Annotated in this window: 38 protein-coding genes and 1 pseudogene (2 of these 39 only partly in view); 21 read left to right on the forward strand and 18 right to left on the reverse strand. The window is 65.6% G+C overall.

Annotated features, from left to right (window positions below; all coding sequences use genetic code 11):
* The 7 genes and pseudogenes from ACYOEI_RS13855 to ACYOEI_RS13885 all read right to left on the reverse strand — a co-directional run.
* Positions 1-2,187, reverse strand: the 5' portion of a protein-coding gene (locus ACYOEI_RS13855; RefSeq protein WP_462850092.1) for a WD40 repeat domain-containing serine/threonine-protein kinase. Its footprint begins 2,121 nt before the window's first position; only the first 2,187 of its 4,308 coding nucleotides appear in the window; it begins with the start codon at positions 2,185-2,187; its stop codon lies beyond the left edge, outside the window.
* Complete coding sequence (locus ACYOEI_RS13860) at positions 2,180-2,770, reverse strand: RNA polymerase sigma factor (RefSeq protein ID WP_462850093.1); 591 nt, start codon at positions 2,768-2,770, stop codon at positions 2,180-2,182. The genes ACYOEI_RS13855 and ACYOEI_RS13860 overlap by 8 nt, the downstream gene beginning before the upstream one ends.
* A 620-nt stretch (positions 2,771-3,390) precedes the next feature.
* Positions 3,391-3,582 (reverse strand): annotated as a pseudogene (locus ACYOEI_RS13865) (REP-associated tyrosine transposase); the annotation flags it as partial.
* 786 nt (positions 3,583-4,368) lie between these two features.
* On the reverse strand, positions 4,369-5,286 hold the full coding sequence (locus tag ACYOEI_RS13870) for an MBL fold metallo-hydrolase (RefSeq protein ID WP_462850094.1): 918 nt from the start codon (positions 5,284-5,286) through the stop codon (positions 4,369-4,371).
* 11 nt (positions 5,287-5,297) lie between these two features.
* Positions 5,298-6,677 (reverse strand): dihydrolipoyl dehydrogenase family protein, encoded by a 1,380-nt coding sequence (locus tag ACYOEI_RS13875; RefSeq protein WP_462850095.1) that lies wholly within the window; start codon positions 6,675-6,677, stop codon positions 5,298-5,300.
* 25 nt (positions 6,678-6,702) lie between these two features.
* Complete coding sequence (locus ACYOEI_RS13880; RefSeq protein ID WP_462850096.1) at positions 6,703-7,179, reverse strand: DinB family protein; 477 nt, start codon at positions 7,177-7,179, stop codon at positions 6,703-6,705.
* A gap of 67 nt (positions 7,180-7,246) precedes the next feature.
* A complete protein-coding gene (locus ACYOEI_RS13885) occupies positions 7,247-7,984 on the reverse strand; it encodes a peroxiredoxin-like family protein (protein WP_462850097.1) in 738 nt (245 codons plus the stop codon).
* 129 nt (positions 7,985-8,113) lie between these two features.
* Between ACYOEI_RS13885 and ACYOEI_RS13890 the strand changes: the two genes are divergently transcribed.
* A complete protein-coding gene (locus ACYOEI_RS13890) occupies positions 8,114-8,770 on the forward strand; it encodes a TetR/AcrR family transcriptional regulator (protein ID WP_462850098.1) in 657 nt (218 codons plus the stop codon).
* A gap of 127 nt (positions 8,771-8,897) precedes the next feature.
* Here ACYOEI_RS13890 and ACYOEI_RS13895 read toward each other — a convergent pair whose 3' ends face one another.
* Positions 8,898-10,244, reverse strand: coding sequence for a sulfatase family protein (locus ACYOEI_RS13895; protein ID WP_462850099.1), 1,347 nt, complete (start codon positions 10,242-10,244; stop codon positions 8,898-8,900).
* A 946-nt stretch (positions 10,245-11,190) separates the two neighbouring features.
* On the opposite strand from ACYOEI_RS13895, the gene nadD reads away from it, so the two are divergent.
* Positions 11,191-11,796 (forward strand): nicotinate-nucleotide adenylyltransferase, encoded by a 606-nt coding sequence (nadD, locus tag ACYOEI_RS13900; protein ID WP_462850100.1) that lies wholly within the window; start codon positions 11,191-11,193, stop codon positions 11,794-11,796.
* Positions 11,797-12,122: 326 nt separating this feature from the next.
* Positions 12,123-12,911: a sensor histidine kinase gene (locus ACYOEI_RS13905; protein WP_462850101.1), complete on the forward strand. Its 789-nt coding sequence runs from the start codon at positions 12,123-12,125 to the stop codon at positions 12,909-12,911.
* Between the two features lie 13 nt (positions 12,912-12,924).
* Here the strand turns inward: ACYOEI_RS13905 and ACYOEI_RS13910 are convergent, their stop codons facing one another.
* Positions 12,925-14,154, reverse strand: coding sequence for a hypothetical protein (locus tag ACYOEI_RS13910; protein WP_462850102.1), 1,230 nt, complete (start codon positions 14,152-14,154; stop codon positions 12,925-12,927).
* 321 nt (positions 14,155-14,475) lie between these two features.
* Between ACYOEI_RS13910 and ACYOEI_RS13915 the strand changes: the two genes are divergently transcribed.
* Entirely contained in the window at positions 14,476-15,330 is an 855-nt protein-coding gene (locus ACYOEI_RS13915; protein WP_462850103.1) for a fumarylacetoacetate hydrolase family protein, read from the forward strand.
* A 108-nt stretch (positions 15,331-15,438) separates the two neighbouring features.
* Here ACYOEI_RS13915 and ACYOEI_RS13920 read toward each other — a convergent pair whose 3' ends face one another.
* Together ACYOEI_RS13920 and trpS are read right to left on the reverse strand one after the other, a co-directional pair.
* Positions 15,439-16,308: a tetratricopeptide repeat protein gene (locus ACYOEI_RS13920; RefSeq protein ID WP_462850104.1), complete on the reverse strand. Its 870-nt coding sequence runs from the start codon at positions 16,306-16,308 to the stop codon at positions 15,439-15,441.
* Positions 16,309-16,639: 331 nt separating this feature from the next.
* A complete protein-coding gene (gene trpS / locus ACYOEI_RS13925; RefSeq protein WP_462850105.1) occupies positions 16,640-17,611 on the reverse strand; it encodes a tryptophan--tRNA ligase in 972 nt (323 codons plus the stop codon).
* A 193-nt stretch (positions 17,612-17,804) separates the two neighbouring features.
* Between trpS and ACYOEI_RS13930 the strand changes: the two genes are divergently transcribed.
* From ACYOEI_RS13930 to ACYOEI_RS13940, 3 genes are all read left to right on the forward strand, one after another.
* Positions 17,805-18,287, forward strand: a complete 483-nt coding sequence (locus tag ACYOEI_RS13930) for a hypothetical protein (RefSeq protein ID WP_462850106.1) — start codon at positions 17,805-17,807, stop codon at positions 18,285-18,287.
* Positions 18,284-19,237, forward strand: coding sequence for a serine hydrolase (locus tag ACYOEI_RS13935; protein ID WP_462850107.1), 954 nt, complete (start codon positions 18,284-18,286; stop codon positions 19,235-19,237). The genes ACYOEI_RS13930 and ACYOEI_RS13935 overlap by 4 nt, the downstream gene beginning before the upstream one ends.
* A 62-nt stretch (positions 19,238-19,299) precedes the next feature.
* On the forward strand, positions 19,300-20,622 hold the full coding sequence (locus tag ACYOEI_RS13940) for a serine hydrolase domain-containing protein (protein ID WP_462850108.1): 1,323 nt from the start codon (positions 19,300-19,302) through the stop codon (positions 20,620-20,622).
* Between the two features lie 234 nt (positions 20,623-20,856).
* On the opposite strand, the gene ACYOEI_RS13945 is transcribed toward ACYOEI_RS13940, so the two are convergent.
* Entirely contained in the window at positions 20,857-21,960 is a 1,104-nt protein-coding gene (locus tag ACYOEI_RS13945; protein ID WP_462850109.1) for an AI-2E family transporter, read from the reverse strand.
* A gap of 556 nt (positions 21,961-22,516) precedes the next feature.
* The gene (locus ACYOEI_RS13950) at positions 22,517-24,979 is read right to left on the reverse strand and encodes a phosphoketolase family protein (RefSeq protein ID WP_462850110.1); all 2,463 of its coding nucleotides are present in this window, start codon (positions 24,977-24,979) and stop codon (positions 22,517-22,519) included.
* A gap of 770 nt (positions 24,980-25,749) precedes the next feature.
* Between ACYOEI_RS13950 and ACYOEI_RS13955 the strand changes: the two genes are divergently transcribed.
* From ACYOEI_RS13955 to ACYOEI_RS13965, 3 genes are all read left to right on the forward strand, one after another.
* Positions 25,750-26,136 carry a BlaI/MecI/CopY family transcriptional regulator gene (locus ACYOEI_RS13955; RefSeq protein ID WP_462850111.1) on the forward strand — a complete coding sequence of 129 codons (387 nt, stop codon included), beginning with the start codon at positions 25,750-25,752 and terminating at the stop codon, positions 26,134-26,136.
* The gene (locus ACYOEI_RS13960; protein WP_462850112.1) at positions 26,133-28,262 is read left to right on the forward strand and encodes a M56 family metallopeptidase; all 2,130 of its coding nucleotides are present in this window, start codon (positions 26,133-26,135) and stop codon (positions 28,260-28,262) included. The genes ACYOEI_RS13955 and ACYOEI_RS13960 overlap by 4 nt, the downstream gene beginning before the upstream one ends.
* 214 nt (positions 28,263-28,476) lie before the next feature.
* Positions 28,477-28,959, forward strand: a complete 483-nt coding sequence (locus ACYOEI_RS13965; protein WP_462850113.1) for a hypothetical protein — start codon at positions 28,477-28,479, stop codon at positions 28,957-28,959.
* On the opposite strand, the gene ACYOEI_RS13970 is transcribed toward ACYOEI_RS13965, so the two are convergent.
* On the reverse strand, positions 28,940-30,271 hold the full coding sequence (locus tag ACYOEI_RS13970; protein ID WP_462850114.1) for a glycosyltransferase: 1,332 nt from the start codon (positions 30,269-30,271) through the stop codon (positions 28,940-28,942). The two genes, ACYOEI_RS13965 and ACYOEI_RS13970, sit on opposite strands and share 20 nt — an antisense overlap.
* Positions 30,272-30,852: 581 nt before the next feature.
* Here ACYOEI_RS13970 and ACYOEI_RS13975 point away from each other — a divergent pair.
* Together ACYOEI_RS13975 and ACYOEI_RS13980 are read left to right on the forward strand one after the other, a co-directional pair.
* Complete coding sequence (locus ACYOEI_RS13975) at positions 30,853-31,164, forward strand: hypothetical protein (protein WP_462850115.1); 312 nt, start codon at positions 30,853-30,855, stop codon at positions 31,162-31,164.
* A 160-nt stretch (positions 31,165-31,324) separates the two neighbouring features.
* Positions 31,325-33,799 (forward strand): ATP-binding protein, encoded by a 2,475-nt coding sequence (locus ACYOEI_RS13980; protein WP_462850116.1) that lies wholly within the window; start codon positions 31,325-31,327, stop codon positions 33,797-33,799.
* Here the strand turns inward: ACYOEI_RS13980 and ACYOEI_RS13985 are convergent.
* Positions 33,786-35,300, reverse strand: coding sequence for a sigma-54-dependent transcriptional regulator (locus tag ACYOEI_RS13985; RefSeq protein ID WP_462850117.1), 1,515 nt, complete (start codon positions 35,298-35,300; stop codon positions 33,786-33,788). The genes ACYOEI_RS13980 and ACYOEI_RS13985 overlap by 14 nt on opposite strands.
* A gap of 513 nt (positions 35,301-35,813) precedes the next feature.
* On the opposite strand from ACYOEI_RS13985, the gene ACYOEI_RS13990 reads away from it, so the two are divergent.
* From ACYOEI_RS13990 to ACYOEI_RS14020, 7 genes are all read left to right on the forward strand, one after another.
* Entirely contained in the window at positions 35,814-38,543 is a 2,730-nt protein-coding gene (locus tag ACYOEI_RS13990; protein WP_462850118.1) for a DEAD/DEAH box helicase, read from the forward strand.
* Positions 38,544-38,608: 65 nt separating this feature from the next.
* Complete coding sequence (locus ACYOEI_RS13995) at positions 38,609-39,919, forward strand: Gfo/Idh/MocA family protein (protein WP_462850119.1); 1,311 nt, start codon at positions 38,609-38,611, stop codon at positions 39,917-39,919.
* A 372-nt stretch (positions 39,920-40,291) separates the two neighbouring features.
* Positions 40,292-41,923 carry a di-heme oxidoredictase family protein gene (locus ACYOEI_RS14000; RefSeq protein WP_462850120.1) on the forward strand — a complete coding sequence of 544 codons (1,632 nt, stop codon included), beginning with the start codon at positions 40,292-40,294 and terminating at the stop codon, positions 41,921-41,923.
* 142 nt (positions 41,924-42,065) lie between these two features.
* Positions 42,066-46,151: a WD40 repeat domain-containing protein gene (locus ACYOEI_RS14005; protein WP_462850121.1), complete on the forward strand. Its 4,086-nt coding sequence runs from the start codon at positions 42,066-42,068 to the stop codon at positions 46,149-46,151.
* A gap of 900 nt (positions 46,152-47,051) precedes the next feature.
* Positions 47,052-48,170 carry a DUF1559 family PulG-like putative transporter gene (locus tag ACYOEI_RS14010; protein ID WP_462850122.1) on the forward strand — a complete coding sequence of 373 codons (1,119 nt, stop codon included), beginning with the start codon at positions 47,052-47,054 and terminating at the stop codon, positions 48,168-48,170.
* A gap of 26 nt (positions 48,171-48,196) precedes the next feature.
* Complete coding sequence (locus tag ACYOEI_RS14015; RefSeq protein ID WP_462850123.1) at positions 48,197-48,451, forward strand: hypothetical protein; 255 nt, start codon at positions 48,197-48,199, stop codon at positions 48,449-48,451.
* Between the two features lie 48 nt (positions 48,452-48,499).
* Positions 48,500-50,167, forward strand: a complete 1,668-nt coding sequence (locus ACYOEI_RS14020; RefSeq protein WP_462850124.1) for a tRNA wybutosine-synthesizing protein 4 beta-propeller domain-containing protein — start codon at positions 48,500-48,502, stop codon at positions 50,165-50,167.
* 292 nt (positions 50,168-50,459) lie between these two features.
* Here the strand turns inward: ACYOEI_RS14020 and ACYOEI_RS14025 are convergent, their stop codons facing one another.
* Together ACYOEI_RS14025 and ACYOEI_RS14030 are read right to left on the reverse strand one after the other, a co-directional pair.
* The gene (locus ACYOEI_RS14025) at positions 50,460-52,184 is read right to left on the reverse strand and encodes an SMP-30/gluconolactonase/LRE family protein (protein WP_462850125.1); all 1,725 of its coding nucleotides are present in this window, start codon (positions 52,182-52,184) and stop codon (positions 50,460-50,462) included.
* 186 nt (positions 52,185-52,370) lie between these two features.
* Positions 52,371-52,778, reverse strand: a complete 408-nt coding sequence (locus ACYOEI_RS14030) for a (2Fe-2S) ferredoxin domain-containing protein (protein WP_462850126.1) — start codon at positions 52,776-52,778, stop codon at positions 52,371-52,373.
* A 225-nt stretch (positions 52,779-53,003) separates the two neighbouring features.
* On the opposite strand from ACYOEI_RS14030, the gene ACYOEI_RS14035 reads away from it, so the two are divergent.
* Positions 53,004-55,910, forward strand: a complete 2,907-nt coding sequence (locus ACYOEI_RS14035) for a tetratricopeptide repeat protein (RefSeq protein WP_462850127.1) — start codon at positions 53,004-53,006, stop codon at positions 55,908-55,910.
* A gap of 39 nt (positions 55,911-55,949) precedes the next feature.
* Here the strand turns inward: ACYOEI_RS14035 and ACYOEI_RS14040 are convergent, their stop codons facing one another.
* Positions 55,950-56,339 (reverse strand): hypothetical protein, encoded by a 390-nt coding sequence (locus ACYOEI_RS14040; RefSeq protein WP_462850128.1) that lies wholly within the window; start codon positions 56,337-56,339, stop codon positions 55,950-55,952.
* 750 nt (positions 56,340-57,089) lie between these two features.
* On the opposite strand from ACYOEI_RS14040, the gene lpxA reads away from it, so the two are divergent.
* Positions 57,090-57,671, forward strand: partial view of an acyl-ACP--UDP-N-acetylglucosamine O-acyltransferase gene (gene lpxA, locus ACYOEI_RS14045; protein ID WP_462850129.1) — the 5' portion only. 321 nt of this gene lie beyond the right edge of the window; only the first 582 of its 903 coding nucleotides appear in the window; it begins with the start codon at positions 57,090-57,092; its stop codon lies off the right edge, out of view.

A 57,671-nucleotide genomic window follows, 5' to 3' on the forward strand; every position in this document is an offset into this window, starting at 1 on the left:
CCCTTTCATCCCTCGCAGGATCTGCAAGGCCTTCCCGGACTCGACCTCCCAGACGCGGACGGTGCCGTCTTCGCCCGCCGAGGCCAGTCGTTTCCCGGCCTCGTCCATAGACAGGGCGTTGATCGGGCCGGAGTGGCCGGGGAATTCGCGGACCTTGCGATCATCCTGCCAGAGGACGAGCGATCCGTCATCGCCCGCGGTGACGTTGGACCCGGCCGAAGGGCCGCCGACGATCGCGAGGATCGCGTTCGGCGCGGCCCGCCAGCGCCGGGTCGTCTGGCCCTTCGAGAGCTCGCGGACGGTGACGAATCCGTCGTCTCCGCCGGAGGCCAGCGTCCCGTTACGGGGGTCGACCTGGAGGCAGCGGACCCCGGCCGGCCCCGCGTCCCAGGTGCGGATCATCCGTCGAGCCCCAGGCTCCCAGACCCGGATCGTCCGATCGTCCCCGGCGCTGATCAAGAGCTTGCCGCCGGGCTGGAAGGCGACCCCTCGGATTGGACCGGTGTGCCCGTAGAGCGAGTCGAATCGCAGATGCGCGAGGTTATAGACGAGGCCGAACTCGGGGCCTCGGAAATCCCAACGCGTGTTGTTGATTCGGTCGTAGAACTTGCCGAAATCTCGGTCGTCCCAATCGCGGAACGCCCGCCCGATGGTCTCGGCGTAGACGACCCATTCGGCGTGTTCGAGGGCCTGTTCGGCCCGGTGCCTCGCCCCTTCTTCGTTGTCTCGGGCCCGCCCTGCACGGATCAACGATTGCGTGGCACGCAGCTCGGCCTTGCGAGCGTCCTTCTCCCGGGCGGCCGCTCGGATCGCGAAGTGGGAGCTGACCGCGACCCCGGCCAGCATCGCGCCGACGATGCCCAGGCCCAACACGGCGGCGAGCGGGTTCAGCCGGGCCCAACGGAAGGCGTGGGCGGCCGGTCCGTCGGGCCGGACCTTCGTCGGTTCCCCGACGAGGAAGCGATGGAGGTCGGCGGCCAGCGCCTCGGCGGAGGGGTAGCGTCGGGAGGGGGTCTTCTCGAGGCATCGCATGCAGACCGCCGCGAGGTCGGCCGGCACGAGCGCGTTGATCGCGCGGGGCGATACGGGGAGTTGGGTGGTCACCAGCCGCACGGTCTCGGTGAACGTCGGCCCGAGCAGTGGAGGCCGGCCCGTCAGCATCTCGTACAGGATCGCCCCGAGGCTGTAGATATCCGCCCCGGGCCCGATGCCCTTGCTCGCCTCCGCCTGCTCGGGGGGCATGTAGGCCGGCGTCCCGAGGATCTGCCCCGTCGCCGTGACCGAGAGGCCGTCCCGCCCGAACTTCGCCAGGCCGAAGTCGGTGATCTTCGGCTGTCCGTCGTGGTCGAGCAGGATATTGGAAGGCTTCAAATCTCGGTGAATGATCCCATGGACATGCGCAAACGCGATGGTCGAGGCCAGCGTCCTGACCAGGCTGGCCGCCTCCCTCGGCGGCATCACCTGTCCGCTGAGGCGTGTTTCGAGGGACTCTCCCTCGATCAGCTCGAGGGCGATGAACGGGCAGCCGTCGTGCCGGCCGACGTCGAAGACCCGCACGATGTGCGGGTGCTCGAGCTTGGCCATCACCCTCGCCTCTTCGAAGAACCGGAGGGACACCTCCGGCTTCCTCATCGGCGCGTCGCGGAGCATCTTGAGCGCGACGATGCGGTCGAGCATCCGGTGCCGGGCCCGGTAGACGATGCCGTGGGCGCCTTGCCCCAGGGCCTCGAAGACCTCGTAGCCGTCCGGCTCGGCGACCCCAGGCGGGAGTGCCGTCGGGGTCTCGCCCTCGGTGTCGTCGGCGAACGCCTCGTGGACCTCCCACTGGAGCTCCAGGAATTCCGCGATCCAGGGGAATCGCGCCTGGAAATCCGCGAGGTCGGGCGACTCCCCCGCGGCGGTCCGGGCGAGGACTTCCCCGTAGACGACCCGGAGGGACGATTCCGGGTCGTCCTTGAGTGCGGGGAAGGAGTCGAAGTAGGTTTCGGCAAGGACCCGCTCTCGGCGGTTCCAACGCTCGTCCTGGTCGACCGCGACGACCTCGGCCAGGTCGCTTGCGGCGAGGTTGGGGAAGGCCACGAGGAAGCCCGCGAGGTTGACCGGCCTTCCGCCTTGCCATGCGTGCCGAAGGAGCTCCCAGGGGGCGGCGAAGGACGAGGGCAGGCCGTCCTCCGTCGAGTCATCCATGCTCGTCCCCCTCGTCGAGCCCGAGCTCTCGGAGCACGCGCTGGAGGGCGCGACCGAATTGCTTCCGGCGGGCCTCGGCCGTCCCTCCGAGGGTCTCCGCAACTTCGCCCCACGACCGTCCCATCCCCCTCAGGTCGGCGATCTCCTGTTCTTCGGCCGAGAGCCCCGCGCGGATGATTGCGATCAACTCGCGGTCCGCGACGATCCGGCCGGGCTCGGCATCGCCGGAGAGGTCGTCGAGGTGCTTCCCCCCGTCCAACTCGAGCCGGCGCACGTCCCGCTTGCCCGAGCGCTCGCGACGCCCCTGCGAGATCACCTTATTCTTCGCCATCGTGACCAGCAGCCCGACCAACTGGTCGGGCGCCTCGAGGTCGAACTCGCCGAACGCGGCCCTGCTGAAGAAGTTGGCCATGACCGACTGGCAGATGTCCATCGAGTCCACCACGCGGCGGAGCCTGGCGTCCTGGAGTTTCGCCCGGATCGTCACCCGGATCACCGGCTCATACTTCCGCACCAACTCCTCGGCCGCCTGGCCGTCCCCGGCGCGGACCCGGGCGAGCAACTCCGTGAAATTGGTCGACATCTCGTCTCCAATCGGAGCCGGAGAATCTCCCCGGCCGGTCTTAAAGGGGGGGCAACCTCATCGAGACGCTGTCATCACCGATCGCAAGTTCGAGCCTTGCCGGGTACGCCCGCGGCTCGCGCCGGGCGCCATCGATATGGCCCGAGCTCCCGTTGATCTTCGAGACGGAGATGCGAAAGTGCAATCGGCAGGCCGTTCTGCTTGGGGGGAAAGCGAAGATTCGACCCGACTCCGATTCTAGCCAAGCTTCGGTGGCGGATGCTCGACCAAAACCGTAAAAACTAGTCGAATCGAGAGTTGCGAGCAATCGAGCCGACAGGATCCATCTTTAAATGATGCTTTTGGGAAACGCTCGACGGGCCATGTTGCGCCGGTTCTGCAGGTCTCTTAGCATCTCATTCCCAGGGCTCTGCTCTCAATTTTCCGCACGTTATATTGAGTCGAATCCCGTGGTGTTGATAGTGCTGCGTCATTGAATTTAATTTTAATTGAATGAAGAATTCTCGTTCCCACGGTCCTCGTGGGAATGCCGTCTTCGGACGCTCTGCGTCCTCTTCTGGCGACCACGAAATGCTACCATGCTGCCGTTCGATCCGAAGCAGTGGCTTCGGTTCGTCGCGTCACCAATCCCTATCCACCGAAAGCAGACCGTCTTGTCCGGCATAAGTCCTCGCGCTGGAGTACCTCCAATGCACGGCGTCGTCGACATGGCCGCGTTTGACGGGGTTATTGTGGATGTACTCGAGTTTCTGCCCCAGCATTGGTTCGTTCTCGATGACTTGTGGGTGGCTCCCTTCCTGCCAGAGTTGATAGGCCAACCGGTCACGCGCTTTGGGACCCGATTTCACGGAGCAAGCCGAAAGAGCTGCTTGGGATAAGATATGGAGTCAGCTTTGGATTCGTCGCGCCAACCAGAGTGGGTATCCGGATAATGCGGGGGCGCAGATAGGCGCAGATCGCCGAAGCTGTGAAGCAGTCGGGGATGCCCCGGCTGAGACGGTTAAAATCCGTCCCCCTGCACCAGCCCGTAGTGAGATGAGGTGATCCACCAAATCGAGGCGTTAGCGATAGAGCATTCAGGGCAACGGAGGAATGGATGAGTATACATAAACTGGACGGAGGATATGTGATTTCGTCGGGCCGGACTTGGCTTCCCGGCAGCTATGCCGACGAGCGAACCGCAAAATACGCCTTTCGAATTTCAGTTTGCGAACTGCAAGGTCTCCAAGACTCGGTAAATCCTAACGGGACAATTACCTTCGCCATGCTCCAAGCTTTGGCGAATGAGCGAAAGGCAAAGAGCACCGTATTAGCCGAGGAAGGACCATAGATATGATGGAAATGAGATGGGTTCTCGAGGAAGGCGATGCCGACAACTGGCCTCAGAAGGTGCTCCAGTTTCGCGGGTTTCGAACCGTGGTCAGCAAGGACGGCGGTGCCAAGTTCGGGTCGGAATGGAAGGACGTCCCAACTGTAATCGAAGGTGAGTGACCGGTTGTCAAGTTCATCATATCCTGTCCGTAGCCATGGCCTCTGGCGAGTTCGGGATGCCGGACCCGGGTAGTCATTCCCCGCCCAGCTTTCGTTCTTTCCGGCGTTCAATGGCCCCCATCCGTCTCTCGCAGGTCACGATAAGCGGCGGTGACATTCACGGTCTTGTGTGCCCACTCGAAGAGGCTGTACTCGCCGTACTCGGTCATGGTGGCGACACCGAGCGTGTCCTCGACCGATCGACCCTCGGCGATCGCCGCACGAACGGCGCCGTCTAGCTCTCGGAGGTAACGGAGGGGGAACTCGATATCGGCGGGGCGCATCGGGCGGCCGTGCCCGGGGATTATGGTCGCATCCTCCGGCAGGAAGTCCCGCACCCGGCCCAGGGTCGCGATCGTCTCTCTGTGCCGCCCCTCGAAGAGCCAGGGGAGGGCGGGCGATGGTGCCTGGATCATGTTGCCCACCCAGAGCACCCTCGCAGCGGGCTCCCACACGACGAGGTCGCCCGGCGTCTGCGCGAACCCGAAGTGCCGCACCTCGACGGTCCTGCCTCCGAGATCGATGCTGAGCATCTCGGGCACGGCGATGTCGGCGGTGCGAGGCAGCACGCGCTCGATGCCCTTGCCTTGGCCCATGAGGCCGATCATGAATCGGCGATCTTCCTCAAAATTCTCCTCCATGTACTTCTTGGTCGCCGGATGCTGGATCACGACGGCGGTCTCCGGGAAGAGGAAGTTCCCGTAGGCATGGTCGCCGTGGTAGCTCGTGTTAACAAGATAACGGATCGGCTTCGATGTCTCCTGGCGCACGAGCCCGATGAGCTGCGAGGCGAGGTCCCCGTTCAGCATCGATTCGACGACGAGGACGCCCCGCTCGCCGATCACGAAACCCGCCGTGGTGGCGACATGGTCCTTGGCGAGCACGTCGTCCGGCATGACCGCGAACACGCCGGGCGCGAGCTCTTTCGAGGTGAGGTTGACCCTCGCGGCATCCCAGGGTGGCGACGCTTCCCTATTAGGCATCATGATCGCCTCCTTCAGCCATTCGGCACGGACGAGAAAAGCCCGGCGAGCCCCTCGGCCATCGTCGGGTGGGTCAGGACGGCATCGCTCAGGGCCGTGTACGGCAGGCCCGCCAGCATCGCGACCTGGACGACAGCCATGACTTCCCCCGCTTCAGGGCCGAACGCGGTGAAGCCCAGGATGCGGTTGCCTTCCGCCTCGACGAGCGCCTTGTAGAAGCCCCGAGTCTCGGAGAGCGTGCGTGCCCTCAGGACGCCCGACATCGGAAGCTTGGCCAGGCGGTACTTCACGCCGCCCTCCTTGGCCTCCCTCTCGCTCAGGCCAACCCGGGCCAGCTCTGGGTCGGTGAACAGGCAGTAGGGCACCTGCCGCCCGGTCGTCACGCGGTCCCCGCCGGTGAGGTTGGCCAGGAGCACCCGGAAGTCATCCTCGCCGATATGTGTGAAGTAGGGACTCCCCGCGCAGTCTCCCGCCGCCCACACGCCCTCGGCCGTCGTCCGCAGCCGCTCATCGACCTTGACGTGACCCCGCCCGTCAGTCTCCACCCCTACCGATTCCAGCCCGATGCCGTCAGTGTTCGGCGTCCTGCCCCCGGCGACGAGCAGATGCGTCCCTTCGATTACGCCTCCCGCCGTCTGCAGGCGCACGGACTCTCCGGATTTCCCCTCAACGCGATCGGCGGCCGTGCCGGTCAGGATTGCGATCCCCTCGTCGCGCAGGAGCTGCTCGACGGCCTCGGTTACGTCCGGGTCTTCGCGGTGGATAAGGGCGTTGTTGCGTTCGACGAGGGTGACGCGACTGCCAAAGCGGCGGAAGGCTTGCGCCAGCTCAAGCCCCACGTAGCCGCCGCCCAAGACGATCAGGTGTTCCGGCAGCCGGTCCAGCTCCAGGGCCTCGATATGCGTGAGGGGGCCGGACTCCGAAAGGCCGGGCGTGTCGTCGAGCCTGGCCCGCGAGCCGGTGTTGATGACGACATTTCGCCCGCGTAAGGTCCGGGTGCCCCCTTCGTTGAGCGCGACCTCGACGTTTTTGGGCGCGACGAAACGCCCGCTCCCCATGATGAGCTCCGCGCCGCTGCCCCGGTATTTTTCGAGGTGCATCTCGACCAGCCCGTCCACCATCTTCCGCTTGCGGTCACGGACGGCGGCCATGTCGACCTTCCAGTTGCCGTGGGTTACCCCGTACCCAGCACTCGTCTGGACGAAGTGGGCCACCTGGGCGCCGTGGATCACGTTCTTGCTGGGAAGGCAGGCGATGTTCGGGCAGGAGCCGCCCACGTAACGCCGCTCGACGACCACCACCTTCTGACCGCGCGAGGCCAGCGTCCAGGCGATAAGCTTGCCGGGGGCACCGCTTCCGAGGACGACCAGATCGTAATCTTCGGGCTGAGACATGAGTGGTTCCTCCAAACGGTGATAATTACTCGGCGATCCCCAGTGCTTTCCTTTTCTCGACGACGAACGCCAGGTGGTGTTTCGCATGCCCGGTAATCCCGGTCAGAAGTTGCCCCACCGTCTTCGTCACCTCCTCCCCCGTGACCTTGACCAGGATCAGTTCCCTATCGAGGGCGGATTCGGGGAAAGCCCCGACGATCCGGGCCGTCTGGTTGCGGATGGCCTCGAAAATGGTCGGCTCCTCCTCCACGTCCCGGGCTTCCACGGCGAGCTTCGCAGTCAATTCCTCGGCGGTCGCTGCAGGCAGCCTGGGCGTGTCTCGCTGAAGAGCTGCACGGATGCGCGTCGCCGTCATCAGATCGGTGTCCGCGAGGTGGCAGAGCACTTCCATCGCGCTCCACTTCCCCTCGACGGGGTGGGCGTTGAGCTGGTCCATGGTCATGCCGTCATAAGCATCGCGCAGCCCGGTCGTCCCCGCCAGATAATCTTCGAGAATGCCCATTTCCCCTCCGGATGAAGCCGGCCGCCCCTGCTTCGAGGCGGCCCGACCTCTTCTTTGTCCTCGGGCATCAATGAGCCTTCTTCATGCCCTTGAGTGCAGAAACGACGGCAGAGGGCTCGGCCCGTTTGCGGTAGTCGGCGTCGACGAAGGCATAACGGATGACGCCTTCCTTGTCGATCACGTAGGTCGCCCCCAGGGGCAGTTCGTTGGAGGAGTCGCCGTTGTACTTGCTCAAGTCGAGGCGGCCCTTCATCTGCTCGACGACCACCGCGGGCACCTTATAGGCCACCCCGAAGGCATGGGCGGCCTTGTTGCCCTCGTCGCTGAGAACTTCGAAGCCGAGGCTGCCCTTCTCGACCGTTGACAGTGAATTGTCGGGCGTCTGGGGAGAGATGGCGACCAGGCTCGCCCCCTCGGCCTTGATCTCGGGCAGGACCTTCTGGAATCCCCTGAGGGCGATGTTGCAGTACGGGCACCAGCCGCCGCGATACCAGGTGACGACGACGATGCCGTCTTTCTGTAGGGTAGAGAGATTGACCTTCTTCCCCGAGGCGTTCGGCAACTCGAAGTCGGGGGCCTTGTCGCCGACCTTCAGGGCTTTCTCCAGCACCCCAGACTTCCTGACGGCTTCGATCCCCTCCTCGTAGGCCTTGAGCCGTTCCGCCGGGGCCTTCGCCGAGATATCCTTTCGGAACGCCTCCAGCTCCCGCTTGACCGGCTCGTCCTTTGCGGGCTCCTGGGCCGACAATGGGGCCACGAACATCAGGGTGAGCGCTAGGCTCGAGCTCAAGGTACGATTGATCATTGTGCCGGTCCTGAAAGGGTGCCCGGGATCCGGGGCATGGAGAGCCCTGGTTTCTCTGTACCCGACGGTACAATGAACCCTCGGGTTCCAACAAGGGCCGACTCCCATTGTCCGGAGACTGGAACCGCCATGCCCTCGGGGCGCGCCCGTCAATTCGACACCGATAGGGCCCTCGACCGGGCTCTGGAAGTCTTCTGGAATCGCGGCTACGAGGGAGCGACGCTTCCGGAGCTGACTAGGGCCATGGGCATCAACAAGCCGAGCCTGTACGCCGCTTTCGGGAACAAGGAGCAGTTATTCCACAAGACTTTGGACCATTACAGGGACGGTCCGCAAGCGTTTCTCTTCGAAGCCTTCCGGAAGCCGACCGCTCGAGAGGTCGTCGAGGCGATTTTCTCTGGCTTCATCCGCATGCAGCGGAGCGGAGCTCGCGGGTGCTTGATCATTTCGGGGGCATTGGTCTGCGGCAAGGAATCGGAACCGGTTCGGCAGGAATTGGTCCGACTACGGAAAGAGACAGTCGCCGCGTTTCAATCGAGGTTCGAGCAAGCCATAAGGGATGGCGACCTGTCGGAAGATACCGATTGCTCCACGCTCGCGCGGTTCATCACCACGGTCCTAAACGGGCTTGCTGTCCAGGCTGCGAGCGAGGCAACCGAAAGAGAGATGAAGCTCGTCGCGAAGATGGCGATGCGGGCCTGGCCGGATGCGGATTCCGGCCAGGCCGGTCCCGCTGCGGGAGGCAAAGGCTCAAAAGAATCGAGTCGGCATCGCGACAATCAATGACATATGGATCGGGCACATCGGAACCCGACCAGGAAGCGAGCAGCCCCTCAACCAGCTCCACGGAGGCTGGTTTCAACCGTGACAGAATTTGACTTTAGCGGATCCCGCGAGGCGGGCTCCCTATGTATCAATTGTTACCGGCCTTCTTGGCCTTTTTCCTCGCAGCCTTGCGGGCGGCCTTGGCCGGATTGCGGATCTTGGACGCTTGCTCGGCGTCCCAGGCGTCCCACAGGGCTTTGAGCTCCTTCACCTGGTCGGGCTTTGCAGCCGCCAGGTCGTGCTGCTCGCGGAGGTCGGCGGCCAGGTCGAACAGCTCTGGGGCGTCTTCGCCGGGCCCGCCGTGCACCAGCTTCCAGTCGCCGTGGCGGATCGCCCACTTGCCGTCGATCTTCCAGAAGAGCGTCTGATGCGGCCGACCGGGGTTTGCACCCGATAGGTACGGCAGCAGGTCCACGCCGTCGAGCTTCCAGGACGGCTCGACCTTCGATCCGGCCGCTGCGAGGAACGTCGGCACCATATCGAGCTGCACGACGGGCTTGTCATAGACAACGCCGGCCGGCAGGTGGCCGGCCCACTGGATCATGAACGGGATGCGGATGCCACCCTCCCAAGCGGTGTTCTTGCGGCCGCGGAGTGGATCGTTGCCGTCGGGATGGTTCGGCGCCCCGTTGTCGCTGATGAAGACGACGATCGTGCGGTCCTCCTGCCCCAGCGCGCGGACCTTGGCGAGCACCGCGCCCACGGCGTCGTCCATCGCCGCCGTCATGGCGAACAGGGTCCGGTCGGCCTTGTTGGGGACGTCCGCAAAACGCCGGAGATACTTCTCCGACGCCTCGCGCGGCGCGTGGACTGCGTTGAACGGCAGGTAGAGGAACCACGGGCCATCCTTGTGCCGCTCGATCCAGTCGACGCCGCGGGCCGCGAATGCGTCGGTCGTGTAGAAGTCAGGATCGTCGACAGGGCGGACGGACGTCGCGAGCCGCGAGTCGATGAACCCGTTTGGCTTGAAGTATGAGCCCGGGTTGCCGATCACCCCGTAGTATTCTCCGAAGCCTCGAGCGGTGGGAAGGCGGTCGGGGGCGTGCCCCAGGTGCCACTTGCCGACCATCCCGGTGGCGTAGCCCAGCGCCTTCATGCGGTCGGCCATCGTGGCTTCCGACAGCGGCAGGCCGCCCGGGGCCATCTCGTTGTTCTCGTGGCCGTACCGCGTGGGGTAGCGTCCGGTCATCAGGCCCGCTCGCGAGGGCGAGCAGAGGGGGGCCGACACGTAGCCCTGCGTGCACCGCACGCCGCGGGCCGCGATCGAGTCGATGTTGGGCGTCGGCACGTGCTTGCCGCCGTAGCAGCTCAGCTCGTTGTAGCCGAGGTCGTCGGCGTAGATCAGCAGAACGTTGGGCCGGTCGGCGGCCGCAGAGAGCGTTGCAGTACCGAGCACCACGCTTAAGGCGAGGACCGTCGGAACGAGCGTCTTCATCGCGTCTCCCGATCTCACTGGGGCGTCGAATCCTCGCCCGTTCCCTGCAGAGCGGGTGGGCCCCAAATTTCCTAGCAAATCCCGCTAGGGAAGGCAACGATTTGGGGTGGCGAGGGGGAGGCGGGCGCGGCTCTCCGGCCTTTCGTCTGACCACCGGACCAGGAGGCGGGTGACCTGGTTGCTTATCGTTCGATGTCAGGCGTTGGGTTCTTCATCGACAACTCCTGGACACACAAAGGAAGAGTATACGATGTTGCCTTCCGGAAAATGGAAGACGATCTAGTTTCCGTCAAGCTCACAGGCGAAGGGTCTGTGGTCGAACGATTCGACGCAAGCACAGGATCAAAGGTCCGAGCAGTCACGCTAGGAGTTGAGAGTGGGATCGTCAGAGACAAGATGCCGTTCTCTGATGATGGAAGCAAGCTAGTTCTTGTTGGATATAAACGAGGGGAATCGTCGAGCCCACCAGATTGGTATCTAGGCATCTGGGATTTTGATCGAATGTACAGTCGTTGAACTCGAAGTTGTCCGCAGGATGGGCAGGGCTTCGGTGGGTCATAAATGAGGTTGTGCCGGTACGACTTTATCCACCCGGTAGCTCGCCGAAAGGTCATACCCGCTTCCCGGTGTAAACGCTCGATGACCTCACGCTCCAAGCCCGCATGGAGCATGGTTCCAAGTTCTGACCTCAGTGCATCGTCGACTTTATTCTCAGGCATCGACCGTAGTGCGACCTCTCGTCTCTTCGAGCCACCGACATTGTCCCGGGGTTCCTATCAACCGAGATCACCCGATCGTCGTCACCGATCGTTTGCCTTGACAAGATCCCTGACGGCACCCTAACGTTTCTTCGAACCTTTGGCGATGGGGCGGCTGGTGGGCCGGCAAGGGCGATCGGCCTCTTGGGCGATCGAACTCGCCTTTTTAGTGGGAAGGTGACGCGGCGATGCGACTGGGGTTGTTCGGGGGGACCTTCGACCCCATCCATGTGGGACACCTGATCCTCGCCGAGCAATGCCGCGAGGCGTGTGCGCTGGACCGGGTCTGGTTCGTGGTGGCCGGGTCGCCGCCGCATAAGCCGGAAGGTCCGTCTGCGGTCGCGCATCGCCTCGAGATGGCCCGGATCGCGATCGCGGGGCACGCGGCGTTCGAGGTCTCGGAGGTCGAGGCCAGGCGCACCGGGCCGAACTACAGTGTCGAGACCCTCGAGACGATCCATCGCGAACGCCCCGACGACGAGCTCTTCTTCCTGATCGGGGCGGATAGTCTCGCGGACCTTCCACATTGGAAGGAGCCCCAGAAGATCGTCCGGCTCGCGACCGTCGTCGTCGTGAATCGGCCCGGGATCGATCCCCCGGCGAAGGACGCCTGGCCCGATCTCGGGCCGGGAGCCCGGCCGATGATCTCCGTCAATGTCCCCCCGATCGGGATCGCTTCACACGACCTCCGCCGTCGTCGCGTCGAAGGGCGAAGTATCCGCTACCAGGTCCCGCGCGGGGTCGAAGCCTACATCGACGCGCACGGCCTCTATCGGCCAGGGTCGTCGGCGTAGGGGCGATCCAGCGTTCGGTTCTCGGTCGGCGCTCCCTCACTTGGAATTCCTACCTCGCCGTGATGCAAGGTATCCTTGGTGACGGCCGGGCACTGGCGTAGCCTGGGGGATGAACGTGGACATGGACCCCTGAGTAAAGACTGTTGGACTGGAGGTGGAAAGAGGGTTGCGTGGGCTCTCCGGGACCGCTCCATCCTGCCTCATCCGCCCGGTCGAAGGTCGGTCGTAGAACTGGATTTCGGGCCTCATCCCCGGTCGTCGGAGCGGCCGATACGAATGGGGGAACGAGAATGGGAACGCCAGGATGGCCCGGGTCCGAGGTGACGATGGCAGGACTATCATCTCAAGAGACGCAAGAATCGGCCCTGGAGAAAGAGGTCGCGGCGCTCCGTCGCCAATTGGTCGCCCTCCAGCGGGTCAGCAGCCTCGGGGCCCTCGCCGGCTCGATTTGCCACGAGCTGAACAACGCCCTGACGCCGATCCTGAACTATGCCAAGCTCGGCCTCCGGAACCCCGACCCCGACTTCCGCCAGCGGGCTTTCGAGAAGATCCTCGAGGGGGCCCAGCGAGCCTCGTCGATCACCGGTGGCGTGCTCGGACTGGCTCGACCCCGGGCCGATCGCCGAGAGCCGACCGACCTCGTGCGGCTCGTCGAGGAGGTCACCCTGCTCGTCGGCAAGGACGCGACCCGGCACCGAGTCCGGCTCGACTTCCAGGCGACCGGCCATCCCTACGCCCGCGTCAACCCCGCGCAGATCCAGCAGGTCCTCCTCAACCTGATCATCAACGCCCGCCAGGCCATGTCCGAAGGGGGGACGGTCCGTGTCCGAGTCGGCGCCGATACCTCAGGGCGGCTCGCCGAGGTGAGCGTGGCCGACACCGGGGTCGGGATCGCACCGGCCGACCTGAGGCGGATCTTCGAGCCGTTCTTCACCACGAAGTCCGGCCCTGATGCTTCGGGGCAGGGGGGGACCGGCCTGGGCCTCTCCGTCTGCCGAGACATCGTCGAGGCCCACCACGGTCGCCTCCGCGCCGAGAGTCGGGTCGGCCAGGGGACGACCTTTACCCTCCGCCTTCCCTCCTGCCCGGCCCCCGCGAAGCAAGGGGCCGCCTGAACATCCCCGAGTCTCAGCGCGCTCGGCTCGCCCACGACGCCTTCTCGGGTTCCTTGTCTTGATAGTCGTCGGGAATCCGTTCGAGGTAACTCCCCACCAGGTCTTCGGGGGTCTTGGGGAATGTACCCTTCTCACGCTGGTAGAGCTGCTCGGCCAGCGAGACGACGAGCCGGGCCTGGTAGACCCGCTCGCGAGTGAGGGCCTGATCGAACGGGCGCCAATCCGGGAAGGCCGACGCTGCGAGCAAGGACCTGGAATACTGCACCGCCAGGGCCTTCGGGCTGATCGTCGGGGCGGCTTGCAGCCCCGTCGTCGAGTCGGGCTCGAAGAGGAAAGGCGCCGGGGCCGGCATGTCGGCCCCCTTGGGCCGCAATCGACGAGGCTTATCGCATTGTGCCAGCCAGTTGGCGAAGACCAGTTGGGTGAGGCGCCGGCAACGCTCGCGGTCACCATTGAGGACGATACTCGCGTCGCGGACCCCCTGATAGTGGAAATACCACGCATCCTGAAACCCGGGGGGCGGCCAGCTCTGGGCGACCCATGTGGTCGGACCATCGATCTGTCGTGAAATCATCAGGTATTCGCATTTGAGGACTTCCGAGGCCGGTGCCGTCGAGGCGTCGATCGCCGCCACTTCGCCCAAGGCTTGACGCAACATCGCGGCGTCGGTCATCGGGTCGGCGGCCCACCGCGTCATCGCCTCGCAGGCGAGCTTGTGCAACGAGATCCCGACGAGGCGCTCGATGATCACTCCGTATCTTCCGGTGTGCCGGCTCGAGCGCAGTATGGCGCGGTACCACGACCAGGCTCCCGCCGAGTCGCCCTTCGCCCGCAAGTCGTCGCCCCGCATCTTTGCCATCCGGGCGAAGGTGCGTAAATCTTGGGTGATGGGCAAGGTCGTCTCGAACGTCAACTGTTCCGGTCGATGGTAGAGCGCTTCGGGCCGCTCCGTCCCCTGCCGCCAGAATTCCAAAGCCTCGCGGTTCTCGTCCAGCCAGGCCCGCACTTTCGGAGCGATCGGCCGCTTCGTATCCGGGATCTCGATCTCCGGCCACCACCCGTCCGGAGGCTTGGTCAAGAGGGCCGTCGCCTCCGCATACGCCTGGAACGCATTCCGCTCCGTCGGGATCGAAATCGCCGAGAACTTGCCCACGTCGAACGGCGTGCCGACGTTGGGCAATCCCCAGAGCCGGGTCGTTTGCCAGATCCCGAGGCCGGCGCCCACGACGAGGACGATGGCCAACCCCCAGGCGGTGCGCCGACGGGCTGGACTCCCTTTCGGGAGAGCGTTCGGTCCGCATCGGGCGAGCCTTTCCGAGCTCTCCAACCCCTGTCTTGATGGCCTCTCTGCGGACATCAGAGCTGTCCTCCATCCTCGACGCAACGACGGTCGTCAGGGGACATCATAGCGGATTGACTCGGTCGGACTCAATGACGATTGTCGTGGGCGATGAGCGGTGAGTGGACCCGGCGTCAGGCTGGCCCTGGGTCGTCGCGGCGGGTAGCTTGGTGGGTCTTATTGAAACGAGGTTTGACGACAACGAGAGTGTAGGGGAGGTCCGAAGTGCGTTGGGTGACCGTTCAGACTGAGCGAGGTCCGAGGGCGTGCGGCGAGTGGCAGGGACAGTATGTGGACGTCAACGCGGCGGACCCCACGGCCCCGAGCAGCGTCCGTGCGATCCTCGAGCTGGGGCCCGAGGGGCAGGCCCGCATCAAGGACGCCCTGGAGAAGGGGGAGGTCCGCTACGACCCGGCGAGTGCGACCTTGCTGGCACCCGTGCCCGACCCTCGCAAGATCATCTGCCTGGGGCTGAACTACCGCGACCACGCCGCCGAGAGCGGCATGGACATCCCGACCGAGCCGATCCTCTTCAGCAAGTACCCCACGACGCTGGTCGGCCACCTCGCGGACATCGTCCTGCCCGAGGAGAGCTCGCAGGTCGACTACGAGGCCGAGCTGGTCATCGTCGTCGGCAAGGGAGGTCGGCGGATCCCCCAGGCGAAGGCCCTGGAACACGTCGCCGGATACACCGTCGGCCACGACGTCTCGGCGCGTGACTGGCAGTTGAACAAGCCGGGCAAGCAGTGGATGGCCGGCAAGACCTTCGACACGTTCGCCCCCGTCGGCCCGGCCTTGGTCACCGCCGACGAAGTCCCCGACCCCCACGCGTTGGGCATCCGGCTCCGCCTCAACGGCGAGACCATGCAGGACTCGAGCACGAGCCAGTTGATCTTCCGCGTGGATGAGACGATCGCCTATCTCTCGAAAATCTTCACCCTCGAGCCCGGCGACCTGATTTTCACCGGCACCCCCCCCGGCGTCGGCATGGCCCGCAAGCCCCCCGTCTGGCTCAAGGCCGGCGACGTGGTCGAGGTCGAAATCGATGGGCTCGGGACCTTGCGCAATGCCGTGAAATAAGAAGAAGGTGTTCACCACAAAGGCACAAAGTCACAAAGGGAAACCAAGGAAGATCTTTTAGATCCTTTACTTTTGATTTCCTTCGAGTCTTTGTGGTGAATGCTCCCCTCACCGTCGCAGTTTGACGGCCAGCACCCGCGCGTCGTTGTAGTTGGGGGCGATCTTGAGCGCGCGGTCGGCGGCGTCGAGGGCGTCGCGGGTCTTGTGGTCGGCGTCGAGTGCCAGCGCGAGGTGGTAGAGGACCTCGGGGCGGTCGGGGAGGAGTCGAGAGGCCCCGTTGAGGTCGGTGGCGGCGAGCCTGGGGTGATGCAGGGCGAGGTGGGCCAGGCCGCGTTGGAAGAGGGCCTCGGGGTCGTCGGGGGTGAGCTCGAGGACCTGGTCGAGCCGAGTCAGGGCCTGTTCGGGCTGGCGACGCCGGAGCTGGAGGGCCGCGATCCGGAGGATGGCCGGGGCCGAGCTCGGGTTGAGCTCGACCGTGCGGAAGTACCCGGCAAGCGCGTCTTCCTGGCGTCCCAACGCCTCAAGGACCTGGGCCCTGGCGAACTGGGCGTCGGCGTTCTGGGGCTCGATCTCGTTCGCCGCCTCGAACCGCTTCAGGGCCGCCTCGTGCCGGCCGAGCTGGGCGTCGATCTCTCCGAGCCCGATCAAGGCACCGACGTACTCGTGGTCGAACTCCAGGGCGCGTCGATAGGCGGCCTCGGCCTCGGCCAATCGCCCCTGGAGTCGGAGGACCTTGCCCAGGCGGCATCGGGTCTCGGCCGAGCGCGGGGCTTCGGTGACCAGGTGTTCCAGGTCGGTCCGGGCTTGGTTCAGATCGTGCCGGTCGACGGCCGCTTGGGCCGACAGGCTCAATTCTTGACAGAGGGCCGTCTGGGAGGCCGAAGGGGTTCGCTCGGCCCGGGGGTGGTGGATCACCGCGCATCCCCCGAACGCCAGCAGGGCGAACACACACCCAGCAATGACGCCCAGGCGCCGCATACTCCCCTCCCTGGGGCGGCCAAAGATCCCGAACGGGGTGGATTTTCCACCTCCGCCGGTCGTTCCATAAAAGATCGACAGAACCAATCGGCGAGTTGAGGGGGACGGTCGATTCCCGACCAGTCGGCCCGCCGAAACCGCGGCACAGAAGGGCGACTCTTGCGAGCGTGGGAAATTACGACCTGACGGCCCGAAAGTCAACCCCGCTTAACAATCGGAAGACTTTCGCTGGGTCGGCACAAAGGCACAAAGTCAGCACGAGAGCCTTCCCGAAGAGATTCGTGATTTCCTTCGTGTCTTTGTGCCTTTGTGTTGAATACCCTCCCCCGAGTCAGGCGAGTCCGCATGCGGCTCGGGCCCGGTCGAGGATCGTCCGGGCGGTCTTGCGGGCGTGCTCGGCGGCGTTGGCGCGGACCTCGGCGACGCGCTCGGGATGGGCCACCAGGTCGGCCCGACGCTCGCGAGCCGGGGCGAACGTGGCGATGATCGCCTCGGCGAGCCGGGTCTTCATCTCGCCGTAGCCGATGCCCCCTTCGCGGTACCGTCGCTCGACGTCGGCGAGCTCGTCGGCGGGGGCGACGAGCTTGTAGAGGCCGAACAGCGAGCACGTCTCCGGGTTTTTCGGTGCCTCGACGGGCGTACTGTCCGTGACGATCTTCTTGCACTTCTTGCGGATCGTGGCCGGGTCGTCGAAAATCTCGATCGTGTTGTTGTAACTCTTGGACATCTTCCGGCCGTCGATCCCCGGGACGACCGACACGGCGTCGAGGATGTATGGCTTCGGGAGCCGGAAGACTTCCTCGCCGCCGCCGTAGACGTGGTTGAACCGCTCGGCGACGTCCCGGGTGATCTCCAGGTGCTGCTTCTGGTCCTGGCCGACCGGGACGACGTCCGCGTCGTACAGCAGGATGTCGGCCGCCTGGAGCACGGGGTAGGCGAAGAGCCCGTGCTCGGCGGGGAGACCCTGCTGGACCTTGTCTTTGTAGCTGACGCATTTCTCGAGCCAGCCCATCGGCGTGACGCTGGTCAGAAGCCAGGCGAGCTCGGTCGTCTCGGGCACGTCCGACTGCACGAACAAGGTCGCCCGCGCCGGGTCGACGCCGAGCGAGAGGAGGTCGATGAGGACGTCGGAGACATATCGGCGGAGCTTGGCCGCGTCGCGGACGCTGGTCAGGGCATGGTAGTCGGCCACGAAGTAGAAGGCATCGTTGCCCTCCTGGAGGGCGATATATTGGCGGATCGCCCCGAAGTAGTTGCCGATGTGCAGGGCGCCCGAGGGCTGGATTCCCGAGAGGACTCGCATATTCCCAATCGACTCGCGGGGCGGGGGCAAGGTTCGGGGCCGGGCCGTCGATCGGCCGGGCGTCGGGTCCCAATGTACCAGACCCGCGCCCTCGTCTCCAACTCGAGGCGCGTTGGCGAGCCCGAGGGGGGATGCTACCATGGGCCCTCAACTCAGCCTCGAGGGGGTAGGAACCTTGGGGATATCTCGAACCGTGAATCCCCGTCGACGCGAGGTCGTTGCGGCCGGGATGGAGGGTCGGACCATGTTGGGCGTCTATGAGGACCGTGGTATCCGGTTCAAGTATCCGGAGGATTGGGACGTCGAGGTGACCGACGAGGGGACGATCTCGACGGTCTCGGTCCAGGCCCCCGGCGGACTGGCGTTCGCCTTGGTCACGACCGACGACTCGTGCCCGTCGCCCGCCGAGGTCGCCGACGAGGCCCTCACCGCGATGCGCGAGGAGTATCCCGACCTCGACGCGGTCCCGACCCGCGAGACCATCAACGGCTACAACGCCTTCGGCCACGACCTCGAATTCATCAGCCTCGACCTGACCAACAATTGCGCCATCCGATGCTATCGGAGCCCGAAACGGACCATCCTGATCTTCGGCCAGTGGTCGGACCTCGAGGCCGAGGAAGGCGAGGCCAAGATCCAGGGCCTTTGCCGCTCGCTCCAGGAGACGGACGCATGAGCGTCCCGGGCGTACGGATGGGGTCCGGGACGTTTGCGAGACGGCTATTCGTCGTCGTCTCCTGCGTCTACGCCGCTTGGGCATGGGCGACGCCGCAAACCCTCGGCGCCGAAGGGCCCGCGGCGGAGACTCTTCAGGCTCGAATTCACGCCCTGATCGCCGACAAGGCCGCCGGGGCGATGGTCGGGGTCGCCTTCCGCGATCTCGCGACCGGCGAGTCATGCTCCATCCAGGGCGACCTGACCTTCCACGCCGCGAGCACGATGAAGGTCCCCGTCATGATGGAGGTCTACCGTCGGGCTTCGGCGGGGAGCCTGTCGCTTGACGACCGTATCCGGCTCAAGAACACCTTCACCAGTATCGCCGACGGCAGCCCGTTCTCGCTCGCCCCCGAGGATGATTCCGAGACGACGCTGTACAAGCATCTCGGCCAGGAGAGGACGGTCCGGGAACTCGCCCGGCGGATGATCACCGAGAGCAGCAACCTCGCCACGAACCTTCTGATCGAGCGGGTGTCGCCGATGGCGACGACCGAATTCATGCGCACTCTGGGCGCCGAGGACGTGAAGGTTCTCCGGGGCGTCGAGGACAACAAGGCCTATGCCCTCGGGATGAACAACGTGACGACCGCGGCCGGGTTGGCTCTGATCCTCGGCCGGCTGGCCGAGCGGTCGGTCGTCTCCGAGGCCGCGTCGGACGCCATGCTCGAGGTGCTCCGCGCCCAGAAGTTCAACGAAGGCATCCCGGCCGGGGTCCCTCGAGGCGTCCCCGTGGCGCACAAGACGGGGTCGTTCAAGGGGGTGTACCACGACGCGGCGATCGTCGAGCCCCCCGGCCGCAAGCCCTTCGTCATCGTCGTCCTGACCCGAGGGATCGACGACGAGGCGGCCGCCCACAAACTGGTCGCCGAGATCGCCCGGGCGACCTTCGAGCATTGCAATCGCCGGTAATCCGTCGACTGGGAAACGCGGTCCACCCTCTCCGTGCCATCTCGACCCGAGGAATCGTCACCATGGCTTCGGCTCGTCGCATCGCCCTCGCCTTGTCCTCCGTCGCGTGCTTTGCCATCGTCCTCTCACGTCCCCTGGCCGCGGCGGGCCTGCCGGAGGGTGATCCCAAGGCGGCGGGATTCGCCCCCGAGAAGCTCGCCCTGATCCGGACCTATCTCGAACGTCAGGTCGCCGAAAAAAATTTGGCAGGGGGGGCGACCCTCATCGCCAGGCACGGCAAGGTCGTTCACCAGGCGGCGGTTGGGATGAAAGACGTCGAGGCCGGCCAGCCGCTCGAGCGATCGACGCTCTTCCGGATCGCGTCGATGACCAAGCCGATCACCTCGACGGCCGTGATGATCCTCGTCGACGAGGGGAAGCTCCGCCTCGACGACCCGGTCGCGAAGTACCTGCACGAGTTCGCCGCCCCCTCGGTTGTTATCGCTCCTGCCGACGCCACCGCAACCGCGATCACCACGGTCCCGGCCGCAAGCCCGATCACGATCCACCAACTCCTGACCCACTCCTCGGGGCTTTCCTACCGATTCGCCAAGCCACCCCAGATCGGTCCGCTCTACGTCGAGTCGGCGATCTCCGACGGCCTCTCCGAGACCCCCGGCACGATCGGCGACAATGTCAAGCGACTGGCGAGGCTGCCGCTCCTCCACCAACCGGGGACGACCTGGTCTTACAGCCTCTCGACCGACGTCCTCGGTCGACTCGTCGAGGTCGTCTCGGGGCAGACGTTCGACCAGTTCTTGCGTGAGCGGATCTTCACCCCACTCGCGATGGACGACACCCAATTCGTGATCCCGAAGGCCAAGCGGGGGCGCCTCGCGGCCTTGTACACCGCCGGCGAGGACAAGACGGTCCGCCGATCCCCCGGCTCCCTGATCCAGGACGGCCCGCTCGTCTACTCGGGGACCTACTCGACGTGGGACGACGGCCACTATTATTCCGGCGGGGCCGGCCTGACCTCGACGATCGACGACTACTCCCGGTTCTGCCAGATGCTGCTCAACAAAGGGGAGCTCGACGGGGCCCGCATCCTCAAGCCCGAGACCGTCGCGCTCATGACCAGGGACCAGGTCCCCGGCCTCAACGTCCTCCCCTGGGGCCATGGCGACGGCTTCGGCTACGGCTTCGGCGTCGTGAAGGAGGCGAACCGCGACGCCGACCTCGCCGGTGTCGGCGCCTACTCCTGGGGCGGCTTCTTCTACACCTATTTCTGGGTCGATCCCAAGCGCGAAATCGTCGCCATCTTCATGACGCAACTCTATCCCAACGCCCACCTCAAGGTCCGCGAGGAGTTCAAGCGACTCGCCTACGACGCGATCGTCGAGTGAGTCGCCACCGGGCGGGACGCGATGAGCCCCGCCCGATCTCTCCCCTCAAATCCGAATCTCCGTCAGGTTCCCGTGCGTAGGACCCCTCCACGGCTATCGTATATTTATGCGTAGGCTTGGCAATCTGTAGGGCTTGCACCCTCCCTCGGTCCCTGAATGACTTGTTGCTAATTATGTATGGTTTTATGTAGTGGCCGTGTAGCCTCGGCAAGATCCGAGACTTCCCTGGAGGACTCATCCATCGCCCTCGGCCATGAGGATGGCGAGCGAACGGGTGGCGCCCAGGTTCTCGCAGACGATCTTCAGCATCGCCGTCAGCGGGATGGCGATCAGCATCCCGGTCACACCCCAGCATAGGCCCCAGAACGCCAGGGAAAGCATGGTGACGACCGGGCTCAAGTCGACCGCCTTCCCCGTCAGGGACGGCTCGACGAAATTATTGGTCACCACCTGGATCACGACGAGCAGGATCACCACCGCGCACGGTCGCCAGGCGGGTTCGAGCTCCAGGAAGGCCAGCGCCACCGGCAGCACGAATGCGACCAAACCTCCGACGTAGGGGATGAAATTCCCGAAGAAGGTCAACACCCCCCACATCACAGGATAAGGGACTCCGAAAGCCCAGAGGACGAGGGACGAGGGAATCCCCGTCGCCAGGCTCGTCAAGGTCTTGGCCTTGAGGTAGCTCGTCGTCGACGCGTTGACCCGCTCGATGATCGAGAGGATCCACTGTGCATGCTCCGGCTGGAAGCCCGCGCGGATTCGGCGGGGGAACCGCTTTAGCTCCAACAGGAGAAAGACCAGGTAAACGCCCACGACGAACGCTTCGGCGATGAAGCCCGATCCGCTCGAAACCAGGAGTCGCATGGACGAGTGGATCGAGTCCCGGAGCCGCGACTCGATATCAACGGTCTCCTGACTTGGCTCGAGCAGCCCCGTGGGCAGGTGGGCCCGTCCGTACGCCCTGACCTCCTCGGCAATCCTCCTCGCCCGATCCAACAAGCGCGGCATGTCGTCGTTCAGTTCGACGAGGTTCCCGTAGGCCATCACGGCGAGCCCCCAGCAGAGGAGGAGCGTCCCCCCGAAGATTACGGCCGCCGAGGCAATCGTCGGGATCCGCGTCCGAAGCCGACAGTGGATGGGGACGATCAAGTAGGCCAGGAAGATCGCCAGGATGAGCGGCCTCAGCAGCGGCCCCAACTCCTTGAGCAAGAACCAGGAGGTCGAGGCGATGACCAGGCAGGCCGCCAAGGTATGCAAGGCGTGGGTGCCATCCCCAGGACGGCCCGGGATCGTGGGAGCGACTTCAGACGGGGAATCGACCTGGGCGGGGAGCATCGGCGACACTCGAAGACCTGGGCTTTGGGGTTTCGGCCGAGATTGATCAACGACCCAACATCGGGCTTGAATCTGCCACGGACGGAAGACGAGATTCTTTTAGCCGCGGATGGAACACGGATAAGACGAAGGAAGAGGACGATCGACAGATAATGTAAATTGGTTTGTTAAATCAGTTGACAATGTTAATATGGTTTTAACAGATTTGTAATACATGTCCACCTGCGCCATTTGCTGACGAATTCTTTGATCCCTTGATTTATCCGTGTTCCATCCGTGGCTAAAAGATCCTTTGTTCGATCTGTTGCGGATCCTAGCTCGATGTTCGGTCATTGAGATTTATGTTCCATCGACCTCGCCCATCTTTCGTCGCCGAGGACGAAAGATGGATCGGGTTAATCGACCGGGACTTGGGTCGGATCTCACGATTGAATTCACGTTTTTTTTTGTCGTCTCATCGGTGGAACCTCTCGGGGAGCAACCGATGTTGAAGTCGATTATCTGTGACGGCCTGGGGGGCCCGATTTCGCCCCCCGGCCACGAGCCCTTCCAACTCCTAGACGTTATCCCCTTCCGTCGACGTGAGGCCGGCGCCGGCCGACCCCTTGAGCCCCCAACGCCAGCCGCTGATCTCGGGCATGTCGTCGCCGAACTTATCGATATATTCTTTGTGTTCGATGAGCTTGTTGCGGATCGCCTGCTTGAAATAGGCGGCGCGCGCGCCGAGTTGCGGGAGGCGATCGATCACGTCTTCCACCAGGTGGAAACGGTCGAGGTCGTTCATGACCACGATATCGAACGGTGTTGTCGTGGTGCCCTCCTCCTTGTAGCCCCGCACGTGGAGATTCTTGTGGTTCGTTCGCCTGTACGTCAACCGGTGGACGAGCCAGGGGTAGCCGTGGAAAGCGAAGACGATCGGCTTATCCTTGGTGAACAACGCGTCGAAATCCGCGTCCGACAGCCCATGCGGATGTTCGGTGGACGGCTGGAGCTTCATCAGGTCGACGACATTGATCACGCGGATTTTCAGCTCCGGGAGGTGGGCCCGCAAGAGCTCGACGGCCGCCAACGTCTCGAGCGTCGGTACGTCGCCGCAGCAGGCCATGACCACGTCCGGCTCGCTCCCTTTGTCGTTGCTCGCCCACTCCCAGATGCCGAGGCCCAGCGTGCAATGCTTCACGGCTTCTTCGATCGTCAGCCACTGGGGGGCGGGCTGTTTGCCCGCGACGATGACGTTGACGTAATTGCGGCTCCGCAGGCAGTGGTCCGTCACCGACAGCAGGCAGTTGGCGTCGGGGGGCAGGTAGACGCGGACGACCTCGGCCTTCTTGTTGACGACATGGTCGATGAAGCCGGGGTCCTGGTGGCTGAAGCCGTTGTGATCCTGCCTCCAGACGTGCGAGCTGAGCAGGTAGTTGAGCGAGGCAACCGGCCGTCGCCAGGGGATCTCATTGCAGACCTTCAACCACTTGGCGTGCTGGTTGAACATCGAGTCGATGATGTGGATGAACGCCTCGTAGCACGAGAAGAACCCATGCCGGCCGGTCAGAAGATATCCTTCGAGCCATCCCTGGCACTGGTGCTCGCTCAAGACCTCCATCACCCGGCCGTCAGGTGAGAGGTGGTCGTCCTCCGGGTAGATCTCGGCCATGTAGCAGCGGTCGGTCACCTCCAGGACGTCCTGCCAGCGGTTCGAATTGTTCTCGTCGGGGCTGAACAGGCGGAAGTTCCGGCTCTCCAGGTTCTGCTTCATGACGTCGCGAAGGAAGGTGCCCATCACCCGGGTCGACTCGGCCGTGGGCTCGCCGGGGCTCGGCACTTCGACCGCATAGTCGCGAAAGTCCGGCAAGCTGAGGTTGCGAAGCAGCAAGCCGCCGTTGGTGTGCGGATTGTCGCTCATCCGTCGATGGCCTCGTGGGGCCATCTCGGCGAGTTCGGGGATCAGCTTGCCCTGGGCATCAAAGAGCTCCTCGGGTCGGTAGCTCTTCATCCAACCTTCGAGGATGCGGATGTGCTCGACCTTGTCCATGTCGCTCATCGGCACCTGGTGGCTCCGCCAGTAGTCCTCGCACTTCTTGCCGTCGATCTCCGGGGGGCAGGTCCAACCTTTGGGAGTCCGAAAAATGATCATCGGCCAATGTGGACGTGTCATGATGCCCTTGTTGCGGGCATCGTCACGAATCTGACGGATCTCTCCCAGGACGACGTCGAGCACCCCGGCGAGTTGCTGATGGACCACCTCCGGATCGTGACCCTCGACGAAGTGCGGCTTGTAGCCCATGCCCTCGAAGTATTTCCGTAATTCGTCCTTCGGGATGCGGGCGAGGAAACAGGGGTTGGCGATCTTGTATCCATTGAGGTGGAGGATCGGCAGGACGGCACCGTCGCGGGCCGGGTTGAGGAATTTGTTGCCGTGCCAACCCGTGGCGAGTGGGCCGGTCTCCGCCTCGCCGTCGCCGACGATGCAGGCGACGATCAATTCCGGATTGTCGAACGCAGCCCCGTAGGCATGGCTCAAGGCGTATCCGAGTTCGCCCCCCTCGTGGATACTTCCCGGCGTCTCCGGGGCGACGTGGCTGGGGATGCCCCCCGGGAAGCTGAACTGCTTGAAGAGCCTCTGCATCCCCTCCTCATCCTGGCGGATCTCGGGATAAACTTCGCTGTAGGTCCCCTCGAGGTAGGCGTGGGCGACGAGGGACGGGCCCCCGTGTCCGGGGCCGATGATGTAGATCATTTCCAAGTCATCTCTCTTGATGACTCGGTTGAGGTGCGTGCAGAGCATGTTCAGGCCAGGAGATGTCCCCCAGTGTCCGAGTAGCCGAGGCTTGATGTGCTCACGCTTCAGGGGCTCTTTCAGGAGTGCATTCTTGAGCAGATAAATCTGGCCGACAGAGAGGTAGTTGGCGGCACGCCAGTAGGCGTCGAGCTTGCGAAGCTCGTCGGCCGTGAGGGGCCATTCCTTACCCTGGAGGTCACTCGAGGATGCGGGGGCCTGGCGAGAGGATTGCGTCGTGTCCATCGATCGACTCCAGAATGAATAACATCGCGACTGACTTGGTCGTCATCAGGATAGCGACGAAAAAAAGTGGCGATACGAATCACGTTTCGCATGCCAGCATGACCTCTTCGTCGGTCCGGACGACTCGAACCCTAGCTGGGCTCGTCTCGGTCGAGATTACCGAGTTCCCGGTCCCGTTCTGCACGCGTTAGCGGCGATATCGTGGCCACCGCAGGCTCGACGTCAGACTTCGGGGAGATTCTCGCCGATGCCGACCGAGAAAACGAGTGAGTTGCCGTCGCCGAGGATTGCCAAGTTGGACCCTCTCTGGGTTCTCTCGCGATTTTAGCGGATACGGGCTCGACGGCAGGTGCGAGGTTTTCGCCCTCCGAGGATTTCGGTCGCCGTTCATCGCCCCATAAGGCTCATCAGCTTTCTCGTTCAAGACCGGGCGTACCACCGCTCGAGCGCGAGGGGCTCCGGCGAACGCGCGACGTAATTCCTCCCTCGCACCGCAGGGCGGTTGGCGCGCATCACGCTCGACGATCGGCACTGGCGTTGGCGTTGCTTTCGTGATTTTTAGGTCTCTCGACCTCGCATCCTCCCCACGCTCGCCACGTCGACCCTTGCCCGCCTCTTCCTTTTCCCGGTTTTGAGCACGCCTCGAATGGCGTTGACAGGATCCGGCGGGAGGATACATTTGGTAAACCAAATTTGAGAAACCAAATCGTGAAGGGCGGCCGATCGGCGGCCTCTTCTTCGGGTTTGGGGAACACCGAAGGAGGTCCGGCATGGCGCGACCGCCCGCGCGTGATCTCACGGAACGAGAGCTGGAAGTGATGCACGTGTTCTGGGCCCTGGAGCGGGAAGCCACGGCGTCGGAGGTCCGCGACCTGCTGGCCGAATCGGGCCTGGATCGGGCCTATACGACCGTGGCCACCCTCGTGAGGATCCTGCACGAGAAGGATTTTCTGGAGCAGGTCAACGACGCGAGGCCGTTTCTCTATCGGGCGTCCCGATCGTTCGACGAAGTCTCTGAACGCTTCGTCGGCGACATGATCCGACGCGTCTTTCGAGGGTCGCGCGAACAGTTGTTCGTGCGTCTGTTCAAACAGAAGTCGTTGACCGACCGGGAGCGGGCGGTCCTCCTCGAGATCCTGAAGGAGCAGGAATCATGAGCGAGCTCGGGCGGGCGTTCGTCTGGTCGTCGGTCCCGGTCACGTTCGTGGCTTTGGCCGCGTTGGGCCTGGAGCGGTTCCTGTCGCGACGGGGGCCCAGGGCAGGGGCCTGGGTCGCCTCGGTCGCATTGGGCCTCGTGATCGTCCTTACGCCGTTGGCCTCTTGCCCGATCCCCGGCCTCACCGGGAAGCATTCGACGTCGAGCGTTTCGGCGCGAGAGTTGGGAACCGTCCCGATTTCGGGACCAGACCGGAGGTCGACTGAGACCCCGATCGGAGTTCCGGGGCGACTCTCGGACGGTGGGCGCGGGGTCGTGTGGTCGTCCGCTTTCGTGGAGTGGCTTCGGGGCCGGGTCGAATGGGGGACGATCCCGTTCCGAACGGAGGATTCGACTTCGTCGAGGGCCTTGGGGATCATCTTGATGGCGGGGATGGGGGCGAGCCTATTCCGCCTGATGATCGGCCTCTGGGGCGTGGGGGACGCCAGGCGTCGGAGCCGGCCGGTCGCGGAGACGGGGCTGCTCGCCCTGGTCGACTCGTTTCGCGAGGCACTCCAGATCAAGAAGACAGTGGAGGTCCGTGAGCTGGCCGGGCTGGCGACCGCGGCGGCGGTGGGTTGGCGTCGGCCGCTGGTCCTCTTGCCGGACGGTTGGCGGGCCTGGGACGACTCTGAGCGTCGCGCGGTGCTCGCACACGAGCTGGCGCACATCGCTCGGCAGGATTACGTCGCGGGGTTTGTGGCGAGGGTCGGCATGGCCGTCCACTTCTATCACCCCCTGGTCCGCTGGCTCGTCGGTCGGCTCCAACTGCAACAGGAGCTGGCCGCCGACGCCCGAGGGGCCGAACTCGCCGGGGGACGTCATCTCTACACCCTCGCCCTTTCGCGACTCGCGTTGCGGGCGGACGGGAGATCGCTCGCGTGGCCGGCCGGGACGTTCCTGCCGGCGAAAGGACACCTGATCAGGAGGATTCACGTGTTGAACTCGAAAGTCTCTGTCAAGGATGGCACGCTCCCCGTCGCGGGGCGTGCGCTGGTGATCGGCCTCCTCGCGGCCGTCGGCCTCGGGGTTACGGCCCTCCGACCACCGACCCCGAGCCGAGCGGCCGAGCCCGCTCCCGCCGAGGCGGGCCTGGCCCTGAAAACTCCCCCTGCGGGCGGTGCGGCTGTCCCCGAGGTGCCTGCATATAACCTCGCTTATATCCCCGAGAAGGCGATGGGCTTCTTCGCGATCCATCCCGCGGCCCTCTTCCAGCGGGCAGGGACGAAGGACCCGCGCGACCAACTCGACGCCCTCCTCGCGAAAGCGTTCCCCGACTGCGGGCTGACGCCGGAGTCGATCGAGCAGATGACTGTGGGAGTCTTCATCACGCCTCGAGACCGGAAGACGGGCAAGCAGGGTCGGTTCATGATGACGGGGATCATGGTCCGCTCGGTCTCCGACGTCGACTGGAAGGCGCGGTTCGATGCTCTCGCCAAGGTTTTCGGCTCGACGGATGCCGGATTCGTCGAATCACGATTCGAAGGGAAAGTGTATTTTCACGCCAAGAAGCTGGTCCAGCTCGGGCCCGACCCTTGCCTGTATTTCCCGGATGCGCGGACCGTCGTGCTTGATGACGAGTCGGGCGTGCGTCGGTACATCCAGCGAGGGGACGGGGACCGTCCCGACTACACCCGTGGTGATGACTGGCGGAAGGCGGAACGGGGATTGTGCGCCGTCGTGCTCAACAACCGCGATCAAGGTTGGCTGCTCGAGGAAGATCCGGAGGAACCGGCGGGACGGGAAGCCGCGGATGTCCTCAAGAATGCGAACCGCTGGATCCTTGCACTCGACGGGACCGACACGATCAAGCTCGAGGCGACCGCCGACTGCGACGCGGACGTGAATGGACGTCGGATCGTCCGGGCGGCCGAAGCCCTCTTGGGCAGGGCCAAGACGGCCCTCGATGGGAAAATCAAGGCCTCTGACGGCAAACCGTCCGATGTCGCGAGGCTGGCCCTGGAGGTCGCGAAGCGCCAGCTTCGGGCGTGTCGGGTTCATCAGGTGGGGACGGCGGTCACCGTAAGGGTCGAGGGGGACGTGTCATTCGCCGATGCGCTCAGGGTCGCCTTCGCGGAGCTCTTCTGAAGGTCGTGGGCGGATCGTCCCGATGTTTCTTCAGCCGTATGGGGAGGGCGTCGGCCCTCCTCATCGTCGTTCGAAGTCCCGTGACTCCTCCCAACGGCGGAGGATAGAAGAGACCGGTCGTTCGAGAGTATGATGATCGATGCGTGACGATGGTCGGCTGTTGATGCCGTTCGTCGGCCCGTGAGTCAGCCGAAGCGAGGCGGGGAGAGATCGCATGTCGACCAAGACTCCGATGGTCGGGCCGGGTATGTACCAGTGGAATAAGGGCGGCTGGATTGGTGCCCAGGTCGGTTGCACGGCCTGGATGCTTGTCGGTGCGGTCCTGGCCTCATTCCAATCGGCCCGAGTTGCGCTCGTCTGGTTCGCGTGCTTCGTGCTGGCGAACGCGGCATCGATCTGGCTCTGGACCAGACGGGATCGGCTTCGGGCCGTCCGGGGAGTGCAGCTCCAGATCCTGGTCTGTGGCGTCTGCGGGCTGCTCGCGCTCGTGGCCTTCGACGTATTCGGGCAAGGGGTCCAGCTCGAGGTGAATTGGACGGACGGGGGGCCGGGCCTTGCCAAGGCGACTGGCATGACCCGTCAAGGCTATCTCTTCTTCCTGATCTTCGTGCCGTTGTTGATCCTGTTCCTGGATTTAATCGACCGAGGTTCGCGGGCCCGGGCGGGTTCCGCCCCTCTCAGCGAGTCGCGCCGGTGAGTCGAGGGCCTCGGTATTCCAACTCGGCGCCCGGGGCGGCCGGCCAGACTTTGTCGGGGGGCGAGTGGCCGGGGGCCTCGGAGGCCCAACGGAAGAGATACGCCAGGCGGTAGACCGCCTTGTCGACCCCGAAGTGCTCGCGGGCCCAGGCTTGGCCCTGTTCTCCCATGTGGGCGGCCAGGTGGGGATAGGCCAGGAGTCGACCGAGGGCCAGCGCGAGGCCGCGGACATCTCCCGGCTCCACGAGCAGCCCGTATTCGCCGTCACGGACGAGGTCGGGGATCCCTCCCAGGCGCGTCGTCACGGTGGGCCGGCCGCAGGCCAGCGACTCGATCAGGGCCCGAGGCAGGCCGTCCATGTCCCCCTCCCGGTCGCTGACGCAGGGCAGGGCCACGATTTGCGACGACGCGATCAGTCCGGCCAGGTCGTCCTCGGGGACGTTGCGGCCCGTGAGCCGGACGTATCCCTCGAGGTGACAGTGGGTGACCAACCGGGCGAGACGCTCGTACTCCGGGCCGGCGCCGGTGATCACGCACTCGAATTCAGTCTCGTCGGCGCGGAGCAGTGCGCAGGCGACGATCAGGTCGTCGAAGCCGTTGCCTTCCACAAGTCGACCGAGGCCCAGGATCCGCGGGGGCGTCTCCTCGGGGTCGGCCTCGATCGAGGAGGAGGCGTCGGCGAGCGGCCCCACGTCGACCCCGCCGTAGACGACGGACAGCCTCGACGGGTCGGCTCCGAGCGAGAGATAGAGCCTTCGGTGGTATTCCGACAGGCAGACGACGAAGCGGGCGCGGCGGAGCTTGGCGACGAGGCCGGCACGGTGTTCGTGCAGGCCCGTCGAATGGCCCGTGAAGCTGAAACCGATCCCTAGCAACTCGGCGGTGTGCATCGCGATCGCTGTCGACGCGTTTGCCGAGTGGGCATGGATGTGGCCGATCCCCCGACACCGCCAGCGGATCGCCAGCAGCACTGCGGGGATCCACTGGGCGAGCCCTTCGAGCCGATCCCCCGGGCTTCCCGGCTGAATGAAGATCGCCTTGCCCAGGGCGACCCAGAAACGGCGACCGAAGAGGATCGGGGCCAGCACGCAGGCGACCAGGGCGCGGGCCATGCCGATCGGTTCGAGCGGCTGGGCCGCATGCCGGAGCGCGTCGACCGCCTCGTCCTTCCCGGTGATCGGCGTCTCGATCCGATCGAGGGAGATCAATTCGAGCGGGACGCCGGCCTTGAGTAGGCCCATCGCCTCGCCGCTGGCCGCCGTCCCCGACATGGCGTCGATGCCGATATATCCGATCCGAGGACCTTGGCCCATGTTCTCATCTCGTTCCGTAAGGGTGAGGCGTCATGGCGTCGAGAACAGCGTCGGAACCTCAGCAAAGGGCCGGATGACCTGTCGGTCCTCCTTCGCCCGAGTTTGACTCGTGGCGGGCTCTCCGAAGGGCGGTTCGCCACTTCGGGGCTTCGCAGGAGGGACGTTGGTCGATCGCGGGTGGCGAGGCTCGGTCCTCAAAGAACGAGGTCCGCAGGCCACTCCGTTTCGGGAGAAACCGGCATACATCCGCCGCTCCGAGAGCGGGTCGACCGGAGTCCGGATCGGACGATACCCCATGCTACTACCAATTATTGTGCCGGAGTCGAATTCGTCGGAATTTCTTACCTCTTTGCCCCGTTCCGAACGCCAACCTCTCTCATTCTGAGAAGACATGGCCTCCGGAGATGAGGCAGGACGATGCGGTCGGAGAGAGGTTGCTGGCGTTCTCCTCACCAAAACCCCGGAATATCCGCGGTTCTCGCGTGATCGCTGCCCGACGCGAGGCCGTTGGCATGGCATCTGCTTTACATGTCGGTCAGCTTACGTCTAACCCACCGCACGATGTGAGTGAGGATCAGTCGATGGTGACAAATCGAAACATTCGCGACGTCAAGCGACCGGGGCGACGCTGCCTCTTCGGTGGTGGTTCGGGGGACGTTTCGCTGGCCGGTCAGTTTGGTCCGGATGCGTGGAAACGCGGGCTCGACCTGGCGTTGGCGGTCTTGGCGTCGGTTGTCACTCCAACCTGCTTGGTCCCTGTCGTTGCCTTGGTGACGGTCGATGGCCGATACGTCACCAGTTCCGGGCGATGGTTCGGGTCGAAGGCGGGGGGGATCCGGATCGAGCCGGCTCGCTTGGCGGCTTGGCGTTCCCAGGGCGGTCGTCGCTGTTGACTCCGCCCCGGAATTTGGACTTCGACAGGATAAGGCTTCAGGACCTGGCCGGTGGGGATTGCGAAGCTCCGCTCGGTCATCGAAACTAAAACCCCCGCCCGGCCGACAGGCACTCGAGCCCTCGAGTTGGCGCCCTTCGCCGGAATCCGGATGTCGGCCCATGCCACAATTGGATGACATCGAGACTCCGCCCCGCGGAGACGTGACGGGACTCTCACCGGGCCGTTTCGGCCACCGGGGACGAGGATGGTCGGCCTCGGACGACCTCCCGGGCCTGATGGCCGCCGTGCTGGACGCCAACCCCGCCCCCATGATGGTGGTGGGACGCGACGGTACGGTCCTCGAGTTCAACCGGGCCTGCGAGTCGTTGAGCGGCTTCCGTCGGGACGAGGTCCGGGGACGTCTCCTCCTCGATCATCCCATGATCCCCGAAGCGGGACGTTCGGAGCTTTCGGCGCTCCTGGACTCGACTACCTGGGCAGACTCGGCTTTCCCGAGGCGTTCCACGGGCGTCTGGTGTTCACGCGACGGTGGTTCGAGGATCCTTTCCTGGACCGACACGCCGGTTGTGTCGGCGGAAGGGGTCGTCGAGGCAATTGTCCGCGCCGGGGTTGAGGAGGGCGAGTCCCGGCCGATCGAGACCGCGGGCTGTCAGCGCGACGAACAACTCCGGATGTTCGCCGACCTGGTCGAAGATAGCAGCGACTTCATCGCGCTGGTGGACCTGGGACTCCGCGTGACGTATCTCAATCCGGCCGGGATCGCCCTGGCCGGCCTGCGCGGGCCCGTCGATGTCGCGTCGACGATGATCGTCGACTACCTGACCGACGAGACCCGATTCCTGGCGAGGACCACGGCGATCCCCACGGCCCTGTCCTCCGGCCACTGGTCCGGCGAGGGTCGGCTCCGTCACGCGCGGACGGGGAGGCCGATCGACGTCAGGATCGACCTTCGTCCGCTCCGAGGCTCGGTGTCGGAGGCCCCTCGCGGCCTGGCCGTCGTGATCCGAGACGTCACCGAGCAGGCGAGGGCCCGGGACGAACTCCGCCGGGCCAAGGACTCGGCCGAGGCCGGACGTCGGGCCAAGAGCGCGTTCCTCGCCAACATGAGCCACGAACTCCTGACCCCGCTCACCGGGATCCTCGGCTCGGCCGCGATGCTCCACGACGCGAGCCTCTCCCCCGAAGCCCGAGAAGATGCGCTCGGGACCATCCACCGCAACGGCGACCATCTCCGACAGGTCATCAACAACATCCTCGACCTGACGAAGCTCGAGACCGACCACTCGGCCCCGGAGTTGGTCCCCGCGTCCCCCGTCTCGCTCCTGGCGGACGTGTTCTCCGAGCTCAACGTCCGGGCTCGCGAGAAGGGGGTCGACCTCGCCGTCTCCTCCGAGGTGCGCTGCCCGCGCGAGATCCGCACGGACCCGGTCCGGCTCCGGAAGATCTTCCACAACCTCGTCTCGAACGCGATCAAATTCACGCCCGAAGGATCAGTGGACGTTGACCTTGGCCTCGAAGGCCGGGACGACCGGCACGCGACCTGGTTCCGGTTCGAGGTCCGGGACCGTGGGATCGGGATGACTCCCGAGCAACTCTCCCAGATTTTCCACCCGTTCTATCAGGCCGACGCCTCGCTCACCCGGCTCCACGGCGGCTCCGGTCTGGGGCTGTCGATCGCCGGGCGATTGGCCGAGAGCCTGGGGGGTGAGATCCTCGTCGAGAGTGCGCCCGGGCTCGGCAGCCTGTTCACCCTCCGCATCCCAGTCGTCCTCCCCTCGTCCGCCAGCCTGCTCGAACCCCCCGGGGGCGGGGTTGCCTTGCTTGGGTCGGATACCGTGGCGGCCGACGAGCCGCACGAGCCGCTCCGAGGGCGGGTCCTCCTCGCCGAGGATAGTCGGGACAACCAGCGGGTCCTGACCTATTACCTCGAGCGACTCGGCCTCTCGATCGAGATTGCCGAAGATGGCCGGGCCGCCGTCGAGCTCGGGACGAGCCGGCCCTACGACCTGATCCTGATGGACATCCAGATGCCCGAGCTCGATGGGTATGGCGCCACGCGCCTCCTCCGAGAGCGGGGATTCGTCGGCCCGATCATCGCCCTGACCGCGCACGTCCTGGCCGGAGACGCGGAGCTGTGCCTCGCCGCCGGTTGCGACGACTACCTCCGCAAGCCGGTCGAGCCGGAACGACTCGCGCGGGCCCTTCGCCGTCACCTCGAGGGCCACTCCTCACGAACAGCGACCCGCCCGATAACTCCGGCCTCTCCCCCGCACGCAACGCCGCCCGCGATCGCCCCGGCCGAGGGGCCGTTGCAAAGCGCAATGGCCGACGACGCCGACTTCATGGAGCTGGTTCGCGACTACGTCGCGACCCTCCCCGATTGCGTCCTCGAGCTCCGCCGGACTCTCGAGGAGGGGAGACTGGTCGATCTCGGCAAGGTCGCCCACACCCTGCGAGGGAGCGGCGGGATGTACGGCTACCCTGAACTGACCGAGGTCGCCGGCCTCATCGAGGACGCTGCAAGGGAAGGGCAAGACGGGTCGCTCATCGACGAGCTGATCGGCGAGATCGCTCGCCTCGTCGACCGGATCGGCCGAGGCCTGGACGGCCCGGACGAGATCAACCCGGATTGATCCCGTACCGCTTGATCTTGCGATAAACGGTCGCCTGGCCGAGTCCCAACGATCGTGCCGCTTCACGGACGTTGCCGCGGCACTGGCGGAGTGCGTCCTCGATCGCCTGCTTCTCCATCTGCTCGATCGGCCGCAAGGCCTCGCCCGGGGTCGCCGTCGGCGATGCGATCCCCTGTGGCATTGAGCCGAATGGGGCCGGGGCCTCGGTGGGCGTGGGCCTGGCCATCGCACCCAGGCCTGTTTCGACGCCGATCCCCGACGCTACCATGATTTCGGGGGGGATCGCATCCAGGCCGATCCTCGGGCCGGTGCCGAAGATCACCAGGCGTTCGACCATGTTCTCCAACTGCCGGACGTTCCCCGGCCATTCGTATCGGGCGAGGGCGTCGAGCGCCTCGGGGGTGAAGCCGTCGAAGTCCTTGCCGTATCGCGAGGAGACGCGGCGGAGGAAGTACTCGGCGAGCTCCGGGACGTCCTCGCGGCGGCCGCGCAGCGGGGTCAAGACGATGGGCACGACGTTGAGCCGGTAATAAAGGTCCTCGCGAAGCTGCCCCTGCCGCACCTGTTCGAGCGGGTCGCGGTTGGTCGCGGCCACGATCCGCACGTCCACGGGGCGAGGCTTGCTCGACCCGACGCGCTGGAATGTCCGCTCCTGGAGGAACCGGAGCAGCTTGGCCTGGAGGCCCACCTCCATCTCGCCGATCTCGTCGAGGAACAGTGTCCCCTTGTCGGCCGCCTCGACCGACCCTTGCTGGGGTTGGTCGGCCCCCGTGAACGCCCCTTTCTCGTGGCCGAAGAGCGTGCTCTCGACCAACTCGCGGGGCAGGGCGGCCATGTTGAGCGCGATGAACGGCCCCCCCTTGCGGTTCGACCTGGCGTGGAGGGCGCGGGCGACGACTTCTTTACCCGTGCCGCTCTCGCCCAGGATCAGGACGGTGGCGTCCGTGGGTGCCACCCCGGCGATCAGTTCGCGGAGCCTGGTGGTCGCCGGCCCTCGGCCGATCAGCAGCGGTCCGGGAGCCGTCTCGCCCGACGCGGTTTGCCCCTGGCCCTGGCCCGGGTTCGCTCCCGAGGCAACTCCGCTGCTATTCCCCGAGGCAGTCTCGCCGGGGCGTCGACGCTCGGCCGATTTCGCGATCGTTTCGCTGACCAGGAATTTGAGCCGGTTCAGGTCCGGGGGTTTGGTCAGGTAGTCCGTCGCGCCCAGCTTCATCGCCGACACGGCACTGTCGATCGTCCCATAAGCGGTCAGCATGATCACGGCGCACCCGGGATCCCTCCGGGTCAGGCCCTGGAGCAGCTCGACCCCGTCGTGCTCGCCGAAGCGGACGTCCAGCAGGAGCAATGCCGGCGGCTCGCGGTCGATCGCCCGGTAGACCTGCTCCTTATTCGCCGCCGACGCGACGCGGCACCCCCAACTCTCGAGGTGGAACTTCAGCGCCTTCACGATGTTCGGATCGTCGTCGGCGATCAGGATGAGGGGCGTCTTGGATGCGGACATCGGCAGGCACGACTCCGCCTATCGGATATTCTTCGCCGGGGACTTGGCGGCCAGATTCCTTATGATGATCGGCCTCGCCTCCCGAAACAAGTCGGGGTCTCCCGAATCGGCCCGACGGCTTTCCGTCTGGGGAGGATGGTCGAGCTTTCCGTAATCCCTCGTATGGAGCGGCCGAAACGGGGTGTCGCCCCGAGGGGGCTGGTCGGGATTTGCATTTGAAATGTCATTGGTTTAATGAAATATCGTGATAAAGTCGTTGTCCCGTCGGGGATTCCCGGATCGCCGGTCGAGAATTCGAGCTCCGCATAGGCGCGGCAGAGCCTCTCCCCTGGATCGTGCGACGAACCACCTTCTGAGGCCTCAGTTGTGGGGCCGCTTTTCCTGCGAGGAATTCCGGTTCGCCGACGGATACTAACGGTCGGCGCCGGGCTTGATTAGACTGGGAAGGCCTGGACCAGGGAGGACAAGCTCATCTCGTAGGGAGTTATCGATCTTCGTTTTGGAGTGTTGGCCATGCCGATGCAGGTCATGACGACCCGTCCGAGCGGGCGCCTGTCGTTGAAAGACCGCCTTTCCCGGCTCACCTTCCTGGAGGCGTGCAAGCTACTCGGGCCCACCGGGAAATCCCTGATCCAGAAGAGCGCCAACCTCTGGGACTTCGACCTCGACGAGGATGTGTATCTCGGCGACGACCTCTTCCGCCTTCGCTTCCCGCCCGCGCAAGACGATCCCAAGAAGAAGCCGATCGTCGTCACGATCACCCTCATGGCCGAGGCCCGCGACCGGCTCCACTGGAATTGCACGCACTGCGACGTGGCCTGCGAGCATGCGGGAGCTGCGTTCTCCCTGATCCTCGAGGACAAGGTCTCGCTGGGCCTGGCGGCGCCGCCCGAGCCTCGCGTGCCCGCGGAGAGCCTGGCCGAGGATGAGCTGGTCGCCCGGGCCCTGGCCGACCGCGCCGAGCGGGCCAAGGGCGAGAAGATGATGGTGAAGGCCCTCGACCCCTCGACCCCCTGGACCGACTACACGGTCACGAACAAGGTCAGCGGCAAGAGCTACCGCGTCTCCCTCCGAGGCCTCGAACCCGGCGACTCCTTCTGCTCCTGCCCCGACTTCCGCACGAACACGCTGGGGACCTGCAAGCACGTCATCAACGTGCTCGGCAAGATCAAGCGACGCTTCAACACGGCCGACCTCAAGAAGCCCTATCGCCGCAAGCACCTGGCGCTCCACCTCCGCTACGACGGCGAAGTCACCCTCCGACTCCTGATGCCCGACGTCGTCGACGAGGCGACCGCGAAGCTCATCGCACCCCTGAAGGACCGCCCGATCGAGGACATGGGCGTGCTCATGAAGCGACTCGCGGCGCTCCAGAAGGCGGGCAAGGATCTCCTGATCTATCCCGACGCCGAAGAGTTCATCCAGCAACGCCTGTTCCAGGCCCGGATGCGAGAGAAGACCGCCGAGATCCGCAGCGACCCCGCCTCGCACCCGCTCCGGAAGACCTTGCTCAGGGTCCCCTTGCTCCCCTACCAACTCGACGGGATCGCGTTCGCCGCCGGGGTCGGGCGCGCGATCCTCGCCGACGACATGGGGCTCGGCAAGACGATCCAGGGGGTCGGTGTCGCCGAGTTCCTCGCCCGAGAGGCCGACATCAGGCGAGTCCTCGTCATCTGCCCCGCCTCGCTGAAGTCGCAGTGGCGGAGCGAGATCCACCGCTTCTGCGACCGGGACGTCCAGCTCGTCGGCGGCGGGATGGCCGAGCGGGGCGAGCAATACGGGGGCGACTGCTTCTTCACCGTCTGCAACTATGAGCAAGTCCTCCGCGACATCCTGGCGATCGAGAAGGCGTCCTGGGACCTGATCATCCTCGACGAAGGCCAGCGCATCAAAAACTGGGAGTCGAAGACCAGCCGGATCGTCAAGAGCCTACGGTCTCGCTTCGCCCTGGTGCTCTCCGGCACCCCGCTCGAGAACCGCCTCGACGACCTTTATTCGGTGGTCGAATTCATCGACGCCCTTCGGCTCGGGCCCGGGTTCCGGTTCTTCAACAAGCATCGGGTCGTGGACGAGAAGGGGAAGCTCCTCGGGTACAAGAACCTCGCCGACCTCCGCGAGACGCTCAAGCCGATCCTGCTCCGCCGGACGCGCGACAGCGTCAAGCTCGAGCTCCCGCCGAGGACCATCGAGTTCGTCCGGATCCCGCCGAGCGACGAACAGCTCGAGCTGCACCGGAACCACATGAGGATCGTCGCCTCGATCACCGCCAAGCACTTCATCACCGAGATGGACCTGCTGCGGCTCCAGAAGGCCCTCCTGATGTGTCGGATGGTGGCTGATAGCACCGTCCTGTTGGACAAGGAGCTGCCGGGGTACTCCACCAAGCTCGCGCGCCTCGACGAGCTCTTCGAGCGATTGTCCGCCGAGGACGGGCGCAAGGTGATCGTCTTCTCCGAGTGGACGACGATGCTCGACCTGATCGAGCCGCTGCTCAAGAAGCGAGGCATGGGGTTCGTCCGGCTCGACGGCAGCGTGCCCCAGAAGCAGAGGGCCGAGCTGGTCCAACGCTTCCAGGCGAACCCGGAATGCATGCTCTTCTTGGCCACGAACGCCGGCTCTACGGGTCTGAACCTCCAGGCCGCGAATACGGTGATCAATGTCGACCTGCCCTGGAACCCGGCCGTCCTCGAGCAGCGGATCGCCCGGGCTCACCGCATGGGCCAGACGCAGCCGGTCCAGGTGTTCGTCCTGGTGACCGAGCAGAGCATCGAGGAGAACCTGCTGGGGACGATCGCCGCCAAGAAGGACCTCGCCCTGGCCGCCCTCGATGCGGAATCCGACGTGGACGAGGTCGCCCTCTCGAGCGGGCTCCAGGAGCTCAAGGCCCGCCTGGAAATCCTCCTCGGCGCCCGCCCCGAGGCACCCGTCGACGAGAGCGTGAAGCGCGAGTCCGAGGAGACCTCCCGAACGCTCTCCGCCGCCCACCGCGAGCGGGTCTCCGCGGCCGGGGGCGAGCTCCTCGGCGCCGCGTTCAAGTTCCTGGGCGAGCTCGTCTCGCAGAAGGACTCCGCCCCACCCCCCGACGCGCTCGTCGCCAACCTCAAGTCCGGGCTCGAGTCGTGCCTCGAGGACGACCCGGACGGAAAGCCGAAGTTGACGGTCACCTTGCCGGACAAGAGCTCGCTGGACGCACTTGCCCAGGCGCTGGCGAAGTTGCTGGCGGTCAGCGGGGCGGGGACTTGAGAGGAAACGAAGAGGTTGTTATCCACGGATGATTTGAGAATTTCAAAAACACGAAGGACCCGACGATGAGAACGATCACGCGCAGGACGGTTCTCGAACGGGGTGCCTTGGGCGTGGCGGGCTTGGCGATCGGGGGTGTGGCGGCGAAGGGGGAGGAACGCCTCGTCACGATTGGGCTGATCGGCACGGGGGGGATGGGGGGGCAGCACCTCAAGCTCCTCTCGGCCAGGCGGGATGTGGAGGTCGCGTACGTTTGCGACGTCGACCGAACGCGGGGGGCCGAGGCGGCCTCGATCGTGGAGAATGGGGCGGGGAAAGGGCCGAAGGTGGTCGGCGACCTCCGGCAGGTCCTCGACGACCCGAAGGTGGAGGCCGTCTGGATCGCGACGCCCGACCACTGGCATGCCCCCGCGGCGATCCTCGCCCTGGACGCGGGGAAGCATGTTTATGTCGAGAAGCCGTGCTGCCATAATGTCCGCGAGGGGCGGCTGATGGCCGAGGCGGTCGCTCGCACGGGCAAGCTCCTCCAGGTCGGCACGCAGAGTCGTAGTACCGAGGTCGTCCGCGACGCCATCTCTCGCGTCCACGGCGGGGAAATCGGCGAGGTCCTGGTCGCCAAGGCCTGGAACAGCCAGCGCCGGGGGACGATCGGCAAGTCGTCGCCGTCGGAACCGCCGCCGCAACTCGACTTCGACCTCTGGCTCGGTCCCGCGCCGGCGGTCGCGTACCGTCCGAACATGCTTCCGGGGGTCTGGCGTTGGTGGCATGACTTCGGCTGCGGGGACATCGGCAACGACGGCGTCCACGACATCGACGTTGCGCGTTGGGGCCTCGGCGTCGAGACCCACCCGAGTCGCGTCGCCTGCCTCGGGGGGAAGTCGTTCTTCGACGACGACCAGCAGTTCCCCGACACCCAATACGCCGTCTTCGAGTACCCTGACGCCGCCGGACCCGGCCGGGCCAAACAACTGATCTTTGAACAGCGGATCTGGTCCCCCTACGTCCAGGAGGGCTATGAGAACGGCGCCGCGTTCTACGGGACGCGGGGGATGCTCGTGATCGGCCATACGGTCGGCTGGACTCTCTACGGCCCCAGGAACGCGAAGCTCGCCGAACGGACCGGCGCGGCCGACCTGGCGGCCCACCACCAGGACTTCCTCGACGCCATCCGAGGCCGCTCGAAGTCTCTCAACGCCGACATCACCGTCGGCCACCATTCCGCGGCCCTGGTCCACCTGGCCAACATCGCGGCCCGAGTCGGTCGAACGCTCCGATTCGACCCCAGGTCCGAGACCTTCCTCGGCGACGACGAAGCCTCCGCCATGCTCACCCGACGCTATCGCGACGGCCACTGGTCCGTGCCCAAGATGGGCTAGGGCTTTTGCGGTTGGCCTGCACAGGGGTTTGGCAAAGTGGGAACACTCCGTTGCCTTATCATTCTGGCGGGGCAAGGGTGCCCCACCCACCCTGGGAACTCTGCAAACCGCCGGTAGGCGGGGCACTCCTGCCCCGCATTCGTGCGCAATCCAACCGGGAATCGCCTAGCACTTTTCTGATTTGTCCTCGTTTGGGTTTGGCCTTGGTCGGGGCGCAAGCCAGTTATCAATAAGACGCCAACACGAACTCCATCGACCGAGGCACGAATTGCCAAGGTTGGTCGTTGCATAATGCCTAGACGTTGGTATCCTACAGAAGTCCTGTCTTGATCGTTCCGATCGCCCGAAATAGCTCCAACGGAGGGATACGTGATGCGGACGTTGGTTTCGATGTCGCGTCCCAGGCCCGCATGGTTAGGGCTCATTGGTATCTCCGCGCTCGTCGGCTCCTCGGCCTGCGTTCTGGCCGCGGAGCCCTCGGCCGTAAAGGCCGGCAAGGCGGATAATCTGGCTACGGGACGGGAGATCTTCAACAGGGAATGGCTCCCGGGCGATGCGAGGGGGCAGAAGGGCGACGGACTCGGTCCGGTGTACAACGACACCTCGTGCGTGGCCTGCCACAACTCGGGGGGTGCAGGCGGCGCCGGGCCGATCAGCAAGAACATCGATATCCTGAGCGCGGCCCGCACGAACGTCGGGAATCAACTCGCACCCATCCCCGTGGCCCCGGCCCCGGGCGGGACGACGGAGACCGGCGACAAGCCGGCGCCTCGTACCTCCGATCCCCTCTTCGATGTCCATGCGGGTTTCCGCGCCTCCCGGACGGTCGTGCTCCACAAGTTCGGGATCGATCCGAACTACCAGGCCTGGCGGCGTTCGGCGCTTGATTCGAAGACTCCACTGGTGGGTGTTCCCCCGGCGTTCATGAGCTCGACCATCGCCCCGGGCGTGGTCCTTGATGCCCTGGCGATCTCCAATCCCGGCACGGCGGTGACCAAGGCGACGATCATGGTGGAAAGCCTGCAGGGTTCGCCTGCCCCGCAACCGGCGGTGGATCGGTTCCAGCAGGCCCGGGCGGAGCTGGTTAGCCCGGTGGGCCCGAGGATTCAGGTCGTCGCCGGAGAATTCGTCGTCTCACGCTCGCAGCGCAACCCGACCTCGCTCTTCGGCATCGGCCTGATCGACAAGATCTCCGAGAAGGCGATCATGGACCTCGCCGCCGAAGAGGCGAAGGCGTCTCCCGCGACCCAGGGCCGCGTCAGCCGGCTCAAGGACGGCCGGGTCGGCCGGCTGGGGTGGAAGGGGCAGACGTCGAACACCGAGGACTTCGTACTAACCGCGTGCGCGATGGAGCTCGGCCTGGAAGTGCCGGGTCACGAGCAGGCCATCAGCCCGCAGGCCCCGAAGTACCGCGCGAGCGGTCTAGACCTGTCCGCCTCCGAGTGCGCCTCGCTCGTCGCGTACGTGCGGAGCATCCCCAGGCCGGTCGAACGCCTGGCCAGGGCCTCTGCTGAGGCCGAGGCGATCGCCGCGGGCAAAGGCCACTTCAAGAGCGTCGGCTGCGCCTCGTGCCATGCCCCGAGCCTCGGGGGCGTTGACGGGGTCTTCAGCGACCTGCTCCTGCACGACATGGGGCCGGAGCTGGCCGACAGCGGGTCGTATGACGGCAGCGACGGCGGCGACGGCGAGGATCCCTTGAACCCCCTCCTCAACGGCGGCCCGGTGGCTCGGGTCGATCCCGCGGCCCGGCCGGCGACGAAGCAAGAATGGCGGACGCCGCCGCTCTGGGGTTTCCGCGACTCCGGCCCGTACCTCCACGACGGCCGCGCCCAGACGCTCGAACAGGCCGTCGCCGGACACGGCGGCCAGGGGACGTCCTCCGCCCAGCAGTTCTTCGGGCTCTCGCCCAAGGAACAACTCCAGGTCGAGATGTTCCTGAAGTCGCTCGTCGCCCCGCAAGCGGGCGAAGCTGAAGCCGACGCCGAGACGGGCTCGGCCGACTGAGGCCCGGTCCGCGTCCGGAAAGAAAACCCACCCGAACCCGGCTTCGCATCCGTCGAAGCCGGGTTCTTGCATGGAGTGCGGGGTGCCTCCTCACCCCGACCGACAAGGGCGGCACCTTGGCTTGCGGGAAGGAGTCATGTCGATGCGACCACCGTGGCAGTTGGCCGAGAAGGGCTCCCTTCGGCGATCTCTTGCGATTCGTGTTGCGGCCCTGGCGCTGGTCCTCGTATCGGGGGCCGGGGGCGCGCAGGCGGGGCAGGGGAGTGGCCACTCGGCCGACGTCTTCGCGGTGGCGTTCTCGCCCGACGGGAAGACCCTGGCCACGGCCGGCGGCGACGGCCTCGTGAAGCTCTGGGAACCCGCGTCCGGCCGCGTTCGGGCCCAACTCGCGGGTCACCGAGAGCGGGTCGTCTGCCTGGCGTTTGCACCCGATGGGAAGACACTCGCGAGCGGCGGTATGGACCGGGCCGTCCGACTCTGGCGGGTCGAGGATGGCGCACTGGTCGCCACGCTGGAGGGGCATGCGGGCGAGGTGGTGACGCTCGCCTTCGCACCGGACGGGAAGACGCTCGCGACGGCCGGGGCGGACACGGCGGTCCGACTCTGGGACGTGGCGACCCGAGCGACCTCGCGGACCTTGCAAGGGCACTCCTCGACCGTCCGCGCGCTCGCCTTCTCGCCGGACGGGAAGTCGCTCGCGACCGCGAACGGGGCCGAGGTGAAGGCCTGGGATCTGGGCACGGGGAAGGAGACGTCGAGCCTGAAGGTCCAGCCGCCGAACGCCTGGTGCCTCGCGTTCGCGCCGGACGGCAAGACGATCGCGGTGGGGGGGACGAGCCAGACGATCCAGATCTGGGAGCCTGCCTCGGGCCGGACCGTCATGACGATGAAGCTCGGGGGCGACGTGCTTGCCCTGGCGTTCTCGCCCGACGGAAAGACCCTGGCGGCTTCGAACTCGACGGCCAGGGCGACAAGGCCCGTCCCGGCCGCCGTCAGCCTCCTCGACCCGACGAACGGGCAACTCCGCAGGCAACTTCGCGGCCACCTCGGCACCATTTGGTCGGTCGCGTTCTCGCCCGACGGGACGAGCCTGGCGTCGGGGGCCGCCGATCGCTCGGCGCGGATCTGGAACGTGGCCGATGGCGCGACCCGGGCCGTCCTCGAAGGGAAGACGGTCGCCGACTCCGAAGCCTCGATCCTGACCCATCTCGAGCCGGTGGAGGCACTCGCTGTCTCGCCCGACGGCACGACCGTGGCCACCGCGGCAGGCCCCGAGGTTTTGATCTGGGACGTGGCAACTCGAGAGCGGACCCGCTCGCTCTCGGGGCATTCGGGCAAGGTCCGGGCCCTGGCGTACTCTCCCGACGGCTCGATCCTCGCTTATGGGGGTGACGACCGCGTCGTCAGGCTCCGGGACGCGAAGACGGATCAGGAGCTCGCGGCGCTTCCGGGGCACGTCGGGGCCGTGACGTGTCTCGCCTTCTCGAGCGACGGCCGGTGGTTGGCCTCGGGCAGCCAGGATGCGAGCGTCGTCGTCTGGGACGTCGCCAAACGCGTGGATGTCGCGTCGCTGGCGAGGCACACGAGCGCCGTCACCTGCGTCGCCTTCACCCCCGACGGCAAGACCTTGGTCTCCGGCTCGGACGACTGGACGATCAAGGTCTGGGACGTCGACACGCGCAAGGTCAAGCGGAGCCTGGAACGGCATCGGCAGTCGGTCGTCGCGCTCGCCGTCTCCCCCGACGGCAAAGCCCTCGCCTCGGGGAGCCGGGACGGGAGCGCTCGGCTCTGGGACCTCGTCGACGGCGCGGAGCGGCCTCCGCTCTCGGGCACTTTCGGGACGGTCCACGCCCTGGCTTTCACGCCCGACGGCCGTTCGCTCATCACCGGCGACGACCACGCGATTCGGCGCTGGGACGCGGGCGAGTTCTTCTTGCAGGCGATGATCCCGCGTGCCCACCTCGCGCCTGTCGTGGCGCTCGGGATCTCGAAGGACGGCAAAGTCCTCGCCTCCGGCGGCCTCGATCGCGAGCTCAGGATCTGGGATCTCCCCCGAGAGCTCGCGCCGATGAAGTTCATGGCCCACGAAGCCCCGGTCAACAAACTCGCCCTCTCGCCCGACGGCAGCACGCTCGCGTCGGCCTCGACGGAAGGGGTGGTCAAGCTCTGGGATTTCGCCAACGGTCGCGAGCGGAGGTCGTTCCAGATCCCACAGTCGCGGCTGACGTGGCTCGCGTTCGCGTCCGATGGTAAGACCCTTGCGACGGTCTTCAACACCGGGGGGGCGGACGCCCAGTCGGACGCGGCGGGAGCCCTCGCGTTGTGGGATCCGGCCACCGGCCAAAGGCTCCCGTTCATGCAAGGGGACGGGAGCCCCCAGTCGGCCGCGGCCTTCTCGCCCGACTCGCGGTTCCTGTTCATCGGGGGCAACTCGCTCTTCGCCTACGATCTCATCAAGCGAGACGTGGACAAACCCCGCTCCGAGAAGGTCCCGCTCAATCAATTCCTGGCGATGGCGGTCTCCCCCGACGGCAAGACCCTTGCGACCGGCGGGCTCAACCGGACGGTCACCTTCTGGGATGCGGCGACGCGCAAACCCCTCAAGACCTTGGGTGGGCACACCCGGAAGGTTTCCCTCGTCGCCTTCTCCCCCGACGGCAAGGTCGTGGCGACCGGGAGCCTCGATAGGACGCTCCGCTTGTGGGACGTCGCCGAGCGTCGCGAGCGAGCCGTCCTGCGCGGGGCCTTGAAGCCCATCTCCGACCTGGCGTTCTCGCCCGACGGGAAGACCCTCGCCTCCGCCTCGGAGGGTGTGCCGATCGTCCGCTTCTGGGACGTCGCCGAGGGTCGGCCACGCGCCTTGCTCGAGTTGCCGAAGGACCTGGCGACGATGGGGAATTCGTTCTCGAGCCTCCTCTTTACCCCCGACGGCAAGTTGCTAGTTACCGGAGGGAGCCTGGGGATCTCGACCTGGGACGTGTCGCCCGGCAGTCCGGTCGTCCGTGAGATTGCCGAATCGGGCAAGGACCAGGCTCGCGCCACGCTCCGAGGGCACGTCGAGTCGGTCAAGCTGGCCCTGTTCACGGCCGACGGGCGGAGCCTCGTCACCCGCTCCGAGGACGGGCTCGTCAAGGTCTGGGACGTGCACAACGGTCGAGAACGCCTTGCGCTGGGAGGTCCCGAGCAAGCACTCCGGTCGTTGTCCCTCACCCCCGACGGCACGACCCTGGCAACCGGCTTGAAGCCCGCGCCCAAGCCTCCTGCACAGGCTCCGGCCCCGGCCCCCGCCCCCGCTCCGGCCGCCGTCGTTGTGCCCGCAGCCCCGGCGCCGAAGGCCGTCCCACCCGTCGGAGAGCCCGCCCCTGCGCCGGAGGCGGCCGTACCCGTCTCCTTGGCCGAGACGAAGGTCTGGGATCTCGCCAAGGGTGAGGAGCGTGCCACGCTCTTGGGCTCATCGGGCGAAGTCGTGACCCTGGCCTACTCGCCCGATGGCAAGACCCTCGCGACGTCCGGGCACGCGGGTCCGATCAAGCTCTGGGAGACGGAAACCTACAAGGAGCGCCCGTTCACATCCGGTCGAAAAGAGAACGTCGACCTCGTCGGATTCACGCCCGACAGCACGACCCTCGTCGCGGCCAACGCCTCGGGACTGGTCTCGCTCTGGGACATGGGGACCGCCAAGGCTCGGGCGACGTTCACCCATCCGGGGCGCATGACCGCGATCCGAGTTTCCCCCGACGGTGCCACGTTCGCGACAGGCGGCGGCTCGGTGGAGTCGAACTCGGTCGCCCCGTTCAAGGAAGGGGGGATCGTCCGACTTTGGGACGTCGCCTCGGCCAAGGAAATCGGGGTGCTTTCCGTCCCGCAGGGGGGCGTGACTCGTCTTGCCTTCTCCCCCGATGGCCAGGTCCTTGCGGCCGCCTCCGCCGGCACCGACCTCATGATTTGGGACCTGACCAGCCGTCGCGTCCGGACCACGCTCCACGACCAGGCAGGCACGGCCCTCGGCCTCGCCTTCTCCCCCGACTCGACGACCCTGGCCACCGGCGACCTCGCGGGCGTCCTGACGCTCTGGGACGCGCGCACCGGCCACGCCTCGGCCACCCTTCGAGGACACGTCGACGCCATCGAGTGGGTGGCTTTCTCCGCCGACGGCAAGATGATCGCCACCGCCAGCCGCGACACGACCGTCAAGGTCTGGGACGTGCCCAAGGTCGCCAACCCTTAAAGCGGCTCATGTAATAATGGTATTTTGCGAAACACGTTGATGGAACGAGGGCGGAGGTGAAACCGGGGCTGTCTCCGCAGCGAAGCGCAGGTACCTGTCCCCGGTTTTGCCGTAGCGGACGGCGACGGCCCGGAAAGTGGGGACAAGCACCCGGCCTCGATGTCGATCCATGAAGCCCCGGGCCTGACTCGTCCGGCGAGCCAGTCCCCGTTCTCCTCCGACGTCCGCAACGCATGCGAGAATCGCTCAAACCCGCGACCATTGCGGCCTCGTTCGGGAAATCCGGTCACATCACGACGGCATCGACGTCTTTTCCCTCCAAATCGAGAATGCGAACCACTTGACAACCGAAATGCGGTGCCTTAACTTTTGTCCTTGTTGAGACTGAATCTCAGTCCCATCAATTCCGGCCCTGCTGACGCTGGTCCCGTTGGCAAGGCGGTAGGCTCGCCCCGAGACCGTCACCCATGTCCTGGACGTCCGGTCCTTCTCGATCGCCCATTCGGCCGCCCGAGGCCTCGACGACGTCGCGGTGTCGTCGACCGCAGAACATGACCTCCCCGTGCGCCGGCATGGCGTCGGTCCGCGCCCCGAAGGGCATTGTCGGCCCGAGGTCAGGACTCCGAGGCCGGAGGCCCCTGGCCTGGGCGTCCGGCACGGTCTCGCGCGACGCCTGAGGGGCGTCGGCGCCCCGGGGACGTCGTCGTGTGACGTCTCTTGAAGTGAAAATAGGACAGAAAGGACGTCGGTCGTCCCCGGAAAGGAGTCCCCGGGAGATGGCCCGTTCGCGCGGGCCGGCCCGTCCTGGCGTCTTCGCAGTGATGGTTTTTCGAAATGAAGGCGCGAACGCGCCCTATGGTCCGGGCCGGTCGCACGGTTCCCTTGCAGGTGGACACCCCCATGCTGTCGATTCCCTCCCTTTCCCCCTCCCTCGCCCGCTCACGCCGCGGTTTTACGCTGATCGAACTGTTGGTCGTCATCGCGATCATCGCCGTGTTGATCGCCCTGCTGTTGCCCGCCGTCCAGGCCGCCCGCGAGGCCGCCAGGCGGATCCAGTGCACCAACAACATGAAGCAACTGGGCCTTGCACTCCAGGGCTACCACGACGCCACCGGGACCTTCCCGCCCGGCTCGCAAGGCGGACTGTATAACGTGTACATGAATTACACAGGATACAGTTTCATGCTGCCGTTCATCGAGCAGACCGCGGCGTACAACACGTTCAACTTCAGCCTGAACCAGAACGCGGGCGGGACGCTGTACTACGGCTGGACCTTGCCCGGCAACAGCACCGGCTTCACCTTGCAGTTCGGCGTCTTCCTCTGCCCCTCGAACCGGGCCAAGGGCGAAGTCGGCTCGACGGTCGGCTCGGGGGCGGCGGCGTACACCCTCGACGCGGGCCGGGTCGCGGTGACCGACTACCTGTTCAACGGCGGGGCGAACCGCTACGTCATCCCCGGCTACGGCGAGACGAACCTCCTCGGCCCGATCGGGTTCAACACGTCGACGACCATCGCGTCGATCACCGACGGGACGAGCAACACGTTCCTCATGGCCGAGTCGGCCGGCGGCAACGCCCGCAACAAGCTGCGGGCGATCGGCGGCGGTGCCAGCCGGGTCTGCGTCCCCCTGAGCCCCGGCCTGGCGGCCGCCCCGACGGCGACGGTCTATTATGACAATATTATGTTCATGGCTTACGGCCGCTCGCGAACCTGGGGCACCGACAAGCGGATCATCGGCGGCCTCGTGGCCCGGACCGTCGACCAGGCAGGCTACCCCTACCGCCCGAACGACTGCGGCTTCGACTCGATCACCGACGTCTTCGACGCCGCCCCGGGCGTGGCCGCCCCCGCGGCCGGCCAGCAGCTCCCGAACTTCCGCTCGAGCCACCCGAGCCTGATCAACGCGGTCTTCGCCGACGGCAGCGTCCGGGGCATCAAGGACTCGGTCTCGATGCCCGTCTACATGGGCCTCTCGACGATGGCCGGCGGCGAGGTCCTGTCGGCGGACAGCTATTGATCCGAGGTGAATGGAGGAAGTGTCCGATGAGCCCCCTCCGCCGTCTGAAGCCGCGGCCCACGCTCTGGGCCGCGGCGATCACGGTCGCCCTCGCCGCCGTCGTCCCCGGGTTGGGGTGCAATACCGAGCTCGCGCACCCCGATGGCGGGTCCCCGATCGTCCACCCCGACTCGCCGGAGGCGAAGAAGGCCTTCGCCGAGTCGGAGACGCTGCTGAAACTTCGACAAGCGCAGGAAGCCAAGGCCCATCGCCGCAACAAGGCGATGCCCAACGAAGGCTAATTCCCCCGCGGACCTCAAATGATCTCCCTCGACACTCAAGGAGCCTCGATGTCGTCCCTGAAACGCACCCGGCGCCCGCTCTGGGCCGCCCTTTCGGCGGCCGTGCTCTTCGTCCCGCAGACGGCATCGGCCCACTTCCTCTGGATCACCGTGACCCCCGCGGAGTCGCCCAAGGGCGCCGCGAAGGTCGAGACCTTCCTGAACGAGACTCCCGTCCCCGGGGGCCCGCAGTTCCTCAAGGTCGTCAAGGGGGTCAAGCCGTCCGTCGATGGCCAGGCCCTCCCGGTGTCCCTCGGCGAGGAGACGGTCGACGCCCAGTGGGTCGGCAAGCTCCCCGCGACCGTCGACGCCGCCCGCGACCTCGGCGTGAAGACGGGACGTGACGGCAAGGTCTACCGCCTCTACTACACCGCCCGATCCCAGACCGCGGCCGCCGCCGCCGCTGACAAGGAGCTGGGCGATAAGCTCCGCGTCCGCCTGATCACCAAGGACGGAAGGTCGGCCATCCAGGTCCTCTTCGACGGCAAGCCCGTCGCGAAGGCGCGGATCAAGGCCTACCCCGAAGGGGGCGACGCCAAGGAATTGACGGCCGACGACCAGGGCCTCGCCGAGATCGAAGGCGTGGCCGAGGGCAAGACGTCCCTCTGGGCCAACTGGGTCGAGCCCAAGGCCGGCGAAGCGGACGGCAAGCCGTTCGCCGAGACTCGCTACTACGCCACGCTGACCTATCTGCCCTCGGACGCGAAGGCCAAGGACGCCAGCTCTTCGGCGGCAGCCTCGTTCGCGACGATGCCCGAGCCGGCCGTGAACAGCTTCGGCGGCGCGGTGCTTGGCGACTGGCTGTACGTCTACAGCGGCCACATCGGCCGGACGCACAAGTACAGCGTCGAGACGACCTCCAAGCACTTCCGCCGCCTGAACCTCAAGGATCGCACCACCTGGGAAGACCTGCCCATGAGCAAGGACGTCCAGGGTGTGGCCCTTGTCTCCGACGGCAAGTACGCCTATCGCGTTGGCGGGATGTCGGCGAAGAACAAGCCCGAGGAAGATCACGACCTCCACTCCGTCGGTGACTTCGCCCGATTCGACCCCGAGACGAAGACCTGGACCGACCTCGCCCCGCTGCCCGTGCCCCGATCGACCCACGACGCGGTCTACTTCGACGGGAAGGTCTACGCACTCGGCGGCTGGACGATGACGGGGGGCGAAGAGGAATCGACCTACCTGAACGACGCCGTCGTCTTCGACCTGGCGAAGCCCGAAGCCGGTTGGACGACCATCGAGCAGCCGTTCAAGCGCCGGGCCCTGTCGGTGGGCGAGGCGGGTGGCAAGGTCTACGTCCTCGGCGGGCTCAGCAGCACCTTCAAGGTCGAGCGTCGCGTTGATGTGTATGACGTCGCGACGAAGACCTGGAAGACCGGTCCCGACCTCCCCGGCCAGGGCAAGAACGACGGCTTCGGCACCTCGGCCTTCGGCGTCGACGGCCGCCTCTACTACAGCGGCAGCGCCGGCCGGATCTTCCGACTCGACGCGGCCGGCACCGCCTGGGAGCCGATCGGCGCCTGGGCCTCGCCCCGGATCACCCATCGCATTCTCCCCGGCCCCGACCACACCCTCCTTGCCGTCGGCGGGAACGCCAAGGGCAAGCAGACCCCGGTCATCGAGGCCGTGACCCTGCCGTCGACCAAGGTCGAAGTCGCCGCCGGCGGCGAATGAGCCAACCCCCAGGGCCGGAGTTTGGCCTGAAACTCCGGCCCCACTTCCCTAACCAACCTTCCCCCCCCCTCGTCGACCACCGGCCCTGCCGGTGGTCGATCGACGTGAAAAGGTCTCCTCCTCGACCATCGACGCGAGCTTGTTGCCACAAAGGCACCAAAGAACAAATGAAGAGGGTCTTGAGATTGCGGATCTCTCCGACTCTTTCCAGGAGTTCTTTGTCCCTTTGTGGTGATAATCCAACCATTGTGACGGGATTGAGCGAGGCGGACTTCGGCGAAGAGGGACTCGATCAGAGCCTCGGCGGGGCCGGCTTGACCGGCGCCTGGTAGGCGTTGACCCCCTTGACCTTCAGCTTCCGCTTGTAAACGCGGTCGTTGCAGGTGGCGAAGAGCGTGTCGAATTCGGGGCCGCCGAAGCAGACGTTCGAGACTTTGCCATTCGGTGTAGGCATGATGATGTTCACTCGCCCGGCTGCGTCGCAAATTTGGATGCCCATGCGCGTCGCGACGTAGAGTCGGCCGTCGCGGTCGACGCGGATGCCGTCCGCGCCGCTGTCGTCGTCGGTGTCGCGGACGTGCAGGTGGTGGTATTGCTGCTTCGCCGCGAGGGAGCCATCGGGCTGGATCCGGTAACTGTAGACCCAATGGGACCGGAAGTCGGCAACGTACAGGAGGGACTGGTCGGGGGAGAGGGTGACGCCATTGGTGAACTTCAGGCCCGTGTCGACGACCTTCGACTTGCCCTCGGGGCTGATGTACCAGACCTTGCTGACGTCGTTGCCGTTGCCGGCGGGGTTGGTGACGTAGATGCCGCCGTCGTGGCGGACGACCAAGTCATTGCCCCGGAAGCCGTCGGCGACGACGCTGGTCTTTCCTTCGGCGTCGTAGGCCAGTACTTGTCGTGTCCCGGTCGCGACGGCGTAGAGCTGGCCGTCGGTCCCGAATGCCTGGCCGTTCGCGTTCTTCGAATCCTCGATGTAGACGGTCACCTTGCCGTCGAGGTCGACCTTGTAGGTCTTGCTCTTCGGGATGTCGTTGAAGAAGACCTCACCCTTCGCGTTCGCCGCAGGCCCTTCGGTGAACGTGTAGCCCTCGCCGACGAGCGTCCAGCCTTCGCCGGGCAGGACGACGTCCTGCAACTGCTTCGATCCCGGGCCTGCGTTCACGGAAGCTGGCCAATCTTTCCAGAGCCAACGGATCGCTTCGGGGAAGACCTCCGTCGCGTGCTTGGCGTCGTGGCCGCCGGTGCCCCACGCGTGCTCGACTTCGTAGCCGGCGAAGACGAGGGCCCGCTCCATCTCCTGGTTCGCCATCCACCAGTCGCCGCCGAAGATGTTCTGGTCGGCGCTCCCGTCCTCGAGGAAGATCCGGATCGGCTTCGGCTCGAACTTGCGCACGAGCGTCGGATAGACGTTCCCCCCGCGGAGCCCGACGTAGGTGCCGATTGCGCTGAAGACCCGGCGGAAGTCGTCGGGACGCTCCCAGGCCGCGGTAAAGGCGCAGATCGCGCCGCTGCTCGCGCCGGCGATGCAACGATCGTCGCCTTTCTTCGAGAGCCGGATCGCCCGGCCATCGGAGGTCGTCTTCGTCTCGACCTCGGGCAGGAGTTCTTCGAGGAGGAAACGCGCGTAGTTGTCGCCGAGGCCGTCGTATTCGAAGCTCCGGTTGAACCGGTCGAGCGCCTCGCCGGAGGAGGCCTTCACGCGACCGTGCATGACGAACACTCCGATGACGACCGGGATCTCCTTCGAATCGATCAGCCGATCGAAGACGGCGGGCGCGTCATACTGGATCCCGTCCTGGTTCACGTAGACGCACGCCGGTTTGGCCGGGTCGTATTGCTTGGGCACGTAGACCCAGTAGTCACGGACCGTCCCGGGGAAGATCTTGCTCTTGTCGAAGGAATACTTGATCACTTCGCCCTTCGTCGCGTCGTCTGCGCGTATCGGACGGGCGGGCCAGATGGCGAAGAGCACGCAGGAGAGCGCAAGGTAGCGGGATGCAGCTCGATGCATCGGCGGGATCCTCAACGGGAAAGGTCACTTCCGAACCACGACCGGCGAATTCTAGCCGAGGTGCCCGGTGCCCGACAGGAGGACCCCAGAGAGGGGAATTTTGAATTATGTTAGTATGTAAAAATGAAAGATTTATTGTGTAATCTGCGGACCGTCCTCGGACGTACGGAGTCGCCTTGAGCCGCGTCACGACCCGAGCGGCCGGTGCCCCGTCATCGGGTTCTGGGCGAAGGCATAGTCCTCGACGACTTTCCCACCGATGATGTGCTCGTCGACGATCCGATGCAGGACCTTGGGCGTGACCGAGTGATACCAGGTCCCGTCGGGATAGACGACGAGGAGAGGCCCACTCCGGCAGACCTTGAGGCATTCGACCTCGGTGCGGTAGACGGCGGAGACGCCGTCCTTCTCGAGCCTCTTGAGGAGCTTCTTGAGCAGCTTCGCGGTCTCGCGGTGGTCCTCGCCGTCGCAACAGCTCTTCCCGGTGCAAAGCAGGACGTGTCGGGAATATCCCCCTTGGCCGGTCGTCGAGATCCCGCACGATTCCGCCTTCTCGACGGCCCTCGCGTGCGCCTGCTTCGCTCCGTCGCCCACCCGAACCCCCTCGGTCGAATTGGATGTGTCGGTCCCAACCTATGAGATGATACGATCTTACCAAGAGCCGGGGTGCTTGGCGAATCGACCCTCGGAATCCGGTCTTCGCCTCCACGCCTTTGCCGCCGGGGTGGCCGCTTCGCGTAGGATTCGAGGAGCGGCGAGCTCCGCAAAGATACGTACGGTACGTCCTCCGGCCCGGTTGCTCTCGCTGAGGGACTCGTCATGGCGTCCATCGAGCCGAAAGGCCTGGGTGATCGGTGCCGCGGGGCGGCGGTGGTCCTCGTGATTTGGGTTGGGCTCGAGAGCCTGGGGCTCACCCGGGAAGGTCGGGCGGAGCCCCCCGAAGTCCCGAAGTCGGGCGTCCGCGAGCCGAGCAAGGGGGCGCAACGCACAAGCGTGGTCGTCGTTCGCGTCGGGGAGCGGGCCGTCGTCGCGCTGGGAAAACCGACCGGCACGGCCATCCACGACGAGACCCTCGGCAGCGTCCAGGGGCTACTCCTTCGAGAACTCACGCGTCAGGCGGTCCTGGTCGCCGCGCGTGACGAGCTCGGACTTTCGACGCGAGACGAGGTCCTCGGCGAGACCGCTCCGGCTCCGATTGACGGGAAGATTGCCGAACTCATCACCGACTTCCGCGAGGACGAAGGACGACTCTGGATTCGTCGGAGCGCGGACGAGAAGGCACCGACGCTCCTGGACCGCGATATGGGGCCTGATGCTCGAGGGACGCCCGGGAACTTGGCGAAGTTCGCGGTGCTCGTCGAGTCGCTTTCTCGCACGGAATTCCCCGACGCCTTGAAGGCCCTGGGGCTCGAGGGGGCGCGGAACACGTTACGGGCGGAGGCGGGGCTTCCGGAGGGCGTCGAGACGCACCTGGGCACGCTCGGCTTCGTCGAGCACGTGGCGGCCCTCCGGGCACTTCACGCGGCGATCCGAGCGGATGGCGAGTCGCCGGCGCGGCTCGGTGCGCTGGCGCGAGGCTACGCCCAGCTCGGCGTCCTCTCCGAATTCCAATGGCACCCGGCCCACAAGGCTCTCAAGGCGAGGGCCTTGCTGTACGCCCAGCGGCTCGTGGCCCGTCGGCCGGATGACCCCATGGGCCTCTGGCATCGAGCCTTCGTTGAGGCCCTCCTGGGGCTCCCGACGCTCGCCAGGGCCGACCTGGACGAGGCGTCGAGGCGGGCATTGGCCTTGGATCCAAACGTGAAGGCTCCCGACTGGGTCGAAGTTATCGAGGCCTTCCTCGGGGGGCGTTTGGATCGTTTGAAGGCCGATCAAGGCCCTCACGTGAAGCTCGCGGCGCTGCTCCGACTGATGGCCGTGGAGTTCCCGGCCCAGTGCGTCATCGCCCTTGATGCGGCCAGCGACGTCGTGGCACTCGACGCCGAGTGCTACCGGGCTCATGACGCCTTGTGCCGCGCCGGCGGTTTGGCCAATCTCCACTCCGCGACCACGCACGGTCCCGAGACCCTCGCGCTGCGCTTCCCGAATGCGCTCGGCGCGTTGCCCGACCTCCCGCCGAAGGTCCGCGGGGCCCTTGAACTCCAGGCGGGCGAGGTCCCGGTCGTCGAGGCGCTCGCCCGCGCGGGGGCGCCGGACGTGGACCCTCGCGAGCTCTCCTGGGGAGTCCTCGCCCACGTGATCCGCGAGACGCGCTTCGTCCAGGTCTATCGCCGACTCTCCTTCCTGCACGACACGTTGGGGGGGCCGGTCGGCACGTACTGGGCGACCGCCCGCCGGTCCGTCGAACGGCATCCCAACCTTCCGTTCCTCGAAGTTTTCGTCCGGCCCCATGTCGATGTCATCCCCTCGCTGACCGATTTCGTCGGTCGGCTCGATCGGACCAACCTCGAGGCCACGGCGAGGCCCATGATTCGACGGATGGAAGACCTTCATGTCCCGAACGCGAGCGACCTCCGGGGCTTTGCCACCTCCCACGCCGACTCGGTGGCTCGAGACCTCGCCCTCGAGCTTGAGAGGGGAAGCAACGAGGCGACTGTCGCGAAAAACCTGCTGGAGGTCGATCCTCGCTCGTCGTTCGCGATGGCCTCGCTGGTCGAGGAGGACTGGGACGGGGTCAAGGATCGAGTCCCCGAGTGGCGCAAGATCGTGGACGACGCACCGATGCTACTCGCCGCGCTGGCGACGCATTACACGGCCACAAAAGAGCTCGACGAGGCCCGCAATATCCTCATGCGGTACATCGCACGATGCCCCGACTCCTGGGGCTACCTCATGCTCGCCAACAACTATCGGGCGAGGGGCGAACAGGGCCGCTGGAAGGCGACCCTCGACGAGTTCCTGGAGAAGGTCGAAGACCGTGGCCACGACCATGCCTCGATCCGAGTGAAGATTGCAGAGGAGTTCATGCGGCAGAAGCGTTGGGCGGATGCCCTGCCGTATGCCGAGACTGCCGCGGGATCCTGGGCGCCTTGGGCGATGACGTGCGCTGCCCAATGTGCCGAGGGGATGGAAGACTGGCCCCGGGCCGAGCTCTGGCTCCGCCGCAGCTCCGAACACCATCCGGGGGCATGGGCCGACTGGTACCGCTCGTGTCTCCGGACCGGCCATGGAGACGTGAAGTCCGCCCGAGTGCAGGCCGAGCGGTCCCTGGCCGAGATCGAGGGCCGCCGTGATGTCGTCGACCCGAAGTCGGCCGCCTATTTCTACTGGTCCACCGGCTCGCTCAGGAAAGCCCAAGGGGCCCTGACCAGGCTCGGCGCGGAAAACCCGGTCGAATCTTCGACCATCCTGCACCTTGCCCTCATCGCCGACGAGATGGACGAGCCGAGGCGACGTGACGAACTGCTCGAGACGATCTGGACCAAGTATCAGGGCCAGGCTCCCCGAACGGCCCAAGTCTGCCGGGTCCTCCGCCGATGGCTGGCCGATGGGGGGCAAGGAGAGCCGCTGGACCAGGCCTTCCTCGACAAGCAACTCGACAGGCTCGCACCTAAGTCTCGGGGAGACCTCGAATTCTTCGTGGGACGCTTCCTCGTGCTCCACGACAAGCCCGAGATCGGCCGGCCTTACCTGCGACGATGCAACGCGGAACCGGCCGCTGACGAATGGATCAGGGCGATCGCCCGGCAGAGCTTGAGGATGTCCGCGCTTGCCCCGCTACCCTGAAGCGGCGCCGACCCCTTCGCGTGCCGAGGAGACTCCGAGTCAGTCGGCTTTCGGCGACTTCTGACGGATCCCGATCCCCATGATCGTGGCCTTCGTCTCGACCAGTTCGACCTCCTCGGCGAAATGCTCGATGAAGAGCCGTCCATCCATCCCCATCGTCAACCGTTCGACTCTCTCGTCCTCCTCGAATCCCAGGATCAATGCCTCGGACTTCCGCTGGATCCGCCCCTTCAGGCCTTCCTCCGAGAACCTCACGACCCCGTCCTTGTCGATCCTATAGGTCCGCACGGCGGCATTCGTGTAGGTTATCTCCCACTCCCCCTCCATCTCGGCAAGCTGCTTATCCGCCAATTCTTGCGCGGTGGCAGGGCTCGTCGATCGGCCCCCAATCGCTATGGCGAGTATGGAGCCGATCAGTACAAATGTCATGACGTGGGACGTAACCCGAGGCATGGCTAATGACCCTCCGGACTTCTCGCGGCGCTCGTTCCCGATCCGAATCATGCCATCTTAGCCGAGCGTCCGGACGGCTGGCAGATGGATGCGTGAGGATCGTGATTATGATCACGATCGGTCGCAGGATTGGTTTCGCCCTTGATTTGCACATGAGTATTCCTGCCGTGCGTCCGGTCCGTTGATCTTCTTTCAATGACCCGACATCGGGCTGAGAATAGGAGGCTGGAGACGATCCCGAAGATGACGCGGATTGACACAAGCAAAATTGAGAACAGTTGATTTTATCAGTGTTAACCTGCGGGTAGAGCCGCAAGGGTACGACGGAAGACAAGGTCGAGACGTCACAATTGTTTATTAAAGATAATAATATATGGATAAATTAATTTGATTGGTGTCGAATCGTCGACTTGGTCGTTGGGACGATCCTCGGATTTTGAGGGGTCTGCCCGGTTTGAAAAGGTTTGTGAAGGCGGGCGATAAAACCTGAAATACCGAACGGATTTAGGTGGCGAGATGAAGGGGGAGTTCCTATGATGAAGCCGACTTGAACGACGAATTGAATTCCTCATTAGGATGATGAGTCGCCGGGGATGACCTCGGCAAGGCCGAGGATCGGCCCGGAGCAGGGCGGTCCCGCCGGCCCATCGAGGCCATCGCCGCGCCTACGACCACTGTGCGTCAAGGCCCTAGTCGCCACTCTCTGAAGGATTGGGGAGTCCGAAATTGAACGCACGCATGTTCTCGATGTCTCGGATCGATCCGCGCGCGGAGCTGGCCTTCGACGTGGAGATCGGGCCGTTCTGCACCATCGGTCCGGGTGTCCAGATCGGTCGAGGGACTCGCTTGATGGGGCACGTCGCCCTCTCGGGGGACGTGACGATCGGCGAGTTCAACACGATCGGGGCGTTCGTCGCGATCGGCGAGCCGCCGCAGGACGTGTCTTACCAGGGGGCCGCCACTCGAGTCGAGATCGGCGACCACAACGTCTTCTGCGAGGGCGTGACGATCCATCGGGCCTCCGAGAAAGAGGATGGCCTGACCCGGATCGGTCACCACAATTATTTCGGGGCGGGTGCCCATGTCGCGCACGATTGCCGGCTCGGCGACCGGATCCGGATTGCGGAACGTACGGTGCTCGGCGGCCACGTCCACGTCGAGAACGGTTGCGAAATCGCCGAAGGCGTGGCGATCGTCCACAACGTGACGATCGGCGGATACAGCTTTGTCAGGGCCCGCTCGAAAGCGACTCAGGACGTGCCCCCGTACCTGCTCGTCGATGGATGCCCTTCTCGCGTCCGTTGCGTC

The organism is Singulisphaera rosea (assembly GCF_054877945.1).

Excerpts from the sequence above, each read along its gene's own strand:
- ACYOEI_RS13970 (WP_462850114.1), bottom strand. The coding sequence starts at position 30,271 with ATGGGCCAAGGTCCTCGGATCGGATATATCGGCATCGACGCCATGTCG.
- ACYOEI_RS13955 (WP_462850111.1), top strand. The coding sequence starts at position 25,750 with ATGGCGCGACCGCCCGCGCGTGATCTCACGGAACGAGAGCTGGAAGTG.
- ACYOEI_RS13950 (WP_462850110.1), bottom strand. The coding sequence starts at position 24,979 with ATGGACACGACGCAATCCTCTCGCCAGGCCCCCGCATCCTCGAGTGAC.
- ACYOEI_RS14020 (WP_462850124.1), top strand. The coding sequence starts at position 48,500 with ATGTCGTCCCTGAAACGCACCCGGCGCCCGCTCTGGGCCGCCCTTTCG.
- ACYOEI_RS13870 (WP_462850094.1), bottom strand. The coding sequence starts at position 5,286 with ATGATGCCTAATAGGGAAGCGTCGCCACCCTGGGATGCCGCGAGGGTC.
- trpS (WP_462850105.1), bottom strand. The coding sequence starts at position 17,611 with ATGCGAGTCCTCTCGGGAATCCAGCCCTCGGGCGCCCTGCACATCGGC.
- ACYOEI_RS13980 (WP_462850116.1), top strand. The coding sequence starts at position 31,325 with ATGCCACAATTGGATGACATCGAGACTCCGCCCCGCGGAGACGTGACG.
- ACYOEI_RS14010 (WP_462850122.1), top strand. The coding sequence starts at position 47,052 with ATGCTGTCGATTCCCTCCCTTTCCCCCTCCCTCGCCCGCTCACGCCGC.
- ACYOEI_RS13960 (WP_462850112.1), top strand. The coding sequence starts at position 26,133 with ATGAGCGAGCTCGGGCGGGCGTTCGTCTGGTCGTCGGTCCCGGTCACG.
- ACYOEI_RS14015 (WP_462850123.1), top strand. The coding sequence starts at position 48,197 with ATGAGCCCCCTCCGCCGTCTGAAGCCGCGGCCCACGCTCTGGGCCGCG.
- ACYOEI_RS13940 (WP_462850108.1), top strand. The coding sequence starts at position 19,300 with ATGGCTTCGGCTCGTCGCATCGCCCTCGCCTTGTCCTCCGTCGCGTGC.
- ACYOEI_RS13920 (WP_462850104.1), bottom strand. The coding sequence starts at position 16,308 with ATGCGGCGCCTGGGCGTCATTGCTGGGTGTGTGTTCGCCCTGCTGGCG.
- ACYOEI_RS13860 (WP_462850093.1), bottom strand. The coding sequence starts at position 2,770 with ATGTCGACCAATTTCACGGAGTTGCTCGCCCGGGTCCGCGCCGGGGAC.
- ACYOEI_RS13935 (WP_462850107.1), top strand. The coding sequence starts at position 18,284 with ATGAGCGTCCCGGGCGTACGGATGGGGTCCGGGACGTTTGCGAGACGG.
- ACYOEI_RS13985 (WP_462850117.1), bottom strand. The coding sequence starts at position 35,300 with ATGTCCGCATCCAAGACGCCCCTCATCCTGATCGCCGACGACGATCCG.
- ACYOEI_RS14000 (WP_462850120.1), top strand. The coding sequence starts at position 40,292 with ATGCGGACGTTGGTTTCGATGTCGCGTCCCAGGCCCGCATGGTTAGGG.
- ACYOEI_RS13945 (WP_462850109.1), bottom strand. The coding sequence starts at position 21,960 with ATGCTCCCCGCCCAGGTCGATTCCCCGTCTGAAGTCGCTCCCACGATC.
- ACYOEI_RS13965 (WP_462850113.1), top strand. The coding sequence starts at position 28,477 with ATGTCGACCAAGACTCCGATGGTCGGGCCGGGTATGTACCAGTGGAAT.
- ACYOEI_RS14040 (WP_462850128.1), bottom strand. The coding sequence starts at position 56,339 with ATGACATTTGTACTGATCGGCTCCATACTCGCCATAGCGATTGGGGGC.
- ACYOEI_RS13990 (WP_462850118.1), top strand. The coding sequence starts at position 35,814 with ATGCCGATGCAGGTCATGACGACCCGTCCGAGCGGGCGCCTGTCGTTG.
- ACYOEI_RS13895 (WP_462850099.1), bottom strand. The coding sequence starts at position 10,244 with ATGAAGACGCTCGTTCCGACGGTCCTCGCCTTAAGCGTGGTGCTCGGT.
- ACYOEI_RS13975 (WP_462850115.1), top strand. The coding sequence starts at position 30,853 with ATGGTGACAAATCGAAACATTCGCGACGTCAAGCGACCGGGGCGACGC.
- nadD (WP_462850100.1), top strand. The coding sequence starts at position 11,191 with ATGCGACTGGGGTTGTTCGGGGGGACCTTCGACCCCATCCATGTGGGA.
- ACYOEI_RS14035 (WP_462850127.1), top strand. The coding sequence starts at position 53,004 with ATGGCGTCCATCGAGCCGAAAGGCCTGGGTGATCGGTGCCGCGGGGCG.
- ACYOEI_RS13890 (WP_462850098.1), top strand. The coding sequence starts at position 8,114 with ATGCCCTCGGGGCGCGCCCGTCAATTCGACACCGATAGGGCCCTCGAC.
- ACYOEI_RS13885 (WP_462850097.1), bottom strand. The coding sequence starts at position 7,984 with ATGATCAATCGTACCTTGAGCTCGAGCCTAGCGCTCACCCTGATGTTC.
- ACYOEI_RS13880 (WP_462850096.1), bottom strand. The coding sequence starts at position 7,179 with ATGGGCATTCTCGAAGATTATCTGGCGGGGACGACCGGGCTGCGCGAT.
- ACYOEI_RS13905 (WP_462850101.1), top strand. The coding sequence starts at position 12,123 with ATGGCAGGACTATCATCTCAAGAGACGCAAGAATCGGCCCTGGAGAAA.
- ACYOEI_RS13995 (WP_462850119.1), top strand. The coding sequence starts at position 38,609 with ATGAGAACGATCACGCGCAGGACGGTTCTCGAACGGGGTGCCTTGGGC.
- ACYOEI_RS13875 (WP_462850095.1), bottom strand. The coding sequence starts at position 6,677 with ATGTCTCAGCCCGAAGATTACGATCTGGTCGTCCTCGGAAGCGGTGCC.
- ACYOEI_RS14025 (WP_462850125.1), bottom strand. The coding sequence starts at position 52,184 with ATGCATCGAGCTGCATCCCGCTACCTTGCGCTCTCCTGCGTGCTCTTC.
- ACYOEI_RS14005 (WP_462850121.1), top strand. The coding sequence starts at position 42,066 with ATGCGACCACCGTGGCAGTTGGCCGAGAAGGGCTCCCTTCGGCGATCT.